Here is a 57,671-nt window from a genome sequence, read left to right on the forward strand (position 1 = left end):
GTGTTCGGGCGGGCCTGGGGTTCGGACCGAATGTGGCTTTCCGGTCACTCTGAGTGACCCAGGGCCGCCCTCGTTCGGTTCGGGCGGGCCCGGGTTTCGGACCGAATGTGGCTTTCCGGTCACTCAGAGTGACTCGGGGGCGCCCTCGCTCCGGCCGGTTCGGGTGACCAAGATCGGTACTGGCGAGTAACTTTCCGCAGCAGGCGGGGGGTTCTCCGCGTCTGGCAGTACGCGCGTAATGTTACGTCAAAGTTTAGGGTTGAAGAGGACGCAAGCACACGAAGCGTTGCGTCGACGGACACTGAGGCAAAGGCAGAACATGAGTGCGAAACAGCCGACCATCATCTACACACTGACCGACGAAGCGCCGATGCTCGCCACCCACGCTTTTCTGCCCGTCATCCGGGCATTCGCGGGTGCAGCAGACATCAACGTCGAATCGACCGACATCTCGGTCGCGAGCCGCATCCTTTCCGAATTCCCGGATTACCTCACCGAAGAGCAGCGGGTGCCGGACAACCTCGGCGAGCTGGGTCGGCTGACGCAACTGCCCGAGACCAACATCATCAAGCTGCCGAACATCAGCGCGTCCGTCCCGCAGCTGCTGGCAGCCATCAAGGAACTGCAGGGCAAGGGTTACGCACTTCCCGACTACCCGGGCAACCCGAAGACCGACGAAGAAGCAGAGATCAAGAACCGCTACACCAAGTGCCTCGGTAGCGCCGTCAACCCTGTTCTGCGTGAGGGTAACTCGGACCGCCGCGCGCCGAAGGCCGTCAAGGAATACGCCCGCAAGCACCCGCACAGCATGGGCGAGTGGTCTCCCGCGTCGCGCACGCACGTCGCGCACATGCGCCACGGCGATTTCTACCACGGCGAGAAGTCGATGACCGTCGAAGGCGACCGCGAGGTCAAGATGGAGCTGCTGACGACCAGCGGCAAGACCATCGTGCTCAAGGACAAGGTCTCGCTCACCGACCGTGACGTCATCGACAGCATGTTCATGAGCAAGAAGGCGCTCATCGAGTTCTACGAAGAGCAGATGGAGGACGCCTACAAGACGGGCATGATGTTCTCTCTGCACGTCAAGGCCACGATGATGCGCGTGTCGCACCCGATCGTGTTCGGCCACGCAGTCAAGGTGTTCTACAAGGACGCGTTCGCCAAGCACGGTGAGCTGTTCGACGAGCTGGGCGTCAACGTCAACAACGGTCTGTCCGACCTGTACAGCAAGATCGAATCCCTTCCGAGCGCGCAGCGCGAGGAGATCGTCGACGATCTGCACAAGTGCCACGAGAAGCGTCCCGAGCTCGCCATGGTCGACTCGGCACGCGGCATCTCGAACTTCCACTCACCGAGCGACGTCATCGTCGACGCATCGATGCCCGCGATGATCCGCGCAGGCGGCAAGATGTGGGGCGCCGATGGCCGCCCGAAGGACACCAAGGCGGTCAGCCCGGAGTCGACCTTCTTCCGGATCTACCAGGAGATGATCAACTTCTGCAAGACCAACGGTGCGTTCGATCCCACCACGATGGGCACCGTTCCGAACGTCGGCTTGATGGCGCAGAAGGCGGAAGAGTACGGCTCGCACGACAAGACCTTCGAGGTACCTGAGGGCGGCGTCGCCAACATCACCGACCTGGCGACGGGCGAGGTTCTGCTGACCCAGAACGTCGAAGAAGGCGACATCTGGCGTCTGTGCATCGTCAAGGACGCTCCGATCCAGGACTGGGTCAAGCTTGCCGTGACTCGTGCCCGCAACTCGGGCATGCCGGTCGTCTTCTGGCTCGACCCGTACCGTCCGCACGAGAACGAGCTCATCGGCAAGGTCCGCACGTACCTGAAGGATCACGACACCGAGGGTCTCGACATCCAGATCATGTCGCAGGTCCGCGCGATCCGGTACACGATGGAACGCCTGATCCGTGGGCTCGACACCATCTCGGCGACCGGCAACATCCTGCGCGACTACCTGACCGACCTGTTCCCGATTCTGGAACTCGGCACCAGTGCCAAGATGCTGTCCATCGTGCCGCTGATGGCAGGCGGTGGACTGTACGAGACGGGTGCAGGTGGTTCTGCGCCGAAACACGTCAAGCAGCTCATCGAGGAGAACCACCTTCGTTGGGATTCCCTCGGCGAGTTCCTCGCGCTCGCGGTCAGCCTCGAGGACCTCGGTATCAAGACCGACAACAAGAAGGCGAAGATTCTCGCGAACGCCCTCGACGCAGCCACCGGCAAGCTCCTCGAGAACGACAAGGGACCGTCGCGTTCCACCGGTGAGCTCGACAACCGTGGCAGCCAGTTCTACCTGTCCCTCTACTGGGCGCAGGAACTCGCCGCGCAGACCGAGGATGCGGAGCTCGCGAAGCACTTCACCGGTCTCGCTCAGACGCTGGCCGACAACGAAGAGGCAATCGTCAACGAGCTCAACGAAGTTCAGGGCAAGGAGGTCGAGATCGGCGGATACTACTTCCCGGATCCCGAGGCCACCGCAGCCGTCATGCGCCCGAGCAAGACGTTCAACGATGCATTGGCGTCCGTAAGCGAGTAGGCGCTTCGCGCACGTGCGCGCGAATGTATAGCCCGCTATACATTCGCGCGCACGACGCGTACCGCAAGAACCGCCCATTCTGTTGTCTGTCAACATGAATGAGCCATTCATGCATTTTGGGGCACCTTCCGAGCCTGCAGCGAAGCAATCACGTACCCGGTGACCATGAGTCCCGCGGCGATCGTGAGTCCGACAGTCGGCGATGTCAGCGTTAGAAGTAGCGGCACGGCGAATCCCAGGTATACGAAGCAGTAGTAGACCGCGGTAGCGGTGGACAGGTCACCATCCGGAGGTGTCCGTTTTTCGACGATGACCAATCCTGAAACCAGCAGCATTCCGTAACACGATCCCAGCAGTACCGCCGCGGCAACGATCAGGATGACGGATACTACGCCGCCAGTGCTCAATGCCACCGCAGCAAGCGCGAATCCCAGACATCCGAGCCCGACGCCGACCCCGACGGGGACCTTGTCGCCGCGGCTGGACAGACGTCGGGCGGTCGGTTGCACTGCAACACCCGTCCAGAGCGTCAGTGCCGCAATACTTCCCGTGAACGCCACGGATAGAGAGCCGGTGACGTCGGCGACGTGAGGCGGTAGCGTTGCGAACGCGACTGTCGCAGCACCGAACACCCACGGCGCCCACGGTGCGACGCCGGCGAGAAACCAACGCTGTCTGGTGACCGGCATTATCTGCCGCGCGGAATCCTCGAAGCGCGTGCGGGTCTCAGGAACCCTCCACACAAGTACACCCGTCACAGCCATCATCGCGAGATGCACGAGGTACGGCAGCACGTCCGGGGCCGGTAGCCACTGCGCGATCAGTCCCGCGAATAGAGCGCCGCACCCGAAGCCGGCCGACAGTGCAACGGCAGTACGACGCGCACCGCTGCCCGGGCTGTCGCTCAGTTCCTTGATCCACGCACCGCCCGCGGTGAAAGCCATTCCCGACGCGACCCCGGCCAGCACTCTGCCGAGATAGAGCAGAGCCGGCACGTCGGCGCCGAGGGCGAGCAAGATCGTCGACATGACCGTGACTCCAATCATCGGCCGCACGACGGGCCGTCGCCCTCGGCGATCGGAGAGTCGACCGAAGTACAGCAGCGACGGAATCAGCCCGAGCGCGTAGCTGCCCAACATGGCGGTGAACGCGGTGCTGGTCAGGCCCACGGTCTCGCGATACACGAGCTGCATGGGCGCGAACTGGTTCGCGCCCCAGCTCACGGCGAACACGACGGCGACCACACGAATCCAACTCACGGGCATCCTGGTCATCCTTCCAAGTCGTACACGCTGTGGATGTGGCAGAACCTGCCAGCGTCTTGCACGTTTCTGTGTCGATTGTGGTCGTATGTTGCCTACCGCCCGAAACCTAGGTTCGTTTCGATGAAGTCGAGCGAGAGGGCGCGGGTGGACGTCGACACGTGGGTGGGAAGAACAGCACGCTCGATAGCTTCGGCCGTCCGGGACGGCCACATCACCGCGCGCGAGGTCGTTCAGGACCATCTGTCCGCGATCGACAGGCATAACCCCGAGCTCAACGCGATCGTCACGGTCTGTGCCGAGGACGCATTGGCCGCTGCAGACGATCTCGATCGCCGACGAGAAGCAGGGAAAATCCTCGGTCCCTTGGCCGGCGTTCCGTTCACGGTGAAAGACACCATCACGACGGCCGGAGTTCGTACTACCGCTGGGTCCCGTGCGCTGGCGTCGAACATCCCGATGCGCGACGCCACCGCGGTGACCGCGTTCAAGGCCGCAGGTGCGGTGCTCATCGGAAAAACGAACGCGCCGGAGTTCGGAGCGTGCGGACTCACTCGCAACGACCTGTTCGGGGTCACGACGAGCCCACTGATAGCCGACGGGATCCCGCGTTCGCCCGGCGGCTCGAGTGGGGGTGAATCCGCCTCGGTCGCAGCAGGTCTGAGCGTGCTGGGTCTCGGCACGGATTTCGGCGGATCGGTCCGCTGGCCTGCACATTGCACCGGGTTGGTGTCGATCAGGCCGACATTGGGCCGTGTCGACACCGACGGGCAGATTCCCGGAGTCGTGTTCGACGGTTACGTCCTGGCGAATCCGGTGACGGTGCACGGGGTCATTCAGACGATCGGACCGCTGGCGCGGAATCTCCCGGACCTCGAACTCGCACTGAACGTTCTGTCGAATCCCGCTCTCGCGCCTGTAGAGAAGTCAGTGGATACGAACACGTTGGACATCCGATGGGCACCCGGCGACGGAACGATGCCCGTCGACGACGAGATCGTCGATGCTGTGTCCGCCGCTGCGCACATGCTTCGGGCAAAGGAATACAACGGAACCGCACTCTCGCGCGGTCACGCGCTGTTCTCCACGTTGCGCGCAACCGAGTCTCACGCCGATATTCGCGTCCTCGTCGGTACCGAGACCGAACAGTTGACGTCCGAAATACGAGCCGCTCTTGACGCAAGACCCCAACACCTCGACGAGAACCTCTGGGCCGAAAGAGCAAAGCTCATTCAACAATTCCTCGACGAGATGGGCGACGTGCTGATCATGCCCGTCGCGTCGATTCTCGCGCCTCCGCTGGGGCAGGAATCATTCACCGTCCGAGGACGAGAGCTGACCTGGATGGACGTGCTTGCGAGCTGCCGAGCGATCAGTGTTCTCGGTCTGCCGTCGGTCGTCGTTCCGATTGCTCAGGCTCGCAACGGTTTACCGGTCGGGCTACAGATCGTAGCCCGACCTTGGCGTGAGGCCGACGCTCTCGCGGTCGCCGCCCGGATCGCGAGTTTGCCCCGCGAGTAGAGACGATCAGATGACCGCACTCCTACGCAGTTCGACGATCTCCTCTGCGTCGAGGCCCAATTCGGTCAGCACCTCGACCGTGTCCGCACCCAATGTCATCGGCGGCGCCTTGCGTACCGGCAGAACCTTGCCGTCGACCCAGAATGGCCCCCGCACCACGGAAGTCGAGCGTCCGTCGGGCCCTTCCGTTTCTTGGATCATGTCGAGCGCGCGCACCTGCGGATCGTCGAAGACCTGATCGATGGTGTGGATCGGGCCGCAGGGAATTCCCGCCGCGCGCATCTGCTCGATCCATTCGGCAGCCGTCTTGACGGTCAGCAGTTCGAGGATTTCCTTCGTCAGCTGGTCTCGGTGTTGTGTCCGTTGCTTGCCGGTGGCGTAATCGGCTCGGTCAGCCAGCTCCGGCGCACCGAGAACCGAACACAATGAGAACCAATGCTTTTCGGTCCCAGTAGCAATGGTGATCGGAAAGTCGGCGGTATCGAACACGCCGTACGGTGTGATCGACGGATGCGTGTTGCCGTTCGGTTCCGCGACGCGGCCCGTGCTGATGTAGTTCTGCGCCTGGAACGTCATGGTCGAAATGGCCGATTCCAACAGCGACGTCTCGACGCGTCGGCCGCGTCCGTCGCGCTCACGGGCCGCCAAAGCTGCTGCGATACCGAGGGCCGCATAGATACCGGACACCGTGTCGACGATCGGGATTCCGACCCGCATCGGTGCACTTCCGGCGTCGCCCGTCACGGACATCAGACCGGACATGCCCTGTGCCACTTGGTCGAGGCCTGCGGCGAGGTGGTCGGGTCCCACCGGACCGAATCCGCTGACACTCATGACGATCAGTCGAGGATTCTCACGTTCGAGCTCCCGGGGATCGAGGCCCATGTCCGCCAGTACCCCCGGTCGGAAGTTCTCGACGAGCACATCGGCATCGAGGGCCAACCTGTGCAACAAATCTCGACCCGAGTCGCTCCGGAAGTCCACGGCCACAGAACGCTTTCCCCGGTTGACTGAGGTGAAGTACAGACTCCGGTCGTCGTCGAACGGAGGCCACTGACGTGAGCTGTCGCCTGTGGCAAGGGGTTCCACCTTGATCACGTCGGCACCGAAGTCCGACAGCAACGACGTGCAGAGCGGACCTGCGAGCGCCCTGGTCAGGTCGAGAACTTTTGTTCCGCTGAGTAGTTCGTCCATTGATGCGTTCCTCGTTCTTCTCGTCCAACCGGGGTCGAGGATTGACGATGGTCGAGGGCGCGGTTCGGCGCGTCGGCGACAGTGCACAACGAGTGAGCCCACTTTTAGGCGACTTCTGTGACCGAACGACCTGGCTGCTACGGCTACCGTGAGGCCGAAGGTCAGCGAGCGGAGGTAAGAGACGGTGCGGGATATTTCTGCTGCTGTACACAGCTGGTTCGACAGCGGCGAGTCGTTCGCACTCGCGACGGTGACGCGCACTTGGCGTTCGTCTCCGCGTCGGCCCGGTGCTGCGATGGCCGTGAACCGAAACGGCGAGGTCGTCGGGAGTGTGTCGGGCGGCTGTATCGAAAGCTCGCTGTACGAGACCGCACGTGACGTTCTTGCCGACGGCAACTCGCGCATCGAGACCTTCGACGTCAGCGACGACGACGCATTCGGGGTCGGGCTGACGTGCGGCGGCAGGATCGAAGTCCTCGTCGAACTGGTCGGTTCACAGTGGCCGAGCTTCGGGGGTGTGTGCGAGCGTCTTGCATCGGATCGGCCGGTCGCGGTGTTGACGACTCTCGTCGACGGCGGGCCGTCGCGTCACCTCGTCGTCGACACCGAGAACCACCAGGGTGACCTGCCGCTGCCGAGTCGGAACATCGAGGACATAAAAGCGAGACTGCGCGGCGGCGAGTCGGACGTCGTCGTTGCGCGTCTCGGAACCGACCAGGACATACTGGTCGAAATACACGCACCCCTGCCGCGCATGTACGTGTTCGGTGCAATCGATTTCGCCTCTGCCGTAAGCACTCTCGCAGTCTTCGCCGGCTACCACGTCACCGTCGTCGACGCGCGGCCGGTGTTCGCGACGCCCGCGAGGTTTCCGGCGGCACACGAGGTGGTCGTCATGTGGCCGGACAGGTTTCTGGCGACCGCGCCCGTCGATTCACGCACGGCCATCGTGGTGCTGACCCACGACGAGAAGTTCGACATCCCGCTGCTGAACCTCGCCCTGCGCTCCGACGCCGGGTACGTCGGCGCGATGGGTAGCCGATCCACCCATGAGCGACGCGTCGGCCTTCTTAAAGACCACGGCATCACGCCGCAGCAGTGTGCGCGCCTACACTCACCCATCGGCCTCGACCTCGGCTCCCGTACCCCTGCGGAGACCGCATTGGCAGTGCTGGCGGAGGTCACCAAGACGATGAACCGGGCGACCGGTGAGGAACTGCGTCACCGCCGCGGTCCGATTCACGGTCTCAGTTCATCCGCGTAACCCAATGTCCTGCCGCGCCGGCCGGTGAGCGTTAGGATCGTCTCTTCGCGAATCCCCCTTTTCGCGAGTGAAATGAAATCCGAGGTGCCCGCCCAGTGTCTGTCAGGTCCGTCTCCATTCCTGAAGCTCCTGAAGCAGAGGCCCTCACCGAACTTCTCCGGTCTGCGTTGCTGCCCTCGTCGTCGATCGTCGTGGGGGAGGTCGACGGAGTAGACGTGCGACGGGTCGGTTTCATGGCGGTCCCGGACATCGGACCTTGGCTCAGGCGCGGCCAACTCCTGATCACGACGCCCCGCACCCTGGGCCTGGTGACCGAATCTGCGACGGCGTTCATCGGCCGGTTGAGCTCGCGCGGAGTCGCCGCGCTCGCAGTGCAATTCGACGGTGACGGGTGGAACCTCGAACCCGAGATGATCGATGCCGCCGCACAGGTCGGTCTGCCCATCGTCGCGTTCCACGGCGACGGGGATCACCCACTGTCCCGCGGCCGCGTCGCAGTGGAGCAAACGCAGGTATCGGCCATGTTCGAGGCAGAGCGAGTGCGAAAACTGCTGGTCGATGTCGTCATGGCCGGCGGCGGCCTGGCAGAGTTGGCCGGAGTCGCGGCGCGTGAGCTGAACGGAACAGTACTGCTGACCACATCGGACGGCCGCGAGATCAGCCGCGCCGGTGACGCCGCGGGACGGAGGCGGTTGTCGACGAGCCCCGCTCTCGACTCCACCGGTAGGTTGCGGACCGACACCGTCGAAGGTGGACTCGGACTGCACGTGTTCGACGGTCATTCGGGCGCGATCGCGGCGGTCTCGGCCAACCACATCGATCACGGACGGTTGGCTCTGTTCACGTGGGATCGCGTGATGACCGAGCATGATCTGTATCTCGTCGAACGCGCCGCAGCGGTGTGTGCCCTTGTAGTCACGCGTCAACAGGCCGTGGCCTCCGTCGAAGAGCGGCATCGAGCCAACTTCATCCACGATCTGATGGTGGGCCGTGCCGGTGATACCGAACATGTTGTCACGCACGCGAAGACGTTCGGGTGGGATTTCGACCGACCGCTGGTTGTCGTCAGTATCGAGCCCGATCCAGTACTGGACGAGTCGACGAATTCCACGCACCGGCTTCCGGTCGTCGACCGTCAGGCCATGGCTTTCTCGGGTGCGATCGCCCATCGAGATCCCGGTGCGGCGGTGACGGCACTGACGGGCGAGACCGTGATCGTCATGGGCGTCGGCAACGACACGATGGCACTCGTGCGTGACCTCGTCAGTGTGGTCCGGGGTGAAGGCGGCGGTGGCAGAAGGCCGTTCAGTGTCGGGGTGTCTCGAACAGCGGAGACCACCGACGGAGTGCCTGCCCTCTACAGTCAGGCACGAACGGCTTTGACTGTGGGGCGCCGCATTTCGGGCCAGTGGTCGCTGACCAACTTCGACGATCTCGGCGTCTATCGCTTGCTGTCCCTCGTGGAAGACGAGGACGAACTCGAGAACTTCGCTCGAGAGACGCTGCGCGAACTCACCGACGACACCGCGGAGGCGCAGGACATGCGGAACACTCTGGAGGTGTTGTTGGCGACGAACATCAACATCGCGGAGACTGCTCGCAAGCTCCACTTCCACTACAACACACTGCGTTACAGAGTCGTAAAGCTCGAGAAAATGTTGGGCTCGTTCACTGCGCAGCCGGAATTGCGACTGGACCTGTCCCTAGCATTGAAGATAATCGCGATGCGCGGCATCAATCACTAATCCTGCCAATCCGAGGGTCTTCGATCTGTCAGATTGTCATCACGTCGCCCCCGATCGGCTGTAATAGCGTTCAGAGGCATCAGGGGCGGTTTGTGAGCTGCAACACAGAGTACGAACCGCCTTCCTCTGCACGAAAGGCCGATCATGCCGATTTGGACCCTGCACGGAGATGGTAAAACGGTCGCTCCCGGCGAAGTCGTCGCTCCCGGTGAGAGACTCAGCTGGGGACGGACCATCGGACTGGGCGGCCAGCACGTCGTGTCTATGTTCGGCGCGACCTTCGTCTTCCCGATTATCATGGGGCTCAATCCTCAACTGGCCGTGATGATGTCGGGCTTCTGCACCATCTTCTTCCTTCTGGTCGTGAAGGGGCGAATTCCCAGTTACCTCGGAACGTCGGCAGCCTTCGTCGGTGGTATCGCCGCCATTCGCGCCCAGGGTGGAACGTCGGCGGAAGTGACCGGCGCGATCCTGGTGTCCGGCCTCGTCCTCGGCCTGATCGGCGTCGCCGTTCACTTCCTCGGCGGACGGTTGATTTTCAAACTGCTGCCGCCGGCGGTCACGGGAGCGGTGGTGATGCTGATCGGCTTCAACCTCGCGCCCGTCGTCGCGGGGCTGTATTGGCCACAGGATCAATGGGTTGCGCTGTTGGTGATGGTCGCTCTGATCGTGATGTCGGTGGCGCTGCGCGGCTTCATGGGACGCATCGCGATCTTCCTTGCTCTGATTCTGGGCTACGTCGTCTCATGGGTTCTCGACAAGGTGTCCGGCCCGATCACCTCGTACGACGCCAATGCCGGCGCGATCACCGAGCATTTCCGCGTCAACTGGGACTCGGTATCGTCGGCGTCGTGGTTCGGTCTACCGCCGTTCTCGGACGAGGCCAGCGGTGTAGTCGGCATCCATGCGCCGTCGTTCAGCCTGACGTTCGTCGTGCTCGTTCTTCCCGGCGTCATCGCGCTGATCGCCGAGAACGCCGGCCACGTCAAAGCCGTTGCGGAGATGACCAAGGACGACCTCGATCCGTACATGGGCCGTGCGCTCGCCGGTGACGGATTCGCGACGGCAATCGCCAGTGGCGTCGGTGGGTCTCCCACCACGACGTATGCCGAGAACATCGGGGTCATGGCAGCCACCCGCGTCTACTCGACGGCGGCCTACTTCGTAGCCGGTGTCGTCGCGATTCTGCTTGGATTCTCGCCCAAGTTCGGTGCCTTCATCTCGGCGACACCGGGCGGTGTCCTCGGTGGAATCACCGTCGTCCTCTACGGGATGATCGGCCTGCTTGGTGCCAAGATCTGGAAGGAAAACGGCGTCGACTTCGGAAACCCGCTGAACATGATGCCGATCGCGGCCGGCCTCATCATCGGTATCGGCGACACCGCCCTGACGTTCAGCGACACGTTCTCGCTCGGCGGCATCTCACTCGGCACGATCGTCGTCATCGTGATGTACCACTTCTGCCGGTTCATCGGCTCCCGCAACCCCGAGCTCGACGGCTACACCGCGCCTCGAAAGGAAGACACGTCGCCGGAGGCGCCTCCCGCCAAACAGCTGACTTGACGCAGTTTGCCAGCTCGCGGGCGTGACTGTTGTCACATCTCCACACATTTCGAAAGCACTATGACAGGCAGGATCGAGACATGAAACCGTCGCCGCTCAGGTACCACCGGCCGACCACGGTCGAGGAGGCGTGCCGCATCCTTTCCGAGGTCTCCCACGAGGGCAAGGTGATGGCAGGTGGTCAGTCGCTCGTTCCGCTGCTGTCGATGAGGTTGGCGGCGCCCACACACATTGTCGACATCGGCGCGGTGCGCGACCTGGACACCGTCACCGTCTCGCCGGACTCGGGGGTCGAGTTCGGAGCCCTGGTCACGCATTCCGCGCTGTACAACCATGCCGAGGCCCGCGACGTTCAGCCCCTGCTGAGCCGCGGACTGAACCTGGTGGCGCACCCGACCATTCGCAATCGCGGAACGACCGTCGGATCCATCGTGCATGCGGACCCGTCAGCAGAGATGCCCGCCGTGCTTACGCTGCTCGGCGGGCAGGTCACCGTCCAGTCGATCCGTGGGCAACGCGTCATCGACTCGGCCGATCTGTTCGCCGGACCACTGGAAAGCACACTCGAGTCCGACGAGATCGCGCTGTCGGTGAGTGTTCCTCCGGCCCGGGCGGGTATGGGCACGGCAATCGACGAGATTGCCCGACGCCACGGCGACTACGCTCTGGTCGGCGTTGTCGCACAGGTAGAGATCGTCGATGGGCACGTGATCACGGCTCGGATGACCTACATCTCGGCCGGCGAACTCGGCGTCGTCGTCGATTACAGCGACGCGCTTGCCGGCGCGTCGGCGACCGACGAACGAGACCCACAGTGGCAGGCAGTCGGCGAACTAGCCCGCAACACAATCGAAACCGATGCCGACATCCATGCGACGGCCGCATATCGATCTCAGCTCGTATCCGCACTGACCAGCCGTGTCGGATTCGCGGCGGCCCGGGATGCAAGCGCGGATCGCGTACTCGTAGGAAGGTTGTAATGCCGAAGTCCATCGACGATCAACTGTCCGAACTTCAAACCGACACAGGCGAACAACATGTTGCCGTCACGTTCACGCTGAACGGCGTCACCGAGACCGTCGTGCTTCCGTCTCGCACACTGGCCTCGGATGCGATTCGACATCACATGCGCCGCACTGGGACTCACGTCGGATGCGAGCACGGTGTATGTGGTGCGTGCACCGTGCTGCTCGATGGGAACCCGGTCCGCTCGTGCCTCGTGCTCGCAGCCAGTCTCGAAGGGCATTCCGTCACGACGGTCGAGGGACTCGTCGAACCCGACGGCACGCTGCACCCGGTTCAGCAGGCGTTCAAGGACTGTCACGGACTTCAGTGTGGATTCTGTACACCAGGTTTCGTGACGACCATCGCCGCGTTTCTCGAGGACAACCCCAATCCGACGCACGACGAGGCGACCGATGCCATTGCCGGGAACCTGTGTCGCTGCACCGGGTACCAGAACATCCGCGCATCGGTTCTTCGAGCCGCGGAGATCACACGCGAGCGCGCAGGGCAATTCCCGCTCGGCGTCGACGACGAAGCCACCCGAGATGCGCTGGACCGCCAGGTGCGGGGGAGCACGCAGCCCGTCGGCGGAAGGGCGGGGCGTTCATGAGCACGCAGGTCGATACCGAACACGTACTGGGCTCGTCGACCAAGTTCTTCGGCAAACCCATTCCGCGTGAGGAGGATACGCGTCTACTCAGTGGCCAGGGTCGGTATCTCGACGACCTCGGTCACGGGGCGTTGATCGCCGCATTCGTCCGGTCGCCGCATGCGCACGCACGGATTGTCGACATCGACATCGATCCGGCACTGGAAGTTCCCGGTGTCCACGCGATCTACGTCTACGACGACCTTCTCGACGACTCGGAAGAGATGGCCGAGAACCTTCCTCTGCTGATTCCGCATCCGGCTATCGTGGCTCCTCGCAACGGATATCCACTCGCCAAGGACGAGGTCAACCACGTCGGCGAAGCGATCGCGATGGTCGTCGCCGACAACCGGTACATCGCCGAGGACGCGTGCGCGAAGATCGACGTGACCTACGAGATGCTCGATGCTGTCGTCGGAATCGATACCGCGCGTCACGCCGCCAAGGCCGTGCACGACGACGTCCCCGACAACATCGCGGCGCGTCTGCAGCACGGATTCGGCGACGTCGACGCCGAGATCGCGGCCGCACCGAACCGTCTGACGCTCGATCTCGAGATCGAACGCTCGGCGTCCATGCCGATGGAAGGCAAGGGCGTCTACGCCCGATGGGACGGCGACGAGAATGCTCTGACGTTCTGGACGTCGACTCAGACGTCGACCTCGGCGCGGGCCGCGATCGCGGCTCGTCTCGGCATGGCGCTCAACAAAGTTCATTGCATCGCACCCGACGTCGGCGGCGGTTTCGGCGTCAAGATCGTCCATCCGTGGCCCGAGGAGGTCATGGTCACCTGGGCTGCCCGACGCCTCGGCCGCGCGGGCGTGTCGAACGAGGTCAAGTGGGTCGAGGATCGCCGCGAACACTTCATCTCGAGCGCGCACGAGCGCGGTCAGATCCAGAAGGTGGACATCGGGTTCGACGACGACGGCCGCCTGCTGGCGTTCGACTTCACGTTCTGGCACGACAACGGTGCCTATCTGCCGTACGGCATCATCGTCATGATCAATACGGCGACACAGGTTTTGGGGCCGTACAAACCGAAATCGTTCCGTGTCGACGCCTATTCGCTCTACACCAACACGGTCCTCGTCACGCCGTATCGCGGCGCGGGCCGACCCCAGGCAGTCTTCGCGATGGAACGTGCGATGGACGCGATTGCCGACCACCTGGGTAAGGACAAGATCAAGGTGCGCGAGATAAATTTCGTTCGGCCTGAGGACATGCCGTACGACTTCGGTCTGATGTTCCAGGACGGCCGACCTTTGATCTACGACACCGGGGACTACCAGGCGGGCATCGACAAGCTGAAGAAGCTCATCGACTGGGACGGGTTCCCCGAGTACCAGAGGCAGGCCAAGGCAGAGGGCCGCACCGTCGGGATCGGCATCGGCGCGTACGTCGAGGGAACGGGTCCCGGTCCGTACGAAGGCGCGCACGTCGTTGTCGAGACGTCAGGCAAGGTCAAGGCTGCAACGGGATTGACGACGCAGGGCCAGGGACACCAGACCGCGTTCGCGCAGATCGTCGCCGACGACCTCGGGGTCGATGTCTCCGACGTCGAGATCGTCACCGGTGATACCCGGCGATTCGGTTATGCCGTCGGAACTTTCGCATCGCGCGGAGCGGTAATGTCCGGATCGGCGTTCCACGTTGCAGCGCAGATGGTCGCGGAGAAAGCCCGCACGATCGCGTCGGGAATTCTGGACATCGATGCACACGACCTCGAGCTCCGCGCTGGCCATGTCTGCCGGATCGGGACGGAGCCAGGCGTCGAGGGTACGTCGGTTCCGCTGAGTGTCGTGGCGGTGCTGTCCAATCCGCTGCGTTACGCGTTCGATCGCGAGTCCAAGCTCGCGACCGGGTTCGCCAAGGCTGACCCCGACATGACCAAGCCTCCGATCCCAGAGGGTGAACAGCCCGGGCTGGAGGCGACCGGCTACTACTCGCCGCCGCATTCGACATTCGCTTCGGGAGTGCACGCCGCCATCGTCGAGACCGATCCGATCACGGCGGAGATCACCGTGCTGCGGTACGTGGTCGTCCACGATTGCGGCAACGTGATCAACCCGCGCATCGTCGAAGGCCAGGTCATGGGAGCCGTGGCGCAGGGGATCGGTGGGGCGCTGTACGAGCGGATCGTCTACGACGAGCACGGCCAGATGCTCAACGCGTCGTACATGGATTTCTTGATGCCGTTCGTCACAGAGATGCCGAACTCACTCGAGATGGACCACACGGTCACGCCGTCCGGACTCAATCCCTTGGGCATGAAGGGCGCGGGCGAAGCCGGTGTCATCCCCACCAGCGCAGTCATCGCCGCGGCCATCGAGAACGCCGAGGGCATTCCCATCACCGCCATGCCGATTTCACCGTCGGAATTGTTCGAACTTCGGCTCGCACACCAGTCAGCACAGGAGAATTCATGAGAATCGCCGGCACCGCACAGCTCACCGCACCCCGCGAGGAGGTGTACGACAACCTGCAGGACGGACGCGTACTGGCCGCGACGATTCCCGGAGTGCAGTCGCTCGAACAACTCACCGACAATCACTACAAGCTCTCCATCATGGCGGGCGTCGCCTCGATCAAAGGTGTGTACGACGGTGAAGTGGTTCTCTCGCAACAAGATCGGCCCAACTCGTTCGTGATGACGGCGTCCGGCGCGGGCGCGCCGGGCACTGTCAAGGCCGACGTGACGGTCACTCTGACGGAGAACGAGCAAGGGACCCTGCTGTCCTACGACGCCGATGCAGTCGTCGGAGGGATGGTGGGAGGCGTCGGGCAACGCATGATCACCGGCGTCGCCAAAAAGATGGCCGGAGTGTTCTTCAAGAGCATCGACGGCGTCATCGCCAACGGAATCTCGTCGTCGACGCCTGCTGCAACGTCCGAAGCGGCGCTCAGTTCGGAAACCGTTGTGGAGCAGGCGAATCAGGTGCCGCGAGCGACGCCTCTACCAGGAGGAACCGACGCGCGCACGGTACTCGTCAGTGCCGCGGCTGGTGCCGTCATCGCCCTGACCGGCGTGGTGATCGGTGGACTTCTGGGGCGCTCCAGATAGCACCGTAGACAACGAATTTCGCCCCGAATCGCCCATGGTTCGGGGCGTTTTTCGTGTGCTCGTGAGCCTGCGCCGAAGAGTGCCCGTCGGGTTCGGCGAAATCTGCCAAAGATTCCTCCTCGCACACGCTGTGGAATGGCATCACACGCCAGCGCCGATCGGATCAATCCCATCGGGAACGATTGTACGGAGGAAGAAGTGGAATCCAGGAAGATACGGATCGGCATCGACACCGGTGGCACCTTCACCGACATCGTGGCAGTCGACGACGAGACCGGCGCCATTGTCACCACCAAGACCCCGTCGACGCCGTCCGACCCCGCGGAGGGGTTCCTCACCGGCATCGAAAAGGTGCTCGAAAAACTCGGCGAACACGGCGACTCTATCGGAGCTGTCAGCCATGGAACGACCGTCGCGACCAACAAGCTGCTCGAGGGCAAGGTCGAGAACCTCGGCTTCATCACCACCGAGGGCTACGAACACGTCCTCGAGATCGCTCGTCAATCCGTGCCCGACGGCTACGGCAACTCCTACTTCTGGGTCAAGCCCGACCGCATCGTGCCTGCCGACCGCGTCAAGACCGTCGGTGGCCGTTTGTCGTTCGACGGCAGCGAGATTCGCCCGCTCGACGAGGGCAGCGTCCGCGCCGCAGCACAGTTCTTCAAAGACCACGGCATCAAGACCATCGGTGTCTGCCTCATGCACTCGTACGCCGACCCGTCGCACGAGGAGCGTGTGCGGGACATCCTCGACGAAATGTTCCCCGAGGCCACCGTCAGCATCTCCAGCCAGGTGCTGCGTGAGTACCGTGAGTACGAGCGGTCCATCACCACGCTCGTCGATGCCGCGGTGAAGCCGAACATCCGCAATTACGTCAACAACATTGCGAACCGTCTGCGTGAGTTCTCCACGGCCGACGGCGAATCTCGCGACATTCCGTTTTACGTCATGAAGTCCAACGGTGGGGTGCTGTCGGCCAAAGAGGTTGTTCACCAGCCCATCACGACAGTTCTGTCCGGACCTGCTGCGGGTGCACTGGGCGCCGCGCTGATCGCCGATGCTGCCGGCGTCGACCAGGTGCTGACGTGTGACGGCGGAGGCACCTCGACCGACGTCACCGTCGTCGTCCGCGGTGAGCCCGCGCTGACCACCGAGGGGCGCGTCGGAAACTATCCGTCGAAGATTCCGATGATCGACGTCGTGACCGTCGGTGCAGGCGGTGGCTCGATTGCGTGGATGACGCCGGAACGGACGCTCCGCGTCGGACCCCAGTCGGCAGGCGCCGATCCCGGACCGTTGTGCTACGGCAAGGGCGGCAGCGAACCGACCATCACCGACGCACACGTACTGCTCGGACGCATCCCACCCCACCTCTTGGGCGGTGAGATCCCACTCGACACCGAGCTGGCGCGGAAAGGGCTCGAGCAGTTGGCTTCCGAGCTGAACCTCGGGTTCGAAGAGTGCGCTGTCGGCATCCTCGAAGTGTCGGCGTGGAACCAGGCCAACGCGTTGCGTCAGATCACCGTCAAGCGTGGCCTCGACGTCCGTGACTTCACCCTCGTCACGTTCGGCGGCTCGGGCTCGCTGCTGGCGTGCAAGCTGATCGACATCCTCGGCTTGAAAGACGTTTTGGTTCCGCTGGATCCGGGCAACGTATCGGCCTTCGGATTGCTGACCGTCGACGTCCGGAACGACTACGTGCAGACGCACGTCGGACGGCATGATCGTCTGCAGGCGTCGGAGCTGCAGGAGCTCTTCGACTCGCTCGCGGGCAAGGCCGAAATTGCTCTGGCAGAAGAAGGATTCGACGAGACCCAGCGTCGCTACGCGCGCACTGCCGACCTCCGTTACATGGGCCAGGCGTTCGAGGTTCGTGTCCCCGTCGGCGAGGGTGAGATCACTGCCGAGCTGATGGACGCATCCGCCGAAGCATTCCACGACGCACATCGCGAACTGTACGGCTACGACTTCCGTGGTGATCCCGCGCAGCACGTCGAGTGGGTCAACCTGCGTGTCAGCGGAATCGGTCCCATCCAGCGTCCGGCTGCTCGAACCGTCTCTGCCGGCTCAGGGGCTTCCTCGGCCCGAACCGGTTCGCGTCAGGCATATTTCGACTCATGGGTCGATACCACCGTGTACGACCGCGCGCGACTCGGAGCAGGCGACACGATCGACGGACCTGCCGTCATCGAGGAGTTCAGCTCCACCGTCCCGATCCATCCGGGATTCTCGGCGCGAATCGACACCCACGGAAACATCCGAATCTCCAAGACTTCCGACTCGAACGGAGCGAAGTGATGACTGCTGTACTCGATGCTGCCGCCGCGACCGCGGCCAAGCCCTACCGGCTGACCGACACCGACGGCGCAACCCCGGACCCGATTCTCGTCGAGATCGTTGCGGGATACCTGGCCAGCGTGGAGATGGAAGTGGAGACGTCGATCTCGCGGACGTCGCGTTCGCCGATGATCCGCGACGCGCACGACTTCCGTGCCGGCATCCACGATCGAAATCTGCGCAAGCTGACGGGGCGTTCGTACTCGGCTCTGGTGCATCCCATCGCCAGGGACTTCCCGCTGGAGTCGATGAAGCCGGGCGACGTGTACTTCCACAACGACGTCTACCTGTCCGAAGGCGGCATCGGCCACCTCCCCGACCTGTGTGTGACGGTGCCGGTGTTCGCTCGCGTCACTCCCGACGCGGAGCCGAAAGTCGTTGCGTTCGTGCAGGCATTCGGCCATCACGACGACATCGGCGGTTGCTGCCCGGGTTCGATGCCGTCCGGCGCGACGACGGTGTACGAGGAAGGGCTGATGGTCCCGCCCATCAAGCTGTGGGATCAGGGCGTACCCAATGAAGCTGCGCTGCGCATCATGACGCGCAATTCCCGCATGCCCGATGCGCTGGCCGCCGATCTGGACGCCGAATGCTCGGCATGCTTGATGGGAGCGCGGCGGCTCACCGAGCTGTTCGAGCGGTACGGCGTCGACACGGTCGAATCCTGTTTCGACGCGATGATGGATGCGACCACGGAGACGTACCGTCGCGAGATTTTGAGCAAGATCCCGGTGGGCGAGTACACGTGGGAGGACTACGCGGAGCACGACGGCGTCGACGAGCCCATGCTGCACACCCAGCGGATCACGTTGACCAAGACCTCTGCCGAGGACGAGGGCGGCGAACGATTGATCCTGGACTTCAACGGAACAGGACCGCAAGCGAAGGGGCCGATCAATCACTGCGGTGACTACGCCGACGGCAACTTCCTGATCAAGTGGCTTGCCCCGATCCTGCGCAACCTTGCCGATACGCCCGAGCGGATGGCCGAGCTCGACGTCAACGAGGGCGTCGTGCCGCTGATCGAGATGAAGTTTCCCGAAAAGGGAACGCTCATCACCCCGATCTTCCCGGCGCCGACGAATGCTCGTACGTTCGTGATCTTGCGGTTGCTCGGCGTGCTGGCCGGCGTCGTCGCGAAAGCTGTGGACGGCAACATGCCAGCCGACCAGGAAACGATCCGGTACACCGGCGTCTACGGTGAAGACTTCGACGGTCATTCGTACCTGATGCGTGAGGTGCTCGGGGGCGGTTCCGGTGGCCGGTACTACGCCGACGGCGAGGACACGATTCACGTCGTGCCCGATTCGCGAAACCTCCCCACCGAATTCAGCGAAAGTCGCTTTCCGTTCATCGTCGAAAAGCTCGGACTGGCAATCGACTCCGGCGGCGCCGGACGCTACCGAGGTGGGCTCGGCTACGAAAAGCACATCCGCATGCTCAAGGACGCGCACTTCATGTCCATCGCCGATCGTTCGATTCTGTCCTGCTGGGGTGTCAAGGGCGGCAAGGCCGGCCGTCCGTTCTCGGTGACTCTCGATCCGAACGGCCCCAACGAGCGGGAGTTCGACGCGCTCACGGACGCGGAGCCGATCAAGGCGGGCGAGGTCGTTCGGATACGTACCACCGGTGGTGGTGGTTGGGGAGATCCACTGGATCGACCAGTCGATGAGGTCCTTCGTGACGTGCTGTGGCGCAAAGTGTCTCGCGACGGGGCCCGCGAAGACTACGGCGTCGTCCTGACAGGGGACGCGGAACCGGTCGTCGATGTGGATGCCACGGTAGCTCTTCGCGACCGGCTGCGAGCCGACCGAGGCGACGAGGAACCGTTCTTCGATCGTGGCCCGGGCTACGCGGAACTGTCCGGCGGCGACACGTCGGCTGTCTACGACTACCTATGAGTTCGGGGATCGCCCGTGGCGCCGATATTGCAGTGATCGGTGCCGCGGGCAAGACCGGCAGCGCGGTGATCGACGCGTTGCCGCCGGGTGCACGTCGATTGGTGCACACGGCGCGGGTCGAGGGTGACTACGAGGTGGAACTGGAAACTGGCGCCGGTTTACGCAAGGCACTACTCGGTTGTCGTGCAGTGTATTTCATTGCTCCGAACGTCCATCCAGACGAGCCTCGGTTGCTACGAAACGCGTTGACGGCGGCGGCATCCGCGGGTGTCGAGCACGTGGTGTACCACTCTGTTGCGTGGCCTTTCAGTCCTGCAATGCCTCACCACATGGACAAGGCAGTGTGCGAGGACGAATTGCATCGGTCGCCGTTGAAATGGACTGTGCTGCAGCCGTGTGCCTACCTGGAGAACTTCGCGTCGGTGATCGCGGGGGAATGCAGTCGAATTACGTTGCCGTACAGCCCGGACACCAAATTCTCGTTCGTAAGTCTGCGCGCCGTGGCCGCCGTCGCTGCGACAGTGTTGGTCGAGGGCTCGCGTCATCACGGTGCGACATACGAACTCGGCGGGTCGGAGGCTATTTCGGTCCGTGAATTGGCCGCGAGGTACGGCGCCGAAGTTGAGCAGATCTCTCTCGACCAGTGGCAGAACACTGCTGGTTACTCTATGCCAGTCGGCGCGGCGTCGAGGTTGCGCGCGATGTTCGACTTCTACGACCACCACGACTTCATCGCGGGGAGAGGCGGCTTCGCCGCGTGTGAGGCGGCTGCGCCGCACGTGCACGAAAATACATAGCGGGTTATGTATTTTCGTGCACATGGGGTTAACGCTTGAATGGTCCATTCAAATTGTTAGACAACATGAATGGACCTTTCTTGTCTCAGTAGTCGAGGACGGTGAAGGGGTCGTAGATCGCGATGCCTCGGACGTCCCCCTCCGATGATCCGGTCGGGATGGAGATTCCGCGGAGCAGGTGGGCGTTGCCTGACGGGTCGACCTGCCAGCTTTGGCCCTGGCCGTGGAAACTCCAGCTGTAGATCGGCTGGCCAGTGCCGTACGGGCTGATGATGATGGAGTCGTTGCCCCGTGGACCATAGGCCGCGGGATCGAAAGCGCTGACGAAGTGTTCGGTGCTCTCGCTGGTGAACGGAGAGTCGTAGATTCCATCCGCTGACGCGGGCGTTGCGGCCAGGGCCGTTACACCGACTGCCAGGGCCGTGGCGGCAAATACCTTCTTGATCATCATGCAGTCCAATCGTCGAGGGTCGACTGGTGCATCGGCCATTGCTGAGCACGCGTTACCCGTGATGATTATTCGAGTTCTGGCGCATCGTCTTTCGATTTCGTGAGTGCGGGGAGCCCTACCGGGTACAGCTCGTGGCTGCCGCTCATACCCTTCAATTCGACTTTCCGTGGCCTACCCAGCGGGATATCACGACCGAGTTTCACGCTCAGTGGTTCGCTGACGAGAATCTCCCCGCCCTCGGCCTGGCTTGCCACGCGCGCGGCCATGGCCACGTTGAGTCCGAAGAGATCGTCGCCGCGTCGCACCGAACTGCCCGTGTGGATACCCATCCGTACTCGAATGTCGTTCCAGCGATCCGCATTCTCGAGCAGCGCCTCCTGGACGGCCATCCCGCATCGCACAGCCTGCTCGGGGTCGGAGAACGCGATCATGAAGCCGTCGCCCTGGTTCTTGACGACGTGGCCGCCATGCGCGGCGACTTGCTTCTGAATCAGCCTGTTGTGTCTTTCCAGTAGCTTCATCCACCCTCGATCGCCCAGCTCTTCGTTGCGCGCCGTCGAGCCCTCGATGTCGGAGAACATGACGACGACGTCACCGTCCGCGGTCAGCCGGGCCAGGTCGGGGCGTTCGACTTTGGCCCATCCGGCGAGATCCTCGATCGAGTTCCGCACCGTTGCGCCGAACCCCTTGTTGATCAGCGAGTCTGCGGTCTGGAAAGCTGTTCTGATCGCCATCGGTGCGATACCGCGTCGCCGACGCTTGTGCTGCGAATCGCTGCGTGCGCGTTCCAGCGCCTCACGCGTGCTGGTCAGTTGACGACGCGTCACGATCATCCACACGCCGAGGCCGACGATCGCGGCGGCTTCGACGCCGGTTGCAACAATCCACAGGGTCACGGGCAACATCATCGTCGTTCGGTCTGGTGAACCAAGCATTGCCCCGGCGCGTCGCACTGATGTGTCCGGTCAGGCCAGGGGGTTGAGACGTGGTGAATTACCTCTGCCGCGGCAGGTCGAGCACGACGAAGCGCAGAGCCGATCGGAGCAGCTCCTGCGTCCGATCGGCCGTCGACAACTCGCGATGGTGGTCACCGCACACGTCCAGGAGCCCGAGGATGTTGTCGCGGTTCTGTCCGCAGATCAACGCAACATCCTCAGCGCTGAGGGGCGTGTCTGCGGTATCGAGGTGCGAGATCGTCTGCAGTTCGGGCGGCATGCCCGTGTCCGGTGGCTCCGCGCTCAGTTCGTCGGCGATCTTTCCTCCCTCTTCTTCGAAGAATCGCAGGAACGTGCCGAGGGCTCGACCGAGGTGCTCTTCGATCAGCGGAGCACAGTCGACTCGCTGAATCGCAACGACATGGTGCTCGCCGACGGTGAACTTGATGTCCGGCCACCGATGGGAGTAGCAGGCGGCTTGCGCTGTTGCCGAACGGTTTTCGGGATGCACACTGAACACCGTGAACAACTCGATCACTGCTGACGTCGAGACCCTCAGGAACGCGGTTCGCCCGTCGAACGTGAAGGGCACGTCGCCGTCGTCGTCCTTGACCGGCGGATGGCTCATGATCGAGGTGAGCATGACGTCGACCTCTTCGACGAGTTGGGTGTGCGCGCTGATGGGCTCCCAGCTGTCGTCGAACATCGATTTGGGTGCACCGTCGTTGATGCTTGCGGTGAGAAACGCCGGATGGGGCACGCCGCGTAGCTCACGCAACACGAATTCGATGGCGTCGACGACCTCGTCCGGGTCTCCGATGACGCTCAGCCTCAGTGCGGTCTCGGACGGTCCCTCGCTGGTCCAACCGGCGTTGGTCAGCATGATGCGGTCTTCGTGCGTGACGGCGTTCAGCAGTTCGCCTTCGATGACGGCGTCCGCGCCGTAGGGGTGCACGACCAGTGACAGGCCCTTCTGCACCGTGTGGATGGTAAGCCGGTCGTTCTCGCTCATGTCGATGAAGTACGAGCAGAGCCGGCCCGAGAACTGCCGCCATGCCGCAGTCACTCGCGTGTCGAAATCAGGTTCCTCGCTCATGAGGAGCCTCCTTGTGAACAGTTGGCCGCAGTGCGGCCGAATCCTCCCGATACGAGTGACATTAGCGAGAGGGTCCGACAAACTCCGTCGTCGAATATGTCAGCGAGACAGACGGAGTCGTCGTTCATTCACACGAATGACCCATTGGTCGACGATCTTCGCCGCCACGCCGGGCGGATCCAATCGAGGAATCGAGTCGGCATGAGCATCACTGAACCCGGGGCGTACCGCCCAGTGTGTTTCGAGGCCCCTCTGTATCGCCCGTGTTACGCGACGGGTCGGTTCCGTTACGGATTCGGACAAAATCGGGAAAGTGGTTCCGCGGCCCTCTGGATGCAGTGTATACAACGTATATGGCTTCAACAGTTCGTGGCCCACACCACACCGAGGGCGGTGATCTCACCGCTGACCTGCGCACCGCGATCGTCGAGGGTGTGTACCCGCCCGGCCATCGGCTGGTGCAGGAGGAGTTGGCAGATCGCTTCGGCGTCTCGCGGATTCCGCTGCGCGAGGCGATGCGCACGCTGGTGGGCGAGGGTCTGCTGCGCTCCGAACGTGGCCGCGGAACGTTCGTCACCGCGCTCGACATCGAGGAGATCGACGAGATCTACGACCTCCGACGTCTGATCGAGCCCAGCTTCGCCGAGCACGTCGTCGAGCGGGTTTCTCGTCGCGACATCGCTCGCTTCGAGGCCATGGCCGAGGCGATGGACAACGTCGGCGACACCGGCGCGGACACGTGGTCACGCACCAATCTGTCGTTCCACCTCGACATGTATCGGCTGTCGCGGCTACCGATGCGCTACGAGATCATCGCGCAGATGTACCACCGGCTCGAGCCGTACTCGCGTTTCTACGTGCACGGCACAAACGCGTACGAGCGCGTGCAGTGCGAACACAAAGGCATGGTCGACGCGCTCTCCAGTGGTGACGCGACCGCCTTGGCCGATCTGATTCTGGCCCACATCGAAGGTGGACAAACCGGCCTGCACCGGGCCTGGGAGAACTCGGCCGACGACATGAACACCTATTGGAGGGCCAAACTGTGACCGCCGTGCACATCGACACCGACATCGGCGAAGGATTCGGTGTCTGGGGAATCATGGACGACGGCCCGTTGCTCGACACCGTCAGCGCAGCCAACGTCGCGTGCGGCTTCCACGCAGGCGACCCCGACATTCTGCGTCGGACGACGAAAGAGGCTGCCGCGCGGGGTGTGTCGATCGGCGCGCAGGTCTCCTACCGTGACCTGGCCGGCTTCGGTCGTCGCTTCATCGACGTCGAGGTGTCGACGCTCGTCAACGACCTCGTCTACCAGATCGGCGCCCTGCAGGCCTTCGCCCGTGTCGCCGGCACCGAGGTCACGTACCTCAAGGCGCACGGCGCGCTGTACAACGTGGCAGCGGACAACGCCGGGCATGCCCGCGCCATCGTCGAGGCCGTCACGCTCGTCGACCCGACGCTGCCTATACTGTGCCAGTACGACACCGAGGTCTGGACCCAGGCCGTCGACGCCGGAATCGAGCCGATCGCAGAGCTTTTCGTCGATCGCAACTACACGTCCAAGGCTCGGCTGGTGAGCCGTCGTCATCCGGCGGCGCTGATCACCGAGCCCGAGGCTGCCGCCGAACGGGCCGTGAAGATGGTGCAGACCGGCGAAACGGTGTCCGTCGACGGCGACACCGTGCGGGTGCTTCCGCCGTCGTACGACGCGGTTGCCCTGTGCGTGCACAGCGACACCGCAGGCGCCGTCGAGATCGCAACGCAGACGCGTAAGGCGCTGGTCGACAGCGGTTTCGATCTGAGTCCGATCGGACGACGCCCGTGATCGAGCTCGACACCCTGCATCGCGCAGGCGACCGCGGATGGCTCGTGGACCTCGAGCCGCAGGTGATTCCGGCGTGGATCGCCGCGGTACGTCGTAGCGAATGGGCAGCGTTGCTGCAGGACGTCGTCCCGGCAGCCGCGTCGATTCTGTTCATCGTGCACCGCAGCCACGACATGCCCGTGCTGGAGAACCACATCCGAGGCCTCGTGCAGAATCCCAGCCTGACCCAGGCCACGGAACAGCATCACGGCAACACCGTTACCATCCCGGTCGTCTACGACGGCGAAGACCTCCACGAGGTTGCCGCAGCGTTGAACATGTCCGTCCAGGACGTGGCGGACAAGCACTCCGCTGCACCCCACACCGTCGGATTCTTCGGCTTCGCACCGGGTTTCGCGTACATCGACGGCTGCCCCGACCAGTTGGCGCTGCCGCGTCGTACGTCGCCACGACCGAAGGTCGACGCCGGTGCCATCGCAATCGCCGGCACGCAAACCGTCGTCTACCCGGGTCGCACGCCTGGCGGGTGGCACATCATCGGGCACACCGATGCCGTGTTGTGGAACACCGAGTGGGACAACCCCAGTCGGCTGGCCGTCGGGGACCGCATCGTGTTCGAAAGGGTCATCCGATGACTACACTTCTCGAAAAGCCAACGCAAACAGTCGCTGCCTGCATCCTCGACCCCGGTGCCTCGACGACCATCCAGGACGCGGGCCGTGCGGGATACGCCCACCTCGGTATCACCGCGTCGGGCCCGGTCGACCGTGCTGCGGCAGCGCTGGCCAATCGACTCGTCGGCAACGCCGAGAATGCTGCCGTGTTCGAGAACCTGTTCGGCGGACTGTCGTTCACCGTCACGAGTCCGCGCTACGTTGCGCTCACCGGTGCGCCGGTGGAGGTGCGCGTCGACGGCCGTGTCGTGCGTGAGCCGCAGCGTGTCTATCTCGCTGCAGGTCAGCGCCTTTCGGTCGGACGTCCGGCTGCCGGCCTGAGGATCTACGTCGCGATCTCGGGCGGCATCCGTGCCGACACGACGTTCGGATCCGCGAGCAGCGACGCCCTGTCGGGTCTCGGCCCTGCCGCCCTCGCAGCGGGTGACGAATACAAGCTCGGTCCGACGACGACCGCCCCAGAACTTCCACTCGAACTTGCACGCTCCCGGTACCCGGAAGGTACTGTGCAGCTACGCTTTCGGTGGGGACCCAGAGATTCGCTCTTCAGCGTGGAAGACAAACAAGCTCTGGTATCGACCAGCTGGACAGTGGGTGCCAACAGCAACCGCGTCGGCATCCGTTTGACCGGCCAGCCACTGACCATCGGCTCGGTCGACCTTCGCAGTGAAGGAATGGCGTTGGGCGCGATACAGGTTCCCCCATCCGGGGAGCCCATCGTGTTCCTGGCCGATCATCCCGTGACAGGAGGCTATCCCGTCATCGGGGTGGTCACGGAGGACGATCTGGATCTGCTCGGCCAAGCCGCCGTCGGATCCACCGTCACGTTCTCCAACTCTCTCTGACCGACAACCAGAACGATCCCGAAGGCCATCAGCAGGACGGCAATCCTGCCGACGGGCTCCAGGGAACCGTCGCCCATTCATCAGTGCGCCCGCGACTCGACTTGCCCGTCCACCGCGAACGTCACCGACTTTCACCGAACTGGAGACATTCCATGACCACCGTACCTGGGTCTCTCACCCCACCCGAGGACCACGTGAAGCCCAAGAACGCGCGGCGCGCAGCAGTCGCGGCCGCAGCGGGCACAGCCGTCGAGTATTACGAATTCGGCGTGTACGGCTACCTCGCCGTCGTCATCGGTCCGCTGTTCTTCCCCAGCAGCAACCCGACGGCGTCCCTGCTGTCGACGCTCGCCGTGTTCGGTAGCGCGTTCCTGATGCGTCCGCTCGGTGGCATCGTCCTCGGTCGCCTGGGTGACCGCATCGGCCGTAAGCCCGTACTGATCACGACCGTGGTCGGCATGGGTACCGCGACCGCCGTCGTCGGCCTGCTGCCCACGGCCGAATCCATCGGCATTCTCGCGCCTCTCGCGTTGCTTCTCGTCCGTCTCGCCCAGGGCTTCTTCGCCGGCGGCGAGGTCACCGGCTCGGCGACGTACCTCGCGGAATCCGCACCGAACGGCCGTCGCGGATTCTTCGGTGCCTTCACCCCCGTCGGCGTGGCCATCGGTGGCGGTACCGCGGCACTGGTCGCAGGCCTGACGAGCACGATCCTGTCCGACGACCAACTGCGCGATTTCGGTTGGCGCATCCCGTTCCTGCTTGCCCTGCCGCTCATCGTCGTCACGCTGATGGCGCGTCGCAAGCTGGAGGATTCGCACGAATTCCTCGCCGTCACCGAGAAGGAGAAGCCGGCCAAGACGCCTCTGCGTGAGGTCTTCACCGAGCACACCGGTGCACTGTTCAAGGTCATCTTCCTGGCAATCGGCTCCAACACCGGCTACTGGGTCGGCCTGATCTTCATGAACATCTACCTGACGACGTACCTCGGCTACTCGAAGTCCAACACCTTCTGGATCATGGGTGCCATCAGCCTGTTCGTCGCGACGCTCATGCCGATCTTCGGTGGCTTGTCGGACAAGCACGGCCGTAAGCGCATCATCACCATCGGCTTCCTCGGCTACGCCATCCTCGTTCTGCCCGCGATGATCGTCATGGATCAGGGAAGTTTCGCTCTCGCCGTCGGCGCTATGGTCGTTCTCGCACTGCCGATGCCGATCGTCCAGTCGGTCACGTACCCGACCTACGCAGAACAATTCCCGACGCGGGTGCGCTACACCGGTCTGTCCTTCGCGTTCAACATCGGCACGATCATCGGCGGCGGTCTGACGCCGTACCTCGCGACGTGGTTGATCTCCAAGACGGACAACCTGCTCATGCCCGGCTTCCTGCTCATCTTCGCCGCGGTGCTCGCGCTCGTGACCCTCACGACGGTGCGTGAGTCCTCGAAGGAGGCTCTGCTGTGACAGCGCCTGCCTCGCCTCTGGACTTGCGGACGCGGATCGCGTCGGGCGAATGGACCACGGCCACAGCGGGTCTGCTCGACGACCATCAGCAGGCCAACCTCGTCGTCGTGCCGGCCAGTGCCGCAGCGGCTTTCGAGGAGTACTGCGCCGCGCATCCGACGGTGTGTCCGGTCCTCGGGCGTACGCAGCCCGGTGACCCGACCATGACGTACCAGGGCTGCACCGTCGACATCTCGACGATGCTCCCGCGTTACCGAGTCTGGGATCACGGCACCGTCGTCGACGAGCCGAACGACCTCAGCGCCTGGTGGAAGGACGACTCCGTCGCCTTCGTGCTCGGGTGCAGCCACACCTTCGACGGGCCGCTGCGTCGCGCAGGCATTCCCGTCGCCACGACCGCGCCGCCGGTCTACATCACCGATCGCATCCTCCGAACTGCCGGAGCTGCAAGCATGTTCGACGGACCCCTCGCCGTCAGCATGCGACCGGTCGATGCAGATCTGGTCGACGAGGCAGTCACCGTGACCGGTCGTTACCCGACCGGTCACGGTGCACCGGTGTACATCGGCGATCCGGCCTCCCTCGGTATCGACGACATCTCCCGTCCCGACTTCGGCATCTTCGCCGGAGTGGGGGAGGGGCAGATCCCCGTCTTCTGGGATTGCGGCGTCACGCCTCAGTTGGCACTCGGCACAGCCGATCTCGCGTATGCGGCGACGCACTACCCCGGTCACATGCTGGTGCTCGACGCGGTCGTGTCATGACGGACTCGTTCCGCAGCGAGCACGACCTGCTGGGCGATCGCGACGTGCCGTCGGACGTCTACTGGGGTGTGCATACCCTGCGGGCGCTGGAGAACTTCGCGATCACCGGGGTTGCGATCGCGAAGTACCCGGCGCTCGTGCGGTCGCTTGCGCTGACGAAAGCAGCTGCGGCGCAATCGAACAAAGAACTCGGGCTGCTCGACGCGGAACGTGCGGACGCGATCATCGCGGCCTGCATGGAGATCGCCGACGGTTCCCTGCATGATCAGTTCGTCGTCGACGTCATCCAAGGTGGCGCAGGCACGTCGACGAACATGAACGCGAACGAGGTCATCGCGAACCTAGCCCTCGAGTTGTTGGGGCGCAGTCGTGGTGACTACGCATTCATCCACCCGCTCGAGCACGTGAACCTGGGGCAGAGCACCAACGACGTCTATCCGACGGCGGTCAAGATCGCCGTGCGGTCGACGCTCGCGGATCTCGAAGCGGCGATGGCTCATCTGGCTGCGGCGTTCGCGGCGAAAGCGTTGGAGTTCGCCGACGTCATCAAAATGGGCCGCACGCAGCTGCAGGACGCGGTGCCGATGACGCTCGGTCAGGAATTCGGCACCTACGCCGTCATGATCGGCGAGGACATCCATCGACTCGGTGAGGCTGCACGTCTGATCGACGAGATCAATCTCGGCGGAACGGCAATCGGCACCGGCCTCAATTCGCATCCACGTTATGCGGAACTGGTGCGGTCCGAGTTGAGTCGACTCACCGGTCTGCAGTTGACGACGGCCACCGACCTGCTCGAAGCAACGCAGGACGTCGGTGCGTTCGTGCAGATTTCGGGCACGCTGAAACGCACGGCGGTGAAGGTGTCGAAGATCTGCAACGATCTGCGACTGCTGTCGTCTGGACCTCGTGCCGGTCTCGGCGAGATCAATCTGCCGGCGGTGCAGGCGGGTTCGTCGATCATGCCCGGCAAGGTCAACCCTGTTGTGCCCGAGGTGGTGACGCAGGTGGCGTACGAGGTGATCGGCAACGATCTCGCGATCACCATGTCCGCCGAAGCGGGCCAGTTGCAGCTGAACGCGTTCGAGCCGTTGATCGCGCACAAGCTGCTCGACTCGATCACGCACTTGTCCCATGCTGCAAGCACTCTCGCGGATCGATGTGTCCCTGGCATCACCGCGAACGTCGACCGCATGCGCGCGACGGTCGAGCGATCTGCCGGCGTCGTCACCGCGTTGAATCCGCACATCGGGTACGACGCGGCCACCGAACTCGCGGCACGCGCACTGTCGTCGGACAGGACTGTCGCCGAGCTGGCCGTGGAATCCGGCTTGTTGACGCCTGACGACGTCGCGAAATTGCTGTCGCCGCAAGCCCTTACGGGTCGACGGTAGTGATACTGCTCATGACATGCGCATTTGCATGCTCATGACATGAGCAGTATTCTTCTCTCATGATAAACAACATCCCCCCGTTTCACCTTGCAATCCCGGTTCACGACATCGAAGCTGCTCGCCACTTCTACGGTGAGGTTCTCGGATTCTCGCGTGGCCGCTCTGACACGAAGTGGACCGACTGGAACGTCCGCGGACACCAGGTCGTCACGCATGAGGTCGGCGGAAGCCCCGATCAGGGTGTGCGCGGCACCAACCCCGTTGATGGACATGAGGTTCCGGTTCCGCACTTCGGCCTGGTGCTGAGCGTCGACGAATTCCAGGAGCTTGCCGGACGTCTGCAGGCTGTGGACACGAAGTTCGTCATCGACCCCTATGTGCGCTTCAAGGGTGAGAAGGGCGAGCAGTGGACGATGTTCTTCATGGACCCGTCGGGAAATGCTTTGGAGTTCAAGGCGTTCGCTGACATCGAGCAGCTCTTCGCGGTGTGACCGAGTCCGACGGTCGCGACTCCACCGAAGACGGAGTTCTGACACAGAGCTTCCTCGATCAGGTGGGGTCGCGTATCCGCCTTCTGCGCACCGGTCGCGATATGACGGTGCAGCAGTTGGCGGACCAGGCGCAGGTCAGCAGACGATTGCTGACGCAGATCGAGCACGGGCAGGCAAATCCGAGTCTCGTTGCCGTGACGCGGATCGCGCGCAGTCTCGGAACGGATTTCACCGAGCTGCTGAGTGACACGGTTCCGGGTGAAGCGGCCATCGAGGCGATCCCGGCAGACGAGCATCTTCTGGTGTGGACGTCGCCGGCGGGTAGTACGGCGCATCTGCTCGTATCGACGCCGGGTGTCCGTGCGGCGGACCTGTGGTCGTGGGTGCTCGAACCGGGCGACAGCTACGGCGGCATGCCCGACCCGCAGGGGTCGTTCGAGCTGTTCCACGTGACGTCGGGTGAGCTGACGCTGACGGCGGACGACGAGGTCGCCACCATCGCGGCAGGGGAGTCCGCGCGTCTGCGCAGTGATCGGGCGTACCGGTACGTCAACAACGGTTCAGTGCCGACGGTGTTTCTCAGAACCGTGGCTCTGGCGAGATAGCAAGTTTTCGAAGCGGCGGGGTAGGTGACAACGAAGTCACCTGCCCCGCCGTTTTCGTGCGTTCTGGGCTGGTATGGAACCGTCCGACGCCCCGCGGCGTCCGAAGAAGTAGGTCTTTTCCGGACGATGGGTGTGGTGGTGGACGTAGATCCAGAGATCTTGCGACGGTTTGCCTCGGTGACGCGGGACGTGAGCGAAGCGTTGCGCAGTATCGACGTCGTCGGCGCGTACTGGTCCGCGCAGAGCGCGTTGCCTGGTACTGATCTGCCGGCGTTGTGCACTGAGGGATCTGGAGTTGCCGGATCCTCATTGCGAGGGATGTCGCAACGGATGGACGCGCTTGCCGGGTCGGCTCGGGGGTCGGCCGAGGATTACCGCGTTACCGAGAACGAGTTCGCGGCCCGACTTCGCGCGATGAGCAGCGTCGAGTGAGCGGCTCGATTGCCGAGGTCCGTGCCTGGAACCCGTCGTTCCTGCTCGACGCGGCAGACGGACTGAAGCGGGTGCAGAGATCTGTTCGGAGTGAACGTGACAACGTCGTGTCCGAGCAGAATGTGCTGGCGGAATCGTGGCATGGGGATGCTGCAGTTGCCGCTGCCGAGCGAGTCGTGTGGGAGGCGTCGACGCTTGCCTCACTCGCCGATGAACTGAGCCGAATCGGTGAGAAGTTCGAGGTTGGCTTCGAGGCGGTCAATGCGGCTCGGTCGAACCTGCTGGATCTTGTCGACGACTTGCTCGACCGCGGATTCGACGTCGACGACACCGGGTCGGTGACCGCTGATCGTGCAATCGCGTCTCTGCGCGCTATCGCTGGTCCTCTCGCTGAGGACGCGGTACTTGCTCTGCAGATCCGAACGCAGGAAGCGACCGTCGCGGTCGCGTCGGCGTTGAGCGACGCTGACAACGCGGCCAGGGGAGTGTGCGACGTCTTCAGATCGCAGATCTCGACCCTGCGGGAGCTTTCGGTCCGGACTGTCGGTGGGACCGTTGTCGAGAACGATGGTGGCGGGTTCTCGTGGAAGCCCGACGTGCCTGCGCTTGTCGCGGGCACGGTGATCAGCGGAATGGCTGAGGCTACAGGGGAAGGTCTGAGGACTGCTGCGGCAGCGTCTGCGGACGATCTCGCGTACGGAATTGGTCGTAGGCTCGGGCCCTTGGGTGCGGCGCTGGGCACCGTCCCGGCAATCGCGAACGACATCGAAGGCGGAATGGATCCCACGAAGGCGATTGTCACGGAGAGTGCGGGGACAGTTGCTGGGACGGTCATCGGTGGAGCGTTAGGAACGGCCGCATCATCTGCGATAACAGGCATGGCGATCGGATCAGCAGTGCCAGGGATCGGAACAGCGGCCGGCCTGGTGGTGGGGCTTGCGGTGGGTGGCCTGCTCTCCTATGGGGTTCCGAAACTTGGACAACGGCTTTGGGAGTAGTCGCATGAGTGATTCGCAGAAGGACGGTACTGACCAGATAACCGCTGAATGGCTCGAGGTGTGGCCGCAAAGGCTGGATTTCAAATACGTGGCGGTTGTTGCGATCGGCATTATCTGCAGTGCCGGATTCGGTGTATTCGCAGTCTGGGGCGCTGTGGGTAGCGAAATTGGTGCGGTCGGTTATTTCGGTGGTGCCATTGTGTGTCTGTGCACCGCTTGGTTATCGCTCAGATCGGCTGGGGTCAGGTGGGTCTACAGCTCGCGCCACGTAAGGCAGTGTTCGAGTTCTGAGTTCGGCGAGGGAATACGAATTGGGCCGGGTGTGCTGGTCATCAATTCTCTGATAATTGCAATGCTTGCCTGCGGGGTATTTTTCACGTCGGTAGTGGTTGCGTGGAGTCTGGGGTTCGAATCGTTGTTGCCTGACTCGCGGGTCGGGCTGCGCCATTACGTGTTCTCGACCTTCTGCGCGGCGGCGTCGGTGCTGGTAGCCCTCGTTCTTGGATTCTTTCGTCCTTCGACTGGTCTCGAGCTCTACCCAGACGTAGTGGTGAGGACCGTGAAGCATCCTCCATTCGTTCGTATCGGCGGTGACATCGCCTTACCGTGGACGTCCATCGTCGAAGTAGTCGACGAGGTCAAGCTCGTTTCGCACAGCTGGTTTACCAACCGAGAGCCGTTGATCCGGCTAGTGACAACAAGCATGATGGCGACGAGTGGCCGGATCGGTTGGGACACTGATAATTACCTGCAATTGCCGGCGGGTGCGATGTCAGCGGAGCCGAACACGCTGCTTTCAGTCCTCCGTGAGATGCACCGAAGCGAAGCGCGTCGTAGAGAGCTGTTGTCGGTTGATCCGAAAACGTTGTTCTCGCCGCCACCGCTGCGCAAACGTATGTGGGGTCCGAAGGAGTGAATGGGGTGGCGCGATGAGCGATTCGATTTCGAACTCCGAATCATCCTCTGTAGAGGCGATTTGGCGTGAAACATGGCCGCAAAGACTCGGCCCGATGTGGTTTGCAATGGCTCTGTTCACTGGTTTCTGGGGAGTCGTCGCGTTCGCATTCGCATGGTCGGGTGATGCTGGCAGCGTGGCCGGGTCGATCGGCGCAGCCGGCGGGGGTGTAATGATCCTCGGGTGTTCCTGGATCGGGGTGCAAATGGCGGGCTTCAGATGGATTTGGCAGTCTAGCCGTGTAACTAGCTGTGTCCGTAGCGATTACGGATCAGGCGTTCGGGTCGGTCCCGGTGTGCTTGGCGTAAATCTGATCACCGTAGCAATGCTGGGCTGCGCTGTGTTTTTCACGTGCGTGCTTCTCGTATGGCGGTGGGGCTTCGAATCACTACTGCCAGAGGGGCGAGTTGGAGTCCATCATTACGTCATCTCTGCGTTCTTCGCGGTGGTCACTGCTGGTTTGGTGCTGCTTCTCTCGATGCTTCGTTCATCGTGTGGTGTCGAGCTGTATCCGGAGGTTGTGGTCAGGACGGCCAAGCGCTCTCTGTTTGCCCGGACCGCTGGCGACATCGTTTTGCCCTGGGCGTCCATACTCGAAGTGGCTGACGAGGTAAAGCTCGTTCACCACAGAATGGGGACTACGAAGACTCCATTGATTCGACTGATGACACAAGGCTCTGTGCCACTAGAAGGACGATTCCGTTGGGACACGGACGACTACGTGGAACTACCGGTGGGTGCGATGGCCGCCGAGCCCAACGCCTTGCTGTCGGTTCTCCGTGAGATGCACCAGAGCGAGTCACGTCGTCGAGAGTTGTTGTCAATCAGCCCGAAAGCGTTGTTCTCACCGCCGCCGCTGCGCAAACGCCTGCGGGGTCCGCAGGAGTGACCACGCGTGCAAGTCCGAAATCGTTTCCGATCCTGTGGTTGCGGTCTGTCCTGTGGGCCTCCCTGGTGACGTATTGCTCTTGCTCGATTGGTTTCGCTGCAGCACTGATGATCGGGTACGCATCCGATGGCGAATCGCACTCGCAAGGCGAGTTCGTTGGCGCAGGCGTTGCCGGGTTCTTCATTTGGGGAACAATCGCTTTCATCGGTACGTGCTGGCTCTCGGTGCCCGTCATCGCAACGCTCATTGCGACGGCGCGGTACTCGGTTCAGCGTGTGTCGTCACGGCGTGAGGAGCGCAGCTGACCTGACGTCCGGTGCTCGATCGCTACCGATCGGTAACACCAACGCTCATTTCGGGTCCATAGTTGCCCGAGAAGGAGAACACTCGACTTCATAGCCGATCGCTTAGGAGGAGTCGAGATGGTGACCACTCAGAAGTCGAACGTGACCGAAGAACAGTCGCGAGCCCTCGCCGAGGAGTCGCGAACCGAAGGGTGGGACAAACCTTCGTTCTGCAAAGAACTGTTCCTCGGGCGGTTCCAGCTCGATCTGGTTCACCCTTATCCGAAGCCGACGCCCGAGGACGCCGCGAAGGGCGACCGCTTCCTGGATAAGCTGGCCGCGTACTGCGCCACAGTGGACGGCTCGGTGATCGAGCGTGAAGAACGCATTCCCGACGAGTACGTCAAAGGGTTTGCCGAGCTCGGGTGCTTCGGCCTCAAAATCTCCGAGGAGTACGGGGGAGTCGGACTCTCCCAAGTCGCCTACAACAAGGCATTGATGCTGATCAGCTCGGTGCACGCATCCTTCGGCGCGCTCATGTCGGCGCACCAGTCGATCGGCGTGCCCGAGCCGCTCAAGCTTGCGGGCACCCAAGAGCAGAAGGAAGAGTTCCTGCCGCGATGTGCGAAAGGAGCGATCTCGGCCTTCCTGCTGACCGAACCCGACGTCGGATCCGATCCTGCGCGCATGGCAAGCGCCGCCGTTCCGATCGAGGACGGCGACGCCTACCAACTCGACGGCGTGAAGCTGTGGACGACCAACGGCGTCGTCGCGGAATTGCTGGTGGTGATGGCGCGAGTGCCCAAGAGCGAGGGCCATCGCGGTGGAATCTCGGCATTCGTTGTCGAGGCCACCTCGCCTGGCATCACCGTCGAACGGCGCAACAGGTTCATGGGACTACGCGGCATCGAGAACGGCGTCACTCGAATGCACAAGGTCCGCGTGCCGAAGGAGAATCTGATCGGGCGTGAAGGTGACGGTCTGAAGATTGCGCTGACCACGTTGAACGCCGGTCGTCTGGCGATTCCTGCCATGTGCTCGGCAGCAGGGAAGCTCAGTCAGAAGATCGCTCGCGAATGGTCCGCCGAGCGTGTGCAGTGGGGGCGGCCGGTGGGTCGGCATGCGGCCGTCGAGAGCAAGCTGTCGTTCATCGCAGCCACCAACTACGCATTCGAAGCTGTCCTGGACCTATCCGGGCAGATGGCCGACGAAGGTCGCAACGACATCAGAATCGAGGCCGCGCTCGCGAAGCTGTGGTCCAGTGAGATGGCGTGGCTCGTCGCCGACGAGTTGGTTCAGATCCGTGGTGGACGTGGATACGAGACGGCCGATTCACTCAAAGCGCGTGGCGAGCGTGCCGTCCCGACCGAGCAGCTGTTACGCGACATGCGGATCAATCGGATTTTCGAGGGGTCGAGCGAAATCATGCGTTTGCTCGTCGCGCGCGAGGCATCCGATGCACACCTCGTTGCGGCCGGCGATCTGGTGAACCCGAAGGCGGATCTGAATACGAAGGCGAAGGCCGCGGGCAAGGCCGGCAAGTTCTACGCGAAGTGGATGCCGCAACTCGTCGCGGGCAAGGGGCAGTTGCCGACGTCGTACAGCGAATTCGGTTCGCTTGCTCCACATTTGCGCTTCGTCGAGCGCAGTTCCCGCAAACTTGCCCGCTCGATGCTGTACGGGATGGCGCGTTGGCAGGCGAAGCTGGAGTATCGGCAAGGATTCCTCGGTCGCATCGTGGATATCGGGGCCGAGTTGTTCGCCATGTCCGCGGTGATCGTCCGCGCGGAAAGCCAGCGGGCCGACGACGCCGCACAAGGCGAAGCGTCCTACGCGCTGGCTGCGGCGTTCTGTGAGCAGTCGACGCTGCGTGCGGAGAAACTCTTCGATGCACTGTGGAAGAACACCGACGACACCGATCATCACATCGCGTCCGGTCTGCTCGACGGCACGTACACCTGGATGGAGGCAGGCGTACTCGACCAGAGTGAGGGCACGGGGCCATGGATCTCGCATTGGGAACCAGGTGCATCCAAGGTCGACAACGTGTCGCGGCCGTACTCCGTGTCCGCACCCGTCGGGGATGCGCGCGGCTAGGGGATATCCAGAACGCGCCTGCCGATAGCTCTACTGAGTGCATCGAGCTCGGCAAGCACGTCCGTCGCCGCCCAGATCTGATGTCGTTTGCTTGCCGAAATGACCTCGAGAACACCTGAGTCCGTCAAACGGCCGAGCGCGCGATAGGTGCTGGCGTCAGACGTGCCCGTAATCGCTTGCGCTGAGTCTGCATTCAGTATCGGGGCGTCGAGTAGCTGTGAGATCAGCGCTTCGTCAGCGGAATTCGCGCGTGGTCGAGCCCGGAGGGTCCATCGCTCCGGAAGTTCAGCCAGCGCTCGCGCAGAATCTTCTGACGCATTGCTCGCATGCTTAGCTGCTCGTGCGAGGTAGTCGACGAACGTGTCCACCGCGCCGGTTCTGTACGAATTCAGCTGTGCGAAGTACTTGTTCGTGTCCGCCAGCATTACGGACGCGAGCGGAACAGTGATGCGACGCGTCAACTGACGACGTCGCAGAATCGCACTGATGAGCGCGCGTCCGATTCGACCGTTGCCGTCGGTGAACGGGTGGATGGATTCGAATTGTGCGTGAGCGATTGCGGCCTGCGCGACGATGGGCAGATCGGAGCGATTCGCGAACTGGATCAAGTCGTCGAGTAGGCCCGGAACTAGTTCGGGTGGCGGAGGCACGTACAGCGCGCCGATCGGTGTGTAATCACTGCCACCGATCCAGTTCTGAACGGTGCGGATTCGTCCACTGTCATGAGCTGTGTAGAAGTCCGGTGCCATCAGTAGTCGGTGTGCCTCGAGTAGATCGTCGACGGTGATCTCGCGACGTCCTGCTGCGTCGACCATGGCGGTAAGTGCATGTACCGCAGCAAGCTGTGACTTGGCGTCATCGGTGGCCTTGCCGCCGGCCAGTGCGCGACCGAAGGCGTGCCAGCCTGCGTTCACGCTCTCGATCTTCGACGACGCAACTGATTCGCTTCGAAGCAGGAAATCGCCGAGCGGCGCGAGGTGTTCGCCGAAGCCCGCTTCGAGTCTGGCGACCGCGATCGCCGCAGACTCCAATACTGCTGCGATGTCGGCGGGCGCGACGTACTCGACGTCGGCGATCCTGGGAGGTATCGCGACGTCGATGCGGTCGAGCGTCCTGTCGGCCTTTGATCCCTGCCGTCGCCCCGGACTCCACGGTCTTACCTCATGGCCGTGCGCTGGCAGTTGCATGGCGGACTCCAAGAAAGTTCGATAACGACCCCGCTATTGTACTTTGCTGGGGGTAAACGTAGCTATAGACGTGTTGTTGTACTTTCCTCGGGCCGCTGGCGGCTCAGAACAACGTCGGCTCGGCAAGCCTTCCGTCCCGTGCTTCGCGGACTCGGGCGCTCCAGCGCTGCACGAGCCACATCTCCACCAGTTCCGGACTGGTGCCGATATCGGTCGCCCATGACGTGAGCAGTTCGACGTACCGGTCGTATCTGCGTCGGGTGAAGCCGGTGACTGCGGGATCCTCCAGCCAGCCTTCGTGGATCAGGGTGGAGACGCCGAACTGATCGATCAGCTGTGCTCGGCCTCCAGTGACCGATGCTTTGGATGCCCACAGGAACGTGGCCATGAGCGACATCCCCACGCCCGGGGTGTCGGGCCAGCCGGACCACGAACCGTTCGGAAGCTCGGGTACGACCCGGTCCTTGATGCACCGGTCGAGCACTGCGAGCGTCTTCGCGACGGGGTTCATCTCCGGGCGGGCCAGGTGCGGGTCCTTGACGTCGGGGAACCGTCGCATGGCTTTGCGATTCTTGTGGCTGCCCTGCCACGCCGCACAGAGAAAGAGCAGGCCCAGTGACTTGTCTTCACCCTCGGCGAGTTCGGTGTCGATGCGAAGGTCGTTGCGCTGCACCGTCGCTCCGCCGTGGGACACGATCGCGCCGTCGAGGTTGCGTCCACGTAGCCGGGTGTCGAGCCCCGCGCGCTCGAGATGCGTGTTCCACCAGTCGAGGTCGACGAGGACGCCGTCGTCGAGCACGTGCAGGTCGTAGCTGCGCAGCTGGCACCACTGCACACAGGCCTCCGGCGGCATGAAGCCTTCGTCGAGAAATGACATGGGACCATCCTGGCATCCCGCACCGACACGTCCGGACGGCAGACTCCCTATCCCCAGGTCGAGATACCCTGGACCTCCGGGTGACCGAAAAGCCCGGGCAGGCCACCGCTGGCGAGAAACACGGTCGTGTCCCCAGGACTGATCGACCCATCCGACACCGCAGCGCTCAGACCGGCCAGCGCCCGAGCCGTGTACGTCGGATCGAGGATCAACCCCTCGGTTCGCGCTGCGGTCACCAGAGCGTTCTGAGCCTGAGGGGTGAGATGTTCGTAGCCCTCGCCGACTTGATCCGCACGAATGTTCAGATCGGTCGCAGTCGTGGTCGCACCCAGTTCGCCGAGCATGTGCGCGACGCGGGCAGCCGCATCCGGCACAGCGCCGACGTCGACGCCGAGCGCACGGTCAGGACCGAGGCCCGCGACCAACCCGGCCATCGTTCCGCCGGAGCCGACTGCGCACACAACATGGTCGACGTCGGGTCGTTGCTGCAGGATTTCTGCCGCAGCATCGCGATATCCCAGTGCGCCAACCGCATTCGAGCCGCCGAAAGGGACGATCGCAGGACGACGACCGTCGCGACGCAGCTCCTCTGCCGTCGAACGTGCGGTTCGGTCGAGAAGCACTTGCACGTCCACGCCGTCGGGAACTGGTCCTGTCCAGACGATCTCGGCGCCGAGTAACGCGTCGAGCAGAATATTTCCCTGTTGCTCGTGGACCGGTGCTCCTGGGAAGACCAGTACCGAGCGCAGTCCGAGGCGCGCGGCCGCAGCCGCAGTCAGGCGTGCGTGATTGGATTGCGGCGCACCGGTGGTGACGAGAACGTCGGCGCCCTCGGCGAGTGCGGCGCCGACCGTCCATTCGAGCTTGCGAATCTTGTTGCCACCAGCGGCCAATCCCGTGAGGTCGTCGCGCTTGATCCACAGGTCGGAGGATCGGAGCCCGATGGCTTCGGCCAAGCGAGGTGCCGGCTCGAGCGGGGTCGGCCAAATGCCGAGTTCGACGCGGGGCGCGTTGCTGGTCACGGTTCGTCGGTGCCCTTTCGCGGTGTGGCTCGAAATACGTACGGTGTCAGTCTGCGCTCACCTGAAAACGGAAGCGGTCGCGCTTGGTGTGCAGGTCCCACAGATGTTCCGCGAGTGCCTCGGGACTCTTCTCCGGATTCGAGGGATCGATGGCGCCACCGATGATCAGCTGTGACACCTGGATGCCCTCGTCGGCGAGTTCTTCGTTGAGGAGCTGCGCGTAGGCGGCCTGGCCTGCGAACGCGATCGACGTTCCGGTGACTGCCCGTCCTGGCTTCACCGCGGATCCGCCGTTCACGAAGAGGATGGTGCCCTTGTTCTCGCCCAGGAACCGCATGCCGGGGAGGACCTGATGGACCGCAGCGATCGGCCCATAGATCGAAAACTCAACCGGGCCAACCATGTCGGCGGGCGTGGTCTCGAGGACAGGTCGCATGAAGTCCTTCTGTGGCAGCGGGCTGTACTGCAAGACCTCGATGGGTCCGAGGGTTTCGGTGACCTGTTCCAGCGCTCGGGAGATCGATGCCGGGTCGCGAACGTCTGCTGCGAACCCTCGGGCTGACACTCCGTCCTTGCCCAATTGGTCGGCGAGTGCGTCGACGCGTCCCTGGTTGCGTGAGATGAGGCCGACGGAGAAGCCTTCCGAGCCGAACTTGCGCGCAACTGCGGCTCCGAGGCCGGCACCTGCGCCGATGATCGCAATAGAAGTCATACGTGGGTCAACGGGGCCCGTCGACGCGAAAATTCCTGACGTCGTCGAAATTGCAGGTCAGAAGTGGTTTGCATCTACAGCGAATTCTTCTCGATCACACCGCCTTTGATGATGACCTTGAAGTTCTTCTGTGGGTCGGTGATCAAGGAGAGGTCTTCGATCGGGTTGCCTTCGACGACCAGCATGTCTGCCCACGCGCCGGGTGCGATGATGCCCAGCTTTGCCGACGCGTAGGAGTTGCGTTCGCCTGCCATCTCGAACAGCTCGGCGTTGCCCGACGTGAGCATCTTCAGCGCCTCGAGATTGGTGTAGTGGTCGCCGAGACGAGCCGCCATGACGCTTTGTCGAGGTGCCGACTCCGGTTCGAGAAGCAGGTCCGTACCGAAAGCAACCTTCACGCCGTGCTTCTTCGCCCAGCGGTAGACGTCATCGGTGCCGTGGCAGATCCGACGGTTCTTTTCGGACCGGTCCGGGTCCGGGTAGTGGTGGTCGTCTTCGGCGAACGGCTGCATAGAGAGCCAGACTTCCTTCTCACCGATATGCGCGACGGTGTCCTCGTCGGCGAGGTGGCCGTGCTCGATCGAACAAACTCCGTCGTTCAAGGTGCGTCTGATTCTCTGCACTGTTCCAGATGCAATCTCATGCGCACCATCGGCTCTACAGAGGGGCCGTTAAAGCCTCTGCAATCCGCTGAGCCATAAGCGGCGGTACTGCGTTTCCTACTTGTTTAGCTCGTGACGTTAGTGTTCCGGTGAACTTAAACGACCTCGGAAAGGTCTGCAGACACGCAGCCTCCCGAAGGCTTATCGCACGATCCTGCTCAGGGTGCCCAAAGCGACCATTCGAGTAGGAGATGCATCGAGTTGTCAGCCCGGAGGCCGGTCGGTCCCACCACATGCGACCGTAAGCGTCAGTATGTCCGCTGTGTTCGCGGTGGCATTCGGCGACAAGATCGGAATCCCAATCGCGTCGATCCCCGCCCTCTGGAGTAGCTCTTATTCGCGCTAGGTTGATGTCAGCAAGCTTCATTGCAGCGTGGTCGGGATCTTTCGCGTCCACTTCGCCGGCTTTGAGCGCTGGAAGCTTTCCAATTGCTTGGCGAACCGTTTTGGCCCGCTTCCGGGTTAGCACATGCGTTGCAGCAGGAAGGCTCGCGGGTCCGATTCGTGATGCAACCACAACCAAACGCTTACGCTCCTGAGGTACGCCGAATTCGAGCGCTCGTAGAATCGCCACATTGGTGTCGTAGCCGGCTTTATGCAGATTCGATATGAATTCGTCGAATGGGCCGCCTCTAAGCGGTTTTTGTAGACCGGGAACATTTTCAACAACGACCAGTTCGGGTCGAAGTGAAGTAGCGATGCGGCCGAACTCCGCTAGTAGGCTTCGGCGCGGGTCTCTTTTTGACTGATTCTTGTTCTGACGCGAGAACGGCTGACAAGGTGCGCACCCCGCAAATAAGGTTGGCCCGTCGGGCATGAGTTCTCGGATCCGGTCGAGTGACACCGAACGAATGTCGTCCTCGATAAATTCGGAATTCGGAAAGTTTCGGCGGAAAGTCCCTGCCGAGTCGGCATCGAAGTCAATTCCGCCTCGGATTTTCATGCCAGCGTTCAGGAAACCAAGACTGGTACCACCGCAACCTGAAAAGAAGTCGACAACACCCACTTCGCTAGCCTTCATGAGTTAACACCGTACGCGAAGCTGGTCACAACTGCTAGTATAGCGGCCAGTGCCGGATGATCGGCTGGTACTCGTGCCAGAGCCTGCAACTGTAGCGTTAGGATCTGCTCTCCGTTGACTGCAACAAGGCCTAGTTGCGATTCCACGTACTTTTTCCAACGCAACTTAATATCTGAAGCGTGCTTTAGTGTGCTGCCCTCGTCGTTTTCGCCATCTACTGATCGGAAATTCCAAAGGAAATCCTCGGGAGTTTCGCAGGGCAGAAACTCGACGTATTGCTTTCGCCATGTAAGTACCTTGATGACTGACTTTTTTCTGTTTTCTGCCGAATCGGTTTCGGTCGAACCGTAGGGGAGCTTTGCTTCGTTGCCTCCGAGTGACCGCGCCAACTCCGTTTCGAGTTTCGCATCAGGAATGTCTTCGACTTTCGGAGGGTGATCGCACTTTTGGTCACCATCAAGAATTAGGAGCAAGTCATCGCGCTCGTCGTGAGCCCACATTGGAACGTAGTGTTTCCATAGCGTCGTAGCACCGCCAGGTATGTGCTTGATCTGGACGGTGCTCGACACTGGATTTGATCGAATAGATCTTTCAACCAACGCCTTAGCAAGACGGTCTTCAACGACTATTGTCGGGCGCTCGAAGGATGCGCCGACGGCTTGAAACGCAATCTGAGATGACGACTTCTGCGAAGGAAGATCAACTTTCCCGTCATCATTCCTAATTGTCAGAACTTTCACGGCGTTGGCAGGAAGTGGCCGCACGAGTTCGGGCGAATGCGTGGCGAAGACTATTTGGTGCTTTTGCTTCTTGCTAGCTTCGCATAGAAATTCAATAAGTGAAGACTGGGCAGACGGATGTAAAGACACTTCCGGTTCATCCAAAAGGATGAGCGATTTTGGTTTAGCGTCCAGCACTGAATTGACAAGCATGACCGCCGCAAATTCGCCACTTCCCGCAAAAGCTTCCGAATAGCTCATCTCGGATGCGCGGACTAGAATTGTCCAACCGCCGTTGGATCCGAAGTACCGGTGTTTGATGAGACGAACCGAGCGGTAGTTTTTCCCGAGAATCTCATTAACCCAACCAAGTTTGGCTGCGCTAAGCTCGGAAATTGGTGAAATGATTCGCTCCTGCGAATACCAGACATCGGAGTCCAGCTGATGTTCTATTGCATAGGCCAGTCGCTTGGCTCTTGTTCGGATTTTAACCTTCCGCGCACGCAGTAGTTGCATTTCTGTGGCGTTAGGCTTCTGGTTGTTGAGTTCAGAGTGGTGAAACGCCCAGTCGAACGCAGAAAGTTGCGATCTAAAATCTAGATAAACCACCGGCTTAGAAATGGTATTCCAGCGCGTTGTCGAACCGTCCGGATAAGGATTTGATCCTAAAGTGTACTTCTCCATATTATCTGGCTCGGAGGTCAAGGGTCGACTCGGTTCAAACAGGTCAGGGTCAATCTCTTTACGCGAGCGTTGGCTGTTGCGTCGTCCGATCCTGGTCTTGACAACTTCAACGGTTCTCTTTGCGAACTGTGATTGGCGGCCATATATGAACCGGTGCCTCGCCTCGGATGGTATTTCGTCCATTGCGGTGCCAAACCAGTAATTTCCGAGGTCGTTGCCGGATGGACTGCCCTGCATTGCCCGGAGGATTGCAGTCTTATTCGATCCGTTAGGTCCGACAAGTGCCGTGACGGGATGGCTAAATTCGATGGTCAGATTGGTGGTCAAGTTCTTAAAGACGGGAAACCGGATATATTGAATTGCGGGTTCGCAGACGCCTCTATGCCACATGCTGCTTAGTGTCTGTTGCGTGGCGTCCAAGTGTCCCCCTGTATGGTGCCGGGCCAACTGTTCTCTTCGATGTCAAGGTACAGGACGGGCGTATGACTTATGGCCGTAGGTAGCTCAGGTTGTTTGCCCAGCTTAGGGGTCGCGCCGGGGAGTAAGCCTCTTGGCGTGACAACGAGTGCAGATATCTCCACTCGAACCCGTTTGCTTGGGTTGCCGTCAGCACTACGTGGAACTTTCTGTGTCACCACACCACTTCGGGCGCGTCGGAAACATGCACAGTTGTAGCAGATCTACTGCATGTCGCGTCATGACGCGATTGCCCTAACGCTCGCTGCTGCATGTGGGAGAAAGGCAGGGTGGTCGACGTCCGTCCCTAGATCCCTAGATCCCTAGATCCCTAGATGTCATTCATTTGAATGAAATTTCTGGAGGATCGAAACGGAGAAGTCAGGTTGCGGCGACCGGCTGTGGACGAACAGTGCAGATAGAACCGCATTCGTAACCCGCTGGTGTCCGAAAACCGGCGATTCGACTGTTTTCGTGCCAAACGCTTCATGTCACAGTTCACCGATAAATTGAGTGCAGTTCAACGGTGGTCGAAATGTGAGGTCTGATGTCGCTAGTGGATGACGACGAGCTTCGGGGACGCGTACGTCGTCTGCTCGAGTTCCTGCGCGAGACGGTGGGCGCTCAGTCCAAGCCGATCCGCACCTATGGCACCGATGCTCGCGTCGAGTGGCTCTTCGACGACTCCCGGCAGCTCGACGTCAACACCGACGTCGCGCCAGGTGATGTCGCGGTCCGTATCCCGCGCATGAGCATCGAGCAGCGCCCGAGCCTGCCGCGCGGTCTCGCAGACCACGTCGACGAATCCACGGCCCCGCCGACCGTCAAGCCCAACGCACCCGCCGAAGCGCAGGAATGGCTCCAGCGATGGCATGAATGGTCCCTCGACGACCAGCAGCGCCGCCCCTTCGCCGAACTCTTCCGTTCCGTCGACCTCATGCTCCACGACCTCGGCGCCCAGCCCGAGTCGCTCGAGCTCGTCATCGCCTCCGGCTACCTCGACGCCACCATCGGTGGCCAACAGATCGCCACCCACCTGATCACGCAGCAGGCCAGCATCAGCCGCGAGGAGTCGACCGGTGACCTCCTCGTCACCGTCGCGCCTGCCAGCAGCCCGCGGCTCGAAGACGTGCAGGTTCTCCTCGACCTCGACGGCTTCGACCGCGCCGGCTCGAAAGCCCAGCACCGCAGACTCTCCGAGCTCATCACGTCATCGCTCTCTGCCGACATCCCCAAGCTCCTCGGCGACTGGGCGACCTCCGCGCTGAAGCAGCCACTCACCGTGATCGCGGACCACGACAAGCCCGCCAACTCCACCGCCGACACCCTCCGCATGTCGCCCGCACTCGTGCTGCGTAAGCGCGGGTCCTACGCGCTGATGTCCTACTACGACGCGATGCTCGCAGCACTCGACAACGGCGCACCCGTACCCGTCGGCCTCTCACACCTCGTCGAAGGCCACGACGACAACACCCGACGCAACTGGCTCGAAGCCCAGATCAGTGATACCCCCAGCGCCGAACCGCTCTTCCCGTTGCCCGCCAACCGGGCACAGGCCGGCATCTACAACCGCGTCATGAACGACACCGGCGTCGTCGTCGAAGGCCCTCCCGGCACTGGCAAGACCCACACCATCGCAAACCTGATGTCTGCGTTGATGGCTCAGGGGCAGCGCATCCTCGTCACCAGCGAGAAGGCCCAGGCTCTCCGAGTTCTCAGGGACAAGCTGCCCGTCGAATTGCAAGATCTCTGTGTGTCCGTCACGGACATGGCACGTGGGGGATCGGCCGAGCTCGACGAGAGCGTCTCCACCATCGCCTCCCGCAAAGCCTCGTTCGATCCCGACGAGTCAGCCCGTCGCCTTAAGAGCCTCGCGGGTAAGCGCTTCAGCGCGAAAGAACAGCGGCGCGAGATCAAAGAGCTGATGCGTGTCGCGCGATCGTCCGAAGCCGACATCCATTCCCCGCTGCCCTCCTACACGGGCACGCTCGCGACGATCATCGGCAAGCTGAACGCTCAGCAGGACGAGCTCGGTTGGATCCCAGGTCCGCTGCACTCCGAACAGGCGCCGTGCGACGACACCAGCTTCGCCTCGCTTTTCACGGTCAGCACCGGAGGGCCCAATCTGCCGTCCGCCGAGCACATTCGAGCGCTCAGCCTCCGCATGCACAGCGCGTCGAGTCTCGCTGGTCTCGACGACATCGACCCCACACAGCTTCACTACATCCTTCCGTCCGCGCATGCTTTGACCGATCGCGCCAGGACGGTCGAATCGTTCGGACCCACCTACACAGCCCTCGCCGACGGTCTTCTCTCGGGCGCGCTCGGATCCTCGTGGTCCCGCGCGCAGACGGTGTCGGCCATGTTGTCCGTGGCGGTCAGCGCCGACGCCGCAGTCGGATCGCACCAGGTCGTGGCGACCGCCTCCCGTCAGGCTCTCAACGCGTTCGATGCAGCCGCTCGCCTCCACGAAAGCGGCCAGGCCGGTCACGGGTCACCGCAATCAACCGATCTGCTCGACGCCGGGGCCACGGTCGACGGCGTGCCGGCCGCGTCGGGTTCTGAGCTGCGACTGGTCGCCGAGCACATCCGAGCTCTCGTTGCCGTCGACGATGCGTCGAACTTGTTGCGCACTATCGGTATCGAGCTTCCATCCGACGGCGGCACCCGCACCCAGCGCGTCGAGACACTCCAGAGTGTCTGGAATCAGGTCCTCGCGACGGGCAGTCTCGCCTCGGCTCGTGATGAGCTCGTGTCCGCACTTGGTGTCGTGGTCCCGTCGCTCCCGCAGGTGACAACCCTCGCCGACGCCAGTGCTCTCGCCAGCGAGGTCACGGGTCTCACCGATCGATCCGACGCCGCATCGGCACGCGCCGAACTCAACGCCCTCGCCGATCGCGTCGCGGCCGAGGTGCCGAACTCCGACTACCTCGTCGTCGCGCTTCGAACCGCGGATCCCGACGCCTACGAGCGCCTCGCCGCCGATCTTCAGCTGACGGTAGGCAATTCCGCGATTCTGGAGACGCTCGCTGCGCAGGCGCCGATCTTCGCCCGTGCTATCGACGACGGATTCGTGCCGCCCACAATGTCGTTCACCAAGGCGTGGGCGTGGCGGTGGACTCGGCAGTGGGTCGAGAGCGTTCAGCAGCCCGACCAGAACGAGCATCTCGACGCCGAACTCGATGCCATCGATGAAGAGCTGTCCTCGCTCACGGCGCAACTCGCAGCCGAACAGGCGTGGCAGGAATGCTTGCAGCGCATGACGAATCGCGAGGTCACGGCCCTGCGCGCGTACCAGGAGAACATGTCCAACGCCGGACTCGGAACCAACGCGCTCGCGCAGCGGTACCGCGTCGCAGCACGAGCCGCGATGAAGGATGCGCAGACGGTCGTGCCGGCGTGGGTCATGCCGATCGCACAGGTGTTGTCGTCGATTCCGCCGCAGCAGAACGCCTTCGACGTCGTCATCGTCGACGAGGCAAGTCAGTCCGAGGTCACCAGCCTGCTGCTGATGTGGCTGGCGCCCAAGATCATTCTCGTCGGTGACGAGAAGCAGTGTGCACCTCCGGGAATCAAGAACTACACGCTGCAGTCGGTGCTCGATCGGCTCGACGACCTTCTTCCGGACGTCCCGATCAGCACTCGCATGATGCTGACGCCGAAGTCCAGTCTGTTCACGTTGCAGCGGGCGAAGTTCGGCGACATCGTCCGAATGCGCGAGCACTACCGATCCATGCCCGAAATCATCGAATGGTCGTCGACCCAGTTCTACGACGACATGCCCCTCGTCCCCGTCAGACAGTTCGGTGCGGACCGGCTGATGCCGCTTCGCAGCACATTGGTCGACGGTGCGACCACCGCTGGGTCGAGCACGCGTCTTACCAATGCCGCGGAGGCGCAGGCCGTCGTCGACCAGCTTGCTCAGTGCCTCGCTGATCCCGAGTACGCAGGAAAGACGTTCGGCATCGCGGTCCTGCAGGGCGCTGCGCAGGCGAACCACATTCAGTCTTTGGTGTTCGAGCGTGTTCCGGCGGAACAGAGGGAAGAGCGGCGTATCCGTATCGGCACCCCACCCGAGTTCCAGGGCGACGAGCGTGACGTGATGTTCCTGTCGATGGTCGTCGCACCAGGGACGTCGTTCAACGCATTGACCGCGGATGTGTACAAGCGCCGATTCAACGTCGCCGCGTCACGTGCTCGGGATCAGCTGTGGCTGTTCCAGTCGGTTACCGTGGACGAACTGTCGCCGACGGATCTGAGACGCTCGCTGCTGTCGTACGTCGAGGCGGCGCCGACGGTTCCCGTTCCTGCCGTGCCCGAATCGGTTTCGGCGACGACACGGCACCCGGACTTCGGATCGTTGTTCGAGCAGCAAGTCTTCCTCGCGTTGCGCGAGCGCGGCTATCACGTCAATCCTCGCGTCGAGGTCAACGGGATGGCCATCGACCTCGTCGTCACCGGTGCTGCGGTGCGGGTGGCGATCGAGTGCGACGACGACTCCGACGTCGATGCCGACGAGTTGATGGATCGCATGGAGCGCGAGTTCGAATTGCGCCGCAGCGGATGGCTTTTCCACCGAGTGCGGGCGTCGGACTTTGCTCTCGATCGAGAGCGCGTGCTCGACACCGTCACCGAGATCCTCGATTCCGTCGGGCTTCTGCGCGACGAGGTCGAGGTGGTCGTCGAAGGTTTCGGCGCGACGGCATGGTCGCCGATCGCTCTCGTACGGGACGCCGACGACACCGAGGTCGACGACGAGGTGGTCGAACTCGGCACTGTCGACACACCTGAGCCTTCGCGGGTCGACGTCGAACTCGCGCCGCTGCCGGAGGTCATCGAGACCGTCGACGAGGCTCCGGAGCTTGATGCCTCGGATGTAGACGAGGTCGAAGATGTCGACGACGACGTGGACGACGTCGAACCGGTGCCGACGCCAGCGCGGGTCATGCCGCGTGAGGACCTGATTGCGGCTATTCGGTATTCGCAGAAGAAGAACATGTTTTCGGTCGCGCAGACGGTCGAGGAACTCGAAGTCACGGCCGAAGCGGTTCACGAAGCGTTGGCCGAGATCAAGTCTCGGGACGATGCCTTGCGGGCGTCGAAGCGCAGGCCACCAGCTCCGACACCGGTGGTGATGCCGCGTCGACGGCCGGTGGTGGCGGAACATGCGAAGGTCAGCGAAAGCCGTTCTTTGCAGGCCGAATTGGATGCATTACCGGTGGCGTCGTGGATGGCTGGTGCACGTCAAATTGCTGTGGCTGCAGCGCGTCCCAACGCTCCTCTGACTGTCGATCGCTGTCAGCGCGTTACAGGGTTGTCGACGGAGAAGGTAGATCAGCTGTTGGCGGACCTGGTTGTTACGCGGAAGCTGGTCAGACGAAAACGTGATGGTGTGGAGGAATGGGTGCGGCCGCAGGGGTTGACGCTGTGACACAGGTGGCGACGCGGTCCGAGGGGCTGCGGGAGTGGCAGAAAGAGGCGTTCGACGCGTGGGTGTCGCACGGCTACCGCGCGATCGTCGAGGCCGTCACGGGCACCGGGAAGACACATGTGGGGTTGGCGGCGACGCTGGACTCGGTGAGTCGTGGTCGTCAGGTGATGGTGGTGGTGCCGAGCGTCGATCTGCTCGAGCAGTGGTATTCGGCGATGGTAAAGGCGTTGCCGACCGTGCGGATCGGGCGGCGCGGCAACAACCACAGCGATACGTTCCGGTACTACGACGTGTTGATCACGACGATTCAGTCAGCGGTCCGCAAAGGGGCGCCGCTGCCACGGACCGGGGCGTTGCTCGTCGCGGACGAAGTACATCGCTACGGGGCGGGTTCGTACGCGAAGGTGTTGATGGACCGCTTCGACGAGCGGCTTGGTCTGACGGCGACGTTGGAGCGTCAGGACGACGGTGTCGATTCCTACCTGATGCCGTATTTCGAGAACCTGGTCAAGGGATGCGATGCAGCGCGGGGGAGACGCGACGGGATCCTCGCGCCGGTGCGGGTGATGACGGTGGCGGTGCCGTTCACGGCTGCTGAAGCTACCAAGTTTGCCGATCTCGACGAGAAGGCCAAGTCTCTGCGTAACACGCTGATCTTCGACCATGGCTGTGCTGCTGAACCGTTCGGCGAGTTCATGAAGACTGTCGTCGATCTGGGCAAGGAACGGCATCTGCCTGCGAGTCGGGTCGCGAGCCGGTATCTGTCGGCGTTTTCGAAGCGGCGAGCATTGTTGGCGGACTGCGAGGGGAAGCTGCAGGCGTTGGCTGCGATTGCTCCGGGGTTGGCGAAGTCGAAGCGGTCGATCGTGTTCTCGGAGACGAAGGAGTCTGCGGCTCAGGGTGCGGAGGTGTTGAAGGCTGGTGGGCTTGCGGCGCATCAGTATTCGAGTCATCTGGACCGGGTGGGGCGTACCAGGATTCTGAAGCAGTTCCGTAGTGGTGAGCTGACGAGTTTGGTTGCGCCGCGTGTGCTCGACGAGGGCATCGATGTGCCGGCGGTGGATGTCGGTGTGATCATTGCGAGTAGTTCGTCGAAGCGTCAGATGATTCAGCGGATGGGCCGGATTCTGCGGTTGAAGCCGGATGGTCGGCCTGCGGCGTTCGTGATCATGTATGTGGCGGGGACGAACGAGGATCCGAACTTCGGCGCGCATGAGGCGTTTCTCGACGAGCTGACCAACGTCGCCGAGCAGGTTGTCGACGTCGATCTCGCCGACGCGGGTGCGGTGCTCGCGAGTTGGCTGGATCAGTCGGCTGCGGTTCTTCCCGAGCTTCCGGTGGCTCCGAAGCCGATCGAGCCGATCGTGATTCCGCAGTCGAAGATGGTACCGACGGTGGCGTCTGCGTCGAGGACGCGGACGGTGAAGGAGATTTTGTCGGAGGCGCAGTACGGGACGTCGGATCAGCTCGACGGGATTTTGCGGTGTCTGGCTGCTATCGATGTGCGGGAGGCGTCGGTGTTGATCCGGCGGTACGGGATCGATGGGGCGAAGCCTCGGACGGTGTCGCAGGTGGCGGCGGAGATGGGTCTGAAGCGCCTGATCATCGACCAGCTCGAGAAGCGGGGGTTGAAGTCCCTGGAGAGGGAGGCTGGTCGAGTCCTAAGCGCTGTGTTGGGCGGCTAGATGTCGATCTTCGAAGAATCGAGGCCCTGGCAGAACTACTCCCTCGTTTCACCAGTAGACGAATGTAAGGTCGCTGAGCCATCGAGGGACGAAAGCGATGCGTTCGAAGGGATCAGTCTCTACCTCAAGCAGATCGGCAAAGTTGGTCTTCTGAATGCACAGGAAGAAGTCGAACTCGCAAAACGCATCGAAGCCGGACTTTTTGCGGGCTACCATCTCGAGCGTTTGCATCAATCTGGAGCGACACTTCCGAAATATCTCCGACGCGACATGACCTGGATAGTGAGGGATGGCCACCGCGCGAAGAAGCATCTGATAGAGGCGAACCTTCGGCTCGTTGTGTCATTGGCGAAGCGGCATCAGTACCGAGGTCTTGATCTGCTCGACCTCGTGCAACACGGCAACATTGGTCTGATTCGAGCAGTGGAAAAGTTCGATTACAAAAGTGGTCACAGGTTCTCGACTTACGCAACCTGGTGGATCAGGCAGGCGATTCAGCGCGGAATCGCCAACGAAGCTCGGATGATCCGCCTGCCAGTGCATCTCGAAGAGACGCTGGCGAAGATCCGGCGTGCTGAGGCCGCGCTTGCCGACAGCGTCGACGGTGCAACGGCTCGATCGTTGGTTTCCGAGCAAGTGGGTATGACCGAGTGCGACGTCCTGAGCTTGAAGAACGCCGCGCGCAAGGTATTTAGCCTGGAGTGGCTCGTGTACGAAACTGACGGCCACTACTCGGATCTCTTCGATGATGAGGAGGTCGAGGCAGTAGACGCCGTGACTCGCATTCTGCTTCTCGACCAGCTGCAGTCTGTCTTTGAGACCTTGAAGGAGCGTGAGGCGGGGATAGTCAAGCTACGGAACGGTTTTGGGTTGTCGCGACCTGCAGAGCATGACGAAGTCGCTCAGGTGTATGGCGTTACATCGGAACGGATCCGTCAGATCGAGACCAAGGCCATGCAGAAGCTCCGTGATCCATCCCGTTCACAGGTGTTGCGAGACTACCTCTGAGCCGATAAATCGTCACTGGCGGCAAGAGAAGGAAGTAGCTTCGCCAAATCGACCAACTCCACAGCTTGCCCCGGCCCGCTGGTGAACTCAGCGACAGTCATCTCATCGGTACCGAATGCATCCGTGAAGCGCGTTCGCAGGTGTGGCGACGATCTAGCCAGCGCCCAATGCACGCTCGACTTCGAGGTGGTCAGGAATTTCCTTGGCAGCTCGCCCACAACGAATAGCTGTGCGCGCCGGCCGGATTGGTCGAGAGCAAGATGGACGAGGTCGGCGAAGAGTCCGCGTTTGCGCATAGTGTCGGCACCCTTCCACTGGGCGACCTTGAACTCTGCTATGCGACGGTCCGTTTCGAGGTCGAAGGGCCTGCTCGGATCGTTGCCCGCGCCGAGAGACGGGCGAACGGTAACCGTCTCATTGCTCTCCAGGATGAGGGGCAGGCACCGGCTAATCGTCGTCGCATGAATGACGTCGGAAAGTCGACCGACGTGTTTGCGGACAGACAATGCCGCGTCGAGCAGATCCTCGCTGAATCCGAATTCGGCTACAACAGAGGAGCAGTCAGCTGCGTCGGCCCCGGCAAGCGACGCCTCCGCCGACGAGAGAAGTCCAGTCAGCGAAATCATGCTCATAAACGCCGACAAGGTCGCGAACGACTGAGCCGAGTCGAGGCTTTGCTCAACGGCAGGCGTTTCGGTGACGATCTCCTGTGTTGCTTTCGTCTTCGGCGTGTACACGCTGGTCTGCAGACCAAGGGAGCGCAGGTGTGCCAGTGCTCGGTGCGATGTGAACGCGGCACGCGGGATGTCCGTAAGTAACTGATAGACCTGCTTCGGGGGATAGCGCCGGCCTTCGATGTGTACCCAGTGTTCTTGAATCGGCTCGGGCGCAACTCCGGCGATCGCGTCCAAGAGTCGTGCATGGTCTGCGTTGGATGGACTCACGAAGTCCATCCAACCTCAAGACCCTGGACAGTCACGTCAGCAGCCGAAACCGACGCATGGCTGATTTCAAGCGCCGAAAGCGGGCGCGCGGGATCTGTTCTATCTCTCACGCATGAGCGGTTAAGTTCTCGCACAGTGGGTCTCGTAGGTACGCATGCCCGTATTCGGCAGGAAAGTTGTCAGACGATACTGATAGAACTTGGCTGTAACGCCTCGACGGTAGTTGTCGATTCAATCCTGTCTGGACGGATCGGTTTGAACTTCGACGATTGCTGGTGCAGGCGCCCCGTGCTCGCAACGACGCGTGCGCTGTCACCTCGAGAACGATCTGTGCAGATCAGAGATGAGTCCCCTGTGGTCGAGTTCAACAAGTTCGATGTCGAAGCGGCGAAGACGCTGCCCTTCTACCTCGTCTTCGACGTGTCGTACTCCATGTCCGACGTCATCGATGCGGTCAATGGCTGCCTGTCGGAGTTGAAGGACGCGATCGGCAACATGCCTTTGCTGGCCGACATAGCCCGCGTCTCGGTCATCTCATTCGCGGATTCGGCCCAGGTCGAGATCCCCATGGGCGACATCAGCCTGGCGTCCGAGATCTATCAGGGGCATTCGCTTCTGCAGGTCAGGGGCGGTACCTCGTTCTCGGCTGCGTTCCGCGAGCTGAAGTCAGCCATCGAGCGTGACATCGCGGACCTCAAGCTCGAAGGTGAGCGCAAGGTCTTCCGTCCCACTGCGTTCTTCATTACCGACGGTGAGCCGCTCGACCGCGATTGGCAGCAAGCCTTCTCGGAGCTGACGACGATCAAGCAGTATCCGCTTCTGTACCCGTTCGGGTTCGGCGACGCGAATGAATCCACGCTTGCAGCCATCACGTATCCCCAGAACCGCGAGAACGGAAAGAAGCCAGCCCAGTACTTCACCGTCAAGGCTGGCGCGTCCCCAGGCGCCGCGATCGAGAAAATTGCCAAGGTCGTTATTCAGTCGGTCGTCAGCTTCACCCAGTCGGCGACCGAGGGTGCGCCCGCCGTGCAGATCGATACGCGAGGAACCGAGGACGTCGTCGAGACCCACTATCTGGACGAGATGTGAATCTGGAAGGCGGGGTTTGGCCCGTCGCCGATCCCGAACCGTTCACAATCGGAGACCCCGGACGGGCTTATTCCGGAACGCATTACGGGGCTCCGTTCGGCGAAGCAATGCCGAGCAACACCGAATGTGACGGTTTCGATTTCCTGGGTTGGAGCATCCGCGCCGCCTCTATCCGCGGCATTGTCCACCGCCAATTCTCCGACCCACGTCAGGACGCATACGCCGTCCGGTACTCGGAGGCCGCCGATCGAATAGTCCTGGCCGTATGTGATGGCGTCGGCAGCGCGCAGTTGTCGCACAAGGCTGCTCGATGTGTTGCAGATCGGCTCTCTGGCTTAGCTCTGACGTCAGGATTGCTCCCGGACATCGACTGGGTCGAGCTCTTCTTCCGAGCTTCCGACGAGGTAGTCGACATCGCTGCCGCAGTCTCGCGTGACGTCGAGACTGCGGCAGACGCTCGACGGATCATGGCCACTACAGCGCACGTAGTCGTCATCGACGGCCTCGCCGCCTCGGGTCCCTGGCATGGGGTGAGTGCCAGCGTTGGCGACTCGACCGCGTGGAAGGCCACGTCGGTCGAAGGGCCTTCCTTCGACGCCTGGGAGCAGATAGCCAAGCCCACATCGGCGGAGGAAGCTGAGTTTGCCGGGAACGCGACGTCGTCGATCCCACTGATCGACGCCGCAGGAATCGCAGTTCAGCCCATCGATGTGGATCCCAATGGTCTCCTGATCGTCTGCAGCGACGGTGTAAGTGATGCGTTCGTCGGTGGCGTCGGCCAAGTCCCACTAGCTCTCGGTGAGGTGTGGGCGTCGCCTCCGAGCGCACTGAACTTCGCGGCGCACGTAGGTTACGGAAGGCGGACGCAGACCGACGATCGGACGTGCATCGCCCTGTGGTCGCCAACATGACGCTCGCTCACCCGCGCTGGCAGGTTGTGACCGACCCTCTGCAAAGTTGCATATCCGTGATCGCGGTCATGCCACTCCTGGCCGGTGTCGCACTCGCATCTCTGATCTGGACGCCGCTCGGCTACGTCGTTGCCTTGTACTTTGTCTTCAGTTTCAAGACCGTGCTGCGCTCGACACGAGCGGTGTTCGTAGGATTGGCGCGAGAAGAGTCAAGCGTTATCGCTGGCTGGACGATTTCCGCCATTGCGGTGGCCGGCATTCTTCTCTCGGTTCCCGTCACTGCAGCGTTCTTACGTGGAGACCTCGACGCGATGGCTGCGCCCGCCCAAGCGTCCGTCGAATCAGGAGTTGACAACCCAATCGGCGAGCTGCCAGCAGCGATATACGGACCATCTTCGGGCATTCCGGACTACTCGATATGCCAAGTAGTGCAGCGGTTCGTCGGAATCGAGCCGACGCACTTTTGCTACACCGGCATTGGGTATGCGCGGCTCTGGCAGATGCCCATTGCCCTGACCACTCTGATCTCGATCACTCTTCTCTATGCGCTGTTTCCTGTCGCGATCGCGTGGCACGTCCGCAGACGACCCCAGCGCACATCCCCTCTTGGTTCGCGTTTCTCGAAGGAAAACCCATGAAGCTCAAGTACTTTCTCGCCCGACTGGCGGGCGCTCGCATCGATGTGCTCGAAAAATTGCCGGGGGCGCTGCCGAAGCAATCTGCGATGGGTGCCGTCCTGTTGACCACCGCGGGCTTTGCTGCGATTTCCGCTGGATACGCCCTGTCCATCACGGGAATCGCGTCAGGTATCTTCGCGGTGCTCGGTGGGCTGGTGTGGGGCATCGCGATTCTCAACCTCGACCGGCTTCTAGTGATCGGGTTGGCGAAGGAAACCGGGTGGAAGCGCAACCTGAGCCTTGCCGCGCCTCGAATCGTCTTGGCCGTCATTCTCGGCGTTGTGATTTCCACTCCGTTGATGCTGCGAGTGTTCGACAGTGAGATAGCCGCGCAGATGAACCGCAATATCCTCACCGCGCAGGAGGACCTGCGTGAGTCGATCAACAACTCGACGATTCGGCAAGACCTCAACGCCGACATCGAAGAGCTCAACCGGCTGCGAGCGCTGATCAATGCCGGTCCGACGGCGGACGTCAGCCAGAACCCCGAAGTTCTCTTGGCTCAGCAAGCAATCGACGATCTCGAAGCCAAAGCTGCTACTCAGAAGGCCGAGTACGACCAGCTTCGCGCAGCTGCGGTTGCGGAAGAAGAGGGCAGTGCAGGCACCATGATTCGAGGGTGCGCCGCGCTGTGCATCGAGAAGCGAAGGCTTGCTGACGAATCCGAGGCTCGCTGGCAGGACACTTTGAATCAGGTGCGCGACAAAGAGAACGAGATGGCCGCGATCGTCTCCAAGGTACAAGTCAACGCGCTCGACAGCAGCGAACGGGCGATTGCCGACGCTGAAGCCGTGGTGCCGGGCCTGCAAGAACAGGTCGATCAGCTCACCGAGCAAGTGAACAGCGCTCAAGATACGAGCCGTGAACTCGAGCAAGCCAACGCGGGCATCATCGCGAGACTGAAAGCGTTGAGCGATGTTTCGGGCAACGATGCGACGGCTGCGATGGCTCGCTACGCGGTGGCCTTGTTGTTCATGGCGATGGAATTGCTCCCCGTCATCTTCAAGATCGTGTCCAACCTGGGCAGCCGGACTGCGTACGACACCGTGGTAGACAGTCACGAGGCGGCCGAGGTCGAACGGGCGACCCAGTCGGTAACTCTTGCGGACGAGAAGGCCAAGCTGCGGCGCAGCTCGGAACAGGTCGCAGAGAAGGACCGGACCGATAAACAACAGGAGCTCATGCTGCGCATCAATGCATCGGTCGCCGAGCATCAAGCAGCAGTCGTCGAAGAGGCGCTGAGCCGTTGGTCCGACCACGCGAAGCGCGTGTCGGACGACCGACTCGATCAGTGGGCCGACGAGATGGAACGCAGCTACAACCCTGGGCGCGCACCGGTGTATGGCTCGAATGGTGGGTTTCAGCAGCATGCCGACTACGGGTATCCGGGGCCGGCACCTGCAACGACCATGACCAAAAGGGTCAACAACCTCAACCCGCCCAGTGATCTGTAACGCGAGGCTGTGATGACCGTTCAATTCTTCGACTTCGATGTCGAGACGCCTGACCAGATCCCTCTCCGCGTTTAC

The 57,671-nt window shown here is 62.4% G+C and carries 46 protein-coding genes and 1 pseudogene (1 of these 47 running past the window's edge); 34 read left to right on the forward strand and 13 right to left on the reverse strand.

The genetic code is table 11. The annotated features are described in order from the left end of the window. Window positions 1–319: 319 nt before the first annotated feature. Window positions 320–2,557, forward strand: a complete 2,238-nt coding sequence (locus tag RhoFasB10_RS04665; RefSeq protein ID WP_167675326.1) for an NADP-dependent isocitrate dehydrogenase — start codon at window positions 320–322, stop codon at window positions 2,555–2,557. Window positions 2,558–2,664: 107 nt separating this feature from the next. Here RhoFasB10_RS04665 and RhoFasB10_RS04670 read toward each other — a convergent pair whose 3' ends face one another. Further along, window positions 2,665–4,062 (reverse strand): MFS transporter, encoded by a 1,398-nt coding sequence (locus RhoFasB10_RS04670; RefSeq protein WP_346764352.1) that lies wholly within the window; start codon window positions 4,060–4,062, stop codon window positions 2,665–2,667. On the opposite strand from RhoFasB10_RS04670, the gene RhoFasB10_RS04675 reads away from it, so the two are divergent. Continuing rightward, on the forward strand, window positions 3,943–5,340 hold the full coding sequence (locus tag RhoFasB10_RS04675) for an amidase (RefSeq protein ID WP_206030537.1): 1,398 nt from the start codon (window positions 3,943–3,945) through the stop codon (window positions 5,338–5,340). The two genes, RhoFasB10_RS04670 and RhoFasB10_RS04675, sit on opposite strands and share 120 nt — an antisense overlap. A gap of 6 nt (window positions 5,341–5,346) precedes the next feature. Here the strand turns inward: RhoFasB10_RS04675 and RhoFasB10_RS04680 are convergent, their stop codons facing one another. Beyond that, the gene (locus tag RhoFasB10_RS04680) at window positions 5,347–6,534 is read right to left on the reverse strand and encodes a CoA transferase (protein ID WP_068430266.1); all 1,188 of its coding nucleotides are present in this window, start codon (window positions 6,532–6,534) and stop codon (window positions 5,347–5,349) included. Between the two features lie 184 nt (window positions 6,535–6,718). Here RhoFasB10_RS04680 and RhoFasB10_RS04685 point away from each other — a divergent pair, with 184 nt between their 5' ends. The 10 genes from RhoFasB10_RS04685 (at window position 6,719) to RhoFasB10_RS04730 (ending at window position 20,856) form a co-directional block, all read left to right on the forward strand. Next, window positions 6,719–7,798 (forward strand): XdhC family protein, encoded by a 1,080-nt coding sequence (locus RhoFasB10_RS04685; RefSeq protein WP_068430269.1) that lies wholly within the window; start codon window positions 6,719–6,721, stop codon window positions 7,796–7,798. 95 nt (window positions 7,799–7,893) lie between these two features. Beyond that, window positions 7,894–9,543 (forward strand): PucR family transcriptional regulator, encoded by a 1,650-nt coding sequence (locus RhoFasB10_RS04690; RefSeq protein ID WP_254303615.1) that lies wholly within the window; start codon window positions 7,894–7,896, stop codon window positions 9,541–9,543. Window positions 9,544–9,687: 144 nt separating this feature from the next. Beyond that, window positions 9,688–11,106, forward strand: coding sequence for a solute carrier family 23 protein (locus RhoFasB10_RS04695; RefSeq protein ID WP_068430271.1), 1,419 nt, complete (start codon window positions 9,688–9,690; stop codon window positions 11,104–11,106). 80 nt (window positions 11,107–11,186) lie between these two features. Further along, a complete protein-coding gene (locus RhoFasB10_RS04700; RefSeq protein ID WP_167675332.1) occupies window positions 11,187–12,086 on the forward strand; it encodes an FAD binding domain-containing protein in 900 nt (299 codons plus the stop codon). Further along, a complete protein-coding gene (locus RhoFasB10_RS04705) occupies window positions 12,086–12,721 on the forward strand; it encodes a (2Fe-2S)-binding protein (RefSeq protein WP_167675334.1) in 636 nt (211 codons plus the stop codon). The genes RhoFasB10_RS04700 and RhoFasB10_RS04705 overlap by 1 nt, the downstream gene beginning before the upstream one ends. Next, window positions 12,718–15,186 carry an aerobic carbon-monoxide dehydrogenase large subunit gene (cutA, locus tag RhoFasB10_RS04710; protein ID WP_167675336.1) on the forward strand — a complete coding sequence of 823 codons (2,469 nt, stop codon included), beginning with the start codon at window positions 12,718–12,720 and terminating at the stop codon, window positions 15,184–15,186. The genes RhoFasB10_RS04705 and cutA overlap by 4 nt, the downstream gene beginning before the upstream one ends. Beyond that, window positions 15,183–15,821: a carbon monoxide dehydrogenase subunit G gene (locus RhoFasB10_RS04715; RefSeq protein ID WP_167675338.1), complete on the forward strand. Its 639-nt coding sequence runs from the start codon at window positions 15,183–15,185 to the stop codon at window positions 15,819–15,821. The genes cutA and RhoFasB10_RS04715 overlap by 4 nt, the downstream gene beginning before the upstream one ends. Window positions 15,822–16,019: 198 nt before the next feature. Then, window positions 16,020–18,119 (forward strand): hydantoinase/oxoprolinase family protein, encoded by a 2,100-nt coding sequence (locus RhoFasB10_RS04720; protein WP_167675340.1) that lies wholly within the window; start codon window positions 16,020–16,022, stop codon window positions 18,117–18,119. Then, on the forward strand, window positions 18,119–20,059 hold the full coding sequence (locus RhoFasB10_RS04725) for a hydantoinase B/oxoprolinase family protein (protein WP_167675342.1): 1,941 nt from the start codon (window positions 18,119–18,121) through the stop codon (window positions 20,057–20,059). The genes RhoFasB10_RS04720 and RhoFasB10_RS04725 overlap by 1 nt, the downstream gene beginning before the upstream one ends. Then, window positions 20,056–20,856: an NmrA family NAD(P)-binding protein gene (locus RhoFasB10_RS04730; protein ID WP_167675344.1), complete on the forward strand. Its 801-nt coding sequence runs from the start codon at window positions 20,056–20,058 to the stop codon at window positions 20,854–20,856. The genes RhoFasB10_RS04725 and RhoFasB10_RS04730 overlap by 4 nt, the downstream gene beginning before the upstream one ends. A gap of 85 nt (window positions 20,857–20,941) precedes the next feature. Here the strand turns inward: RhoFasB10_RS04730 and RhoFasB10_RS04735 are convergent, their stop codons facing one another. The 3 genes from RhoFasB10_RS04735 to RhoFasB10_RS04745 form a co-directional block, all read right to left on the reverse strand. After that, a complete protein-coding gene (locus RhoFasB10_RS04735; protein ID WP_240930894.1) occupies window positions 20,942–21,307 on the reverse strand; it encodes a hypothetical protein in 366 nt (121 codons plus the stop codon). Between the two features lie 65 nt (window positions 21,308–21,372). Beyond that, the gene (locus tag RhoFasB10_RS04740) at window positions 21,373–22,212 is read right to left on the reverse strand and encodes an adenylate/guanylate cyclase domain-containing protein (protein WP_206030546.1); all 840 of its coding nucleotides are present in this window, start codon (window positions 22,210–22,212) and stop codon (window positions 21,373–21,375) included. Window positions 22,213–22,300: 88 nt separating this feature from the next. After that, window positions 22,301–23,338: a hypothetical protein gene (locus tag RhoFasB10_RS04745; protein WP_167675348.1), complete on the reverse strand. Its 1,038-nt coding sequence runs from the start codon at window positions 23,336–23,338 to the stop codon at window positions 22,301–22,303. Window positions 23,339–23,691: 353 nt separating this feature from the next. Here RhoFasB10_RS04745 and RhoFasB10_RS04750 point away from each other — a divergent pair, with 353 nt between their 5' ends. From RhoFasB10_RS04750 to RhoFasB10_RS04815, 14 genes are all read left to right on the forward strand, one after another. Further along, on the forward strand, window positions 23,692–24,387 hold the full coding sequence (locus RhoFasB10_RS04750) for a GntR family transcriptional regulator (protein WP_068430303.1): 696 nt from the start codon (window positions 23,692–23,694) through the stop codon (window positions 24,385–24,387). Then, window positions 24,384–25,166 (forward strand): 5-oxoprolinase subunit PxpA, encoded by a 783-nt coding sequence (locus RhoFasB10_RS04755; RefSeq protein ID WP_167675350.1) that lies wholly within the window; start codon window positions 24,384–24,386, stop codon window positions 25,164–25,166. The genes RhoFasB10_RS04750 and RhoFasB10_RS04755 overlap by 4 nt, the downstream gene beginning before the upstream one ends. After that, a complete protein-coding gene (locus RhoFasB10_RS04760) occupies window positions 25,163–25,801 on the forward strand; it encodes an allophanate hydrolase subunit 1 (RefSeq protein ID WP_167675352.1) in 639 nt (212 codons plus the stop codon). The genes RhoFasB10_RS04755 and RhoFasB10_RS04760 overlap by 4 nt, the downstream gene beginning before the upstream one ends. Then, window positions 25,798–26,685, forward strand: coding sequence for a biotin-dependent carboxyltransferase family protein (locus RhoFasB10_RS04765; protein ID WP_167675354.1), 888 nt, complete (start codon window positions 25,798–25,800; stop codon window positions 26,683–26,685). The genes RhoFasB10_RS04760 and RhoFasB10_RS04765 overlap by 4 nt, the downstream gene beginning before the upstream one ends. Before the next feature lie 152 nt (window positions 26,686–26,837). Beyond that, window positions 26,838–28,148, forward strand: coding sequence for an MFS transporter (locus RhoFasB10_RS04770; RefSeq protein ID WP_068430309.1), 1,311 nt, complete (start codon window positions 26,838–26,840; stop codon window positions 28,146–28,148). Continuing rightward, a complete protein-coding gene (locus tag RhoFasB10_RS04775) occupies window positions 28,145–28,912 on the forward strand; it encodes a DUF1445 domain-containing protein (protein WP_068430311.1) in 768 nt (255 codons plus the stop codon). The genes RhoFasB10_RS04770 and RhoFasB10_RS04775 overlap by 4 nt, the downstream gene beginning before the upstream one ends. Beyond that, window positions 28,909–30,306 carry an aspartate ammonia-lyase gene (locus RhoFasB10_RS04780; RefSeq protein ID WP_068430314.1) on the forward strand — a complete coding sequence of 466 codons (1,398 nt, stop codon included), beginning with the start codon at window positions 28,909–28,911 and terminating at the stop codon, window positions 30,304–30,306. Before RhoFasB10_RS04775 ends, RhoFasB10_RS04780 begins: the two co-directional genes overlap by 4 nt. 59 nt (window positions 30,307–30,365) lie before the next feature. Then, window positions 30,366–30,797, forward strand: a complete 432-nt coding sequence (locus RhoFasB10_RS04785; RefSeq protein WP_167675356.1) for a VOC family protein — start codon at window positions 30,366–30,368, stop codon at window positions 30,795–30,797. Then, window positions 30,794–31,402: a helix-turn-helix domain-containing protein gene (locus tag RhoFasB10_RS04790; protein ID WP_167675358.1), complete on the forward strand. Its 609-nt coding sequence runs from the start codon at window positions 30,794–30,796 to the stop codon at window positions 31,400–31,402. Before RhoFasB10_RS04785 ends, RhoFasB10_RS04790 begins: the two co-directional genes overlap by 4 nt. Window positions 31,403–31,579: 177 nt before the next feature. Further along, window positions 31,580–31,834: a hypothetical protein gene (locus tag RhoFasB10_RS04795; RefSeq protein WP_167675359.1), complete on the forward strand. Its 255-nt coding sequence runs from the start codon at window positions 31,580–31,582 to the stop codon at window positions 31,832–31,834. Window positions 31,835–32,010: 176 nt separating this feature from the next. Beyond that, window positions 32,011–32,832, forward strand: coding sequence for a hypothetical protein (locus RhoFasB10_RS04800; protein WP_167675361.1), 822 nt, complete (start codon window positions 32,011–32,013; stop codon window positions 32,830–32,832). 4 nt (window positions 32,833–32,836) lie between these two features. Next, window positions 32,837–33,748: a hypothetical protein gene (locus tag RhoFasB10_RS04805; protein ID WP_167675363.1), complete on the forward strand. Its 912-nt coding sequence runs from the start codon at window positions 32,837–32,839 to the stop codon at window positions 33,746–33,748. Between the two features lie 13 nt (window positions 33,749–33,761). Further along, complete coding sequence (locus RhoFasB10_RS04810) at window positions 33,762–34,676, forward strand: hypothetical protein (protein WP_167675365.1); 915 nt, start codon at window positions 33,762–33,764, stop codon at window positions 34,674–34,676. Window positions 34,677–35,098: 422 nt separating this feature from the next. Further along, entirely contained in the window at window positions 35,099–37,057 is a 1,959-nt protein-coding gene (locus RhoFasB10_RS04815; protein ID WP_167675366.1) for an acyl-CoA dehydrogenase family protein, read from the forward strand. Here RhoFasB10_RS04815 and RhoFasB10_RS04820 read toward each other — a convergent pair. The 7 genes and pseudogenes from RhoFasB10_RS04820 to RhoFasB10_RS04850 all read right to left on the reverse strand — a co-directional run bounded on the left by RhoFasB10_RS04820 (window position 37,054) and on the right by RhoFasB10_RS04850 (window position 44,268). Next, window positions 37,054–38,244, reverse strand: a complete 1,191-nt coding sequence (locus RhoFasB10_RS04820) for a Fic family protein (RefSeq protein ID WP_167675369.1) — start codon at window positions 38,242–38,244, stop codon at window positions 37,054–37,056. The two genes, RhoFasB10_RS04815 and RhoFasB10_RS04820, sit on opposite strands and share 4 nt — an antisense overlap. A gap of 103 nt (window positions 38,245–38,347) precedes the next feature. Beyond that, window positions 38,348–39,121, reverse strand: a complete 774-nt coding sequence (locus RhoFasB10_RS04825; protein WP_167675371.1) for a hypothetical protein — start codon at window positions 39,119–39,121, stop codon at window positions 38,348–38,350. A gap of 47 nt (window positions 39,122–39,168) precedes the next feature. Beyond that, entirely contained in the window at window positions 39,169–40,143 is a 975-nt protein-coding gene (locus RhoFasB10_RS04830; RefSeq protein ID WP_167675373.1) for a D-cysteine desulfhydrase family protein, read from the reverse strand. 46 nt (window positions 40,144–40,189) lie between these two features. Further along, window positions 40,190–40,855, reverse strand: a complete 666-nt coding sequence (locus RhoFasB10_RS04835; RefSeq protein ID WP_167675375.1) for an SDR family NAD(P)-dependent oxidoreductase — start codon at window positions 40,853–40,855, stop codon at window positions 40,190–40,192. Between the two features lie 74 nt (window positions 40,856–40,929). Continuing rightward, window positions 40,930–41,469: pseudogene (locus RhoFasB10_RS04840) on the reverse strand (amidohydrolase family protein); the annotation flags it as partial. Between the two features lie 43 nt (window positions 41,470–41,512). Then, entirely contained in the window at window positions 41,513–42,538 is a 1,026-nt protein-coding gene (locus RhoFasB10_RS04845) for a DNA cytosine methyltransferase (RefSeq protein WP_167675377.1), read from the reverse strand. Continuing rightward, complete coding sequence (locus tag RhoFasB10_RS04850; RefSeq protein ID WP_167675379.1) at window positions 42,535–44,268, reverse strand: ATP-binding protein; 1,734 nt, start codon at window positions 44,266–44,268, stop codon at window positions 42,535–42,537. Before RhoFasB10_RS04850 ends, RhoFasB10_RS04845 begins: the two co-directional genes overlap by 4 nt. Window positions 44,269–44,944: 676 nt before the next feature. Between RhoFasB10_RS04850 and RhoFasB10_RS04855 the strand changes: the two genes are divergently transcribed. The 3 genes from RhoFasB10_RS04855 to RhoFasB10_RS04865 are packed head-to-tail and all read left to right on the forward strand — an operon-like array spanning window position 44,945 to window position 52,521. Beyond that, window positions 44,945–49,828, forward strand: coding sequence for an AAA domain-containing protein (locus tag RhoFasB10_RS04855; protein WP_167675381.1), 4,884 nt, complete (start codon window positions 44,945–44,947; stop codon window positions 49,826–49,828). Next, window positions 49,825–51,513, forward strand: a complete 1,689-nt coding sequence (locus tag RhoFasB10_RS04860) for a DEAD/DEAH box helicase family protein (RefSeq protein ID WP_167674340.1) — start codon at window positions 49,825–49,827, stop codon at window positions 51,511–51,513. Before RhoFasB10_RS04855 ends, RhoFasB10_RS04860 begins: the two co-directional genes overlap by 4 nt. Beyond that, window positions 51,514–52,521, forward strand: a complete 1,008-nt coding sequence (locus RhoFasB10_RS04865) for a sigma-70 family RNA polymerase sigma factor (RefSeq protein ID WP_167675383.1) — start codon at window positions 51,514–51,516, stop codon at window positions 52,519–52,521. On the opposite strand, the gene RhoFasB10_RS04870 is transcribed toward RhoFasB10_RS04865, so the two are convergent. Beyond that, the gene (locus RhoFasB10_RS04870; RefSeq protein WP_157105404.1) at window positions 52,512–53,432 is read right to left on the reverse strand and encodes a PE-PGRS family protein; all 921 of its coding nucleotides are present in this window, start codon (window positions 53,430–53,432) and stop codon (window positions 52,512–52,514) included. The two genes, RhoFasB10_RS04865 and RhoFasB10_RS04870, sit on opposite strands and share 10 nt — an antisense overlap. Before the next feature lie 387 nt (window positions 53,433–53,819). On the opposite strand from RhoFasB10_RS04870, the gene RhoFasB10_RS26575 reads away from it, so the two are divergent. From RhoFasB10_RS26575 to RhoFasB10_RS04895, 5 genes are all read left to right on the forward strand, one after another. Further along, the gene (locus RhoFasB10_RS26575) at window positions 53,820–54,554 is read left to right on the forward strand and encodes a VWA domain-containing protein (RefSeq protein WP_068430360.1); all 735 of its coding nucleotides are present in this window, start codon (window positions 53,820–53,822) and stop codon (window positions 54,552–54,554) included. 107 nt (window positions 54,555–54,661) lie between these two features. Further along, the gene (locus tag RhoFasB10_RS04880) at window positions 54,662–55,465 is read left to right on the forward strand and encodes a protein phosphatase 2C domain-containing protein (RefSeq protein ID WP_157105405.1); all 804 of its coding nucleotides are present in this window, start codon (window positions 54,662–54,664) and stop codon (window positions 55,463–55,465) included. Beyond that, a complete protein-coding gene (locus RhoFasB10_RS04885) occupies window positions 55,462–56,103 on the forward strand; it encodes a hypothetical protein (protein ID WP_167674342.1) in 642 nt (213 codons plus the stop codon). The genes RhoFasB10_RS04880 and RhoFasB10_RS04885 overlap by 4 nt, the downstream gene beginning before the upstream one ends. Next, window positions 56,100–57,596 (forward strand): DUF4407 domain-containing protein, encoded by a 1,497-nt coding sequence (locus tag RhoFasB10_RS04890; RefSeq protein WP_167675385.1) that lies wholly within the window; start codon window positions 56,100–56,102, stop codon window positions 57,594–57,596. Before RhoFasB10_RS04885 ends, RhoFasB10_RS04890 begins: the two co-directional genes overlap by 4 nt. Before the next feature lie 12 nt (window positions 57,597–57,608). After that, window positions 57,609–57,671: the 5' end (the start) of a hypothetical protein gene (locus tag RhoFasB10_RS04895; RefSeq protein ID WP_167675387.1), read on the forward strand. It continues 573 nt past the right edge of the window; 63 of the gene's 636 nt are visible here — the first part of the coding sequence; the start codon lies at window positions 57,609–57,611; its stop codon lies off the right edge, out of view.

This window comes from Rhodococcus sp. B10, assembly GCF_011770055.1.
Lineage (GTDB): Bacteria > Actinomycetota > Actinomycetes > Mycobacteriales > Mycobacteriaceae > Rhodococcoides > Rhodococcoides kyotonensis_B.

Coding starts and splice junctions, on each gene's coding strand:
- RhoFasB10_RS04665 (WP_167675326.1), top strand. CDS start 320: ATGAGTGCGAAACAGCCGACCATCATCTACACACTGACCGACGAAGCG.
- RhoFasB10_RS04675 (WP_206030537.1), top strand. CDS start 3,943: ATGAAGTCGAGCGAGAGGGCGCGGGTGGACGTCGACACGTGGGTGGGA.
- RhoFasB10_RS04670 (WP_346764352.1), bottom strand. CDS start 4,062: ATGGTCCTGAACGACCTCGCGCGCGGTGATGTGGCCGTCCCGGACGGC.
- RhoFasB10_RS04680 (WP_068430266.1), bottom strand. CDS start 6,534: ATGGACGAACTACTCAGCGGAACAAAAGTTCTCGACCTGACCAGGGCG.
- RhoFasB10_RS04695 (WP_068430271.1), top strand. CDS start 9,688: ATGCCGATTTGGACCCTGCACGGAGATGGTAAAACGGTCGCTCCCGGC.
- RhoFasB10_RS04700 (WP_167675332.1), top strand. CDS start 11,187: ATGAAACCGTCGCCGCTCAGGTACCACCGGCCGACCACGGTCGAGGAG.
- RhoFasB10_RS04705 (WP_167675334.1), top strand. CDS start 12,086: ATGCCGAAGTCCATCGACGATCAACTGTCCGAACTTCAAACCGACACA.
- cutA (WP_167675336.1), top strand. CDS start 12,718: ATGAGCACGCAGGTCGATACCGAACACGTACTGGGCTCGTCGACCAAG.
- RhoFasB10_RS04715 (WP_167675338.1), top strand. CDS start 15,183: ATGAGAATCGCCGGCACCGCACAGCTCACCGCACCCCGCGAGGAGGTG.
- RhoFasB10_RS04725 (WP_167675342.1), top strand. CDS start 18,119: ATGACTGCTGTACTCGATGCTGCCGCCGCGACCGCGGCCAAGCCCTAC.
- RhoFasB10_RS04730 (WP_167675344.1), top strand. CDS start 20,056: ATGAGTTCGGGGATCGCCCGTGGCGCCGATATTGCAGTGATCGGTGCC.
- RhoFasB10_RS04735 (WP_240930894.1), bottom strand. CDS start 21,307: ATGATGATCAAGAAGGTATTTGCCGCCACGGCCCTGGCAGTCGGTGTA.
- RhoFasB10_RS04740 (WP_206030546.1), bottom strand. CDS start 22,212: ATGTTGCCCGTGACCCTGTGGATTGTTGCAACCGGCGTCGAAGCCGCC.
- RhoFasB10_RS04745 (WP_167675348.1), bottom strand. CDS start 23,338: ATGAGCGAGGAACCTGATTTCGACACGCGAGTGACTGCGGCATGGCGG.
- RhoFasB10_RS04750 (WP_068430303.1), top strand. CDS start 23,692: ATGGCTTCAACAGTTCGTGGCCCACACCACACCGAGGGCGGTGATCTC.
- RhoFasB10_RS04765 (WP_167675354.1), top strand. CDS start 25,798: ATGACTACACTTCTCGAAAAGCCAACGCAAACAGTCGCTGCCTGCATC.
- RhoFasB10_RS04770 (WP_068430309.1), top strand. CDS start 26,838: ATGACCACCGTACCTGGGTCTCTCACCCCACCCGAGGACCACGTGAAG.
- RhoFasB10_RS04780 (WP_068430314.1), top strand. CDS start 28,909: ATGACGGACTCGTTCCGCAGCGAGCACGACCTGCTGGGCGATCGCGAC.
- RhoFasB10_RS04785 (WP_167675356.1), top strand. CDS start 30,366: ATGATAAACAACATCCCCCCGTTTCACCTTGCAATCCCGGTTCACGAC.
- RhoFasB10_RS04805 (WP_167675363.1), top strand. CDS start 32,837: ATGAGTGATTCGCAGAAGGACGGTACTGACCAGATAACCGCTGAATGG.
- RhoFasB10_RS04810 (WP_167675365.1), top strand. CDS start 33,762: ATGAGCGATTCGATTTCGAACTCCGAATCATCCTCTGTAGAGGCGATT.
- RhoFasB10_RS04815 (WP_167675366.1), top strand. CDS start 35,099: ATGGTGACCACTCAGAAGTCGAACGTGACCGAAGAACAGTCGCGAGCC.
- RhoFasB10_RS04820 (WP_167675369.1), bottom strand. CDS start 38,244: ATGCAACTGCCAGCGCACGGCCATGAGGTAAGACCGTGGAGTCCGGGG.
- RhoFasB10_RS04825 (WP_167675371.1), bottom strand. CDS start 39,121: ATGTCATTTCTCGACGAAGGCTTCATGCCGCCGGAGGCCTGTGTGCAG.
- RhoFasB10_RS04835 (WP_167675375.1), bottom strand. CDS start 40,855: ATGACTTCTATTGCGATCATCGGCGCAGGTGCCGGCCTCGGAGCCGCA.
- RhoFasB10_RS04845 (WP_167675377.1), bottom strand. CDS start 42,538: ATGAAGGCTAGCGAAGTGGGTGTTGTCGACTTCTTTTCAGGTTGCGGT.
- RhoFasB10_RS04855 (WP_167675381.1), top strand. CDS start 44,945: ATGTCGCTAGTGGATGACGACGAGCTTCGGGGACGCGTACGTCGTCTG.
- RhoFasB10_RS04865 (WP_167675383.1), top strand. CDS start 51,514: ATGTCGATCTTCGAAGAATCGAGGCCCTGGCAGAACTACTCCCTCGTT.
- RhoFasB10_RS04880 (WP_157105405.1), top strand. CDS start 54,662: ATGCCGAGCAACACCGAATGTGACGGTTTCGATTTCCTGGGTTGGAGC.
- RhoFasB10_RS04885 (WP_167674342.1), top strand. CDS start 55,462: ATGACGCTCGCTCACCCGCGCTGGCAGGTTGTGACCGACCCTCTGCAA.
- RhoFasB10_RS04890 (WP_167675385.1), top strand. CDS start 56,100: ATGAAGCTCAAGTACTTTCTCGCCCGACTGGCGGGCGCTCGCATCGAT.